Raw genomic sequence first — 55,693 nt, 5'->3', positions numbered from 1 at the left:
GAGCGCGCGGAACACCGCGATGCGCCGCACGCGCGCCGGCGCCGCGCGGCGCCGCGCCGCTGGCTGCGGATGCCGCGCGAGGGGCAAGGCCGTGACCGGCTCGACGCGTGCGTTCATAGGAACACCACCCGGAAGGCCAGCGCGCCGCGCAGACGCCAGTACAGCGACAGCGGCGGTATCAGCATGGAGGTGAACGCCATCTCGGCCACATGCGCCGGCGTCAGCGCCGCGCCACGCAGGCGCCGCGCGCACAATGCCGCGGTAAACCCGAGCCACAGCAGGCCCGCCGCCGTGGCCACGGCCGGCGCGCCCGCCAGCCACGCGCTCGGCGCGGCCAGCAGCGCCAGCACCGTCACGTAGTAATGCCAGGGCGGCACGCGGCGGATGCGCTGCCGGTACAGGCGCGGATGCTTCTTGTACAGCAGCGCGTCGAAGTACACCTTGGCCTGCGCCGCCACGCTGCTGCCCCATGCGGCCGGACGCACCGGATGCGCCACCACGGCCGCGGGCGCGCGCCCCACCGGGCAGACCTGCTCGATCAACCGGAACTGCAGGTCCGAATCCTCGCGCCACGCGCGCGTGAAGCGCTCGTCGAAGCCGCCGATGCGCAGCAGTGCGGCGCGCCGGACGAAGCAATTGGCGGTGACGAACTCGGCGTGCGCAAGGCCGCCGGTATCGCGCTCGTGGTCGGTCGGCCGCGCCGGCAGCGGCACGTGCACGGTGCCAGCCACGGCGCAGCACTCCGGCTGCTCCGCCAGCGCGGCGCAGCCCGCTTCGAGCCAGCCCGGATCCGGCACGGTGTCGTCGTCGGTAAAGGCAATCACAGACGCGCGCGCGCGGCGCCAGCCCGCATTGCGCGCGCCCGACGGGCCTTGCGTGCCAGGCACCGGCACATAGCGCAGCGCATGGTGCGGATGCTGCGCGGCCATCAGCGCCACCAGCCGTTCGATGCGGGCCTCGCAGCCATCGTCGGCAACGATGATCTCGTACGCCTGCGCGGGCAGGCTTTGCGCGCACAAGGCCTGCAGGCAGCGCGCCAGCAGTGCCGGCCGGCGCCAGGTGGGAACCACTACCGCGACCCTTGGCTCAGGCCTGTCCATGGGCGCCTCCTGTCTGTCCCTGGGCGCCTCCTGCGCCGGGTTTCTCCAGCAGGAACGGGCCGATCACCAGCGCGTCCAGCGGCGAGGTCCAGAAGCACTCGAGCGCGTCGCGCGGCGTGCACACGATGGGCTCGCCGCGCGTGTTGAACGAGGTGTTGACCAGGATCGGCACGCCGGTGCGGCGCTCGAACGCGGCCAGCAAGTCGTAGTAGGCCGGATTCTGCTCGCGGCGCACGGTCTGCACGCGCGCGGTGCCGTCAACGTGGCAGACCGCGGGAATGCGCGCCGCCTGCTCGGGGCGCACGTCGTAGATGAACAGCATGAACGGCGCTTCGCCGCGGCCAGGCTTGGCCGCGCTGAACCACTCGGGCGCACGCTCCTGCATCACCACCGGCGCCACCGGGCGGAAGTCTTCGCGGTCCTTGATCTGGTTCAGCCGCTGCTGCATGCCGGGGTCGATCGGCGAGGCCAGGATCGAGCGCGCGCCCAGCGCGCGCGGGCCGAACTCCATGCGGCCCTGGAACCAGCCGATGATCTTGTTCTGCGCCAGCAACTCGGCGGTCTGCCCGGCCAGGTCGTCGAGCCGGCGGTAAGGCAACCGGGCCCAGTCGAGGAAGGCCGCGATCTCGTCCTCGCCATACGCCGGGCCCAGGTAGGCGTGTTCCATGGACCATTGCCGCGCCGGACGTCCGCGTTGCAGGAAGTCGATCCACAGCGCCGCGCCCAGCGCGGTGCCGGCATCGCCGGCGGCGGGCTGCACCCAGACCTCGTCGAACGGGCTGTGGTCGCGCACGCGCGCATTCATCACGCAGTTCAGCGCCACCCCGCCGGCCATGGCCAGCTGCCGTTCGCCGGTGGCCTCGGCCAGCCAGGTGGTCATGCCGACCACGGTTTCCTCCAGCACCTCCTGCAGCGAGCGCGCGATATCGAAATGCGCGGCGCCGAAGGCCTCGCCGCGCTGGCGCGGCGGGCCCAGCAAAGCTTCCAGGTCGGGCTGCGCCACGCGGTAGCCGCCTTCTGCATCGCGCCGGACCATGTCCCGAAACACGCCAAGGTGCGCAGGCTTGCCGTAGGAGGCCAGCGCCATCACCTTGTACTCGTCCGACGAATGCAGGAAGCCCAGGTGACGCGTGACACGTTCGTACAGCAGGCCGAGCGAGTCTGGCAGGTCGATCTGCTTGATGCGCCGGTACTCCTTGCCGTCGAACACGCCGTAGCTGGTGGTGGCGCGTTCGCCGCGGCCGTCCATGGTCAGCACCGCGCAGCGCGCGAATGGCGCCGCCAGGAAGGCGCTGGCTTCATGTCCCATGTGGTGCTCGACGAAATGCCAGCGGAACGGCCCGTCGTGGCGCACGTCGCGAAAGCGCGCGGCCAGGTGGTGCGGCGCGCCGCCGGCCAGTTGCCGCGGTGCGTTGACCACGTACGAAAGGAACAGCGGGTCCCACGGCGACTGGTGCCCACTTGCAGCGCCGTGCGCCGACGGCTCCAGCGGCAGCGTCACGGTGGCGTCATGCCGGCGCGCGCCCAGCATCAGCGCGGGGTCGAACGCGTACGCGACGTGGTCGACCTCGCGCAGCGCGATGCCGGCCTCGCCCAGGCAATAGTCGATGGCGTGGAACGGCAGCTCCCACGCCGTGAACGGCACCGGGCGCTTGCCGTGCTTGACATGGGTGAAGCGCTCGTCTTCCGCCGCGGCGACGACCTCGCCATCGCGCACCAGGCAAGCGGCGGAGTCATGGTAGGCGGCGTTAATGCCAAGGGTGTACATGGTCGGCCTCGTCATGTGGGAGGTGGCGGGTTGCACTGTCGTCCGGCATCGCGGGCGCGGCATCGAACTCGGCAGGCGCCGCTGCGGCCGCGCCCACGCCGGGCCACGGCAGTTCGACCGCGGGCATGCTGTCGGGATTGCCGCCCAGCAGCGCCAGCGCGGCCTGCACCGCGTGCGCGGCCGGCACGTCTTCCAGGCAGCGATGGTGTCCCTGCGGGCACATGCTCTTGTAGCAATAGCGGCACGGCACATCGGCAAACAGCGTGCGGTGCGGCACCTGCCAGGGCGTGTGCTGCGGATTGGTCAGCGCGTACAGGTCCACCACCGGCGTGCCCAGCGCGGCGGCCAGGTGGACCGGCCCGGTGTTGTTCGACACCAGCAGGTCGGCGGTTTCCAGCAACGCGCCCATTTCGCCCAGGCGCAAGGCGCCGGCGAGCGGCACCACGCGCGCGTGGCCGGCGGCGGCGCAGACCGCGCGCACGATGTCATGCTCGGCGGCATCGCCGGTCACCAGCACGTGCGCGCCGGCCTTCACCGCCAGCGCGTGCGCCACCTGGGCAAAGCGCGCCGGCGGCCAGCGCCGCGACGGCGCGCTGGCGCCGGGATGCACCACCACCACCGGCCCGCTGCGCCCGCCGCGGATGGCAGCCAGGCGCCCCGCGACCGCGGTGCGGTCCGCCGCCAGCACGCGAAAGCGCAGGCGCGTCTCGCGTGCGACGGCTCCCACCTGCGCCACCAGGTCGAGCTGGCGCTGCGCCTCGTGGCGCGGACGCTGGCCCGGCTGCGTGCCCGGCTCGGTGTCGGGGACCCAGTCGCTCAGCAGCGTGTAGGGGTTTTCGCGGCAGCAGGCCAGCCGCAGCGGAATGCCCGCCAGCGCGCACAGTACCGCGGCGGGCAAGGGGCTCTGGCTGTAGACGGTGAAGATCACGGCCGCGTCGAAGCGAAAGCGCGCCAGCCAGCGCGCGCAGGCGGCAATCTCCGGCCCCGGCGCCGGTGCGGCCTGGGCCTCGGCATGCCTGGCCCAGGGCGCGTCCCAGGCCAGCACGCGGCTGACCATCGGCAGGTGCGGCGCCAGGGCCGCCGCGCTGTGCGAGGTCAGCAGCGTCAGCCGGCGCGACGGCAGTGCATCGGCCAGGGCCTGCATCGCCGGCGTGCTCATCAGCACGTCGCCCATATTGTCGAGGCGCACGCACAGCACGCTGCGCGCGGATTGCCAGTTCATGGCGCCTCCGCATGGCATGGTGACGCGGCCGTCGATGCGGCAGCGCCGACCGGGTCCGCTGCCCGGGTGCGCGCAACCACCAGGCGCGCGGCGGCGTCGAGCGTGGGCACCACGTAGTCGGCCTGGCGCGCGGGCGAAAGCTGCCATTCGGTCTCGTTGCCGCAGTCGACCAGCACGGTGGTGCAGCCTGCGCGGTTGCCGGCCTCGACGTCATTGAGGATGTCGCCGATCATCCAGGACCGCGCCAGGTCGAGCCGCCATGCCGCGGCCGCCTGCAGCAGCAGCCCGGGCATGGGCTTGCGACACAGGCACGCGCGCGCGTAGGGCGCCACCTTCCCTTCGGGATGATGCGGGCAATACAGGAAGCCGCTCAGCGCCGCGCCATGCTCGGCAAACATGGCCGCCAGCCGTTCACGCACTGGCACCAGCTCGGCCTCGGTATGCAGGCCATGGGCCACGCCGGGCTGGTTCGTCACCACCACCAGCGGCAGACCCAGGCCGCCCAGCACCCGCAGCGCGGCGGCGGCGCTTGGCGCAAACTGCATGCGCGCCGGATCGACGTTGTAAGGGACGTCGTCCAGTACCGTGCCGTCCTTGTCCAGCAGCACGGCCGCGCGTAGCGGGGCTGCGAGGCTCATGGCCACGAGGTCTCCTTCATGGGCAGCACCATCACCTCGGGGATGACGGTTTCTTCCGGCTGCGTCAGCACGAAGCGCACCGCGTTGGCGACATTGGCCGGATCCTGCAGATTGCCCTGGTCGATGTCGGGAAAGCGGTCCAGCAGGAACGGCGTGCGCATGCCGCCCGCGACGATCGCCGAGACCTTGATCCCGTGCGGCCGCAGTTCCGCATGCAGCGCGTGCGAGAAGCCCAGCAACCCCCATTTGGTCGCGTGATAGGCCGAGGCATTGGGCCACGCGCGCTTGGACGCGGTCGAGGCAATGTTGACGATATGCCCCCCGCCCTGCGCCTTCAGCACCGGCACCGCGGCATGCGCCATCAGGTAGGGGCCGTACAGGTTGACCATCAGCACTTTGCGCCAGGTCTCGGCATCGACCTCGTCCACCGGCAGGGTGATGTCGATGGCGGCGTTGTTGACGATGCCGTCGAGGCGCCCGCCGCGCGCGCGCACGGCTTCGAAGGCGGCGCGCACGGAAGCGGGGTCGGAGACATCCAGGTGCAGCGGCCACGCCTGCGCGCCGGCCTCGGCCAGCCCGCCGGCGCTGTTGTGCGCAAGCTTGTCGTCGATATCGGCCACGATCACGCCCGCGCCGGCCGCGCTCAGCGTGCGGCAGATGGCGGCGCCCAGCCCGCGGCCCGCGCCGGTGACGAGATAGGTGCGGTCCTGCAGCGGCATGGCGGTACCGGTTTGCGCGGCGGGTCGTGGCGATTGCGAAGTTGGCATGGTGGTTCCCCGGCGATCGGTATGTGAGTGGACTGTGATTCGGACTACGAATCGGACATCGGTGCTGGCACCTTGTCGGCTGCCGCATGCCGCGATCAGGACAGGCATGGCCGGGTGCGCAGGCTTGCTGCCAGTGCGAAATGTGTGCCAACAGTCGGGCCGAACGCGGCTGCCGGATCAGCCGGCCGGCTGCGCGCTCATGCAGGCCCCTTGCGCCACGGCCCGAAGCAGCATCGCCACGCAGCCGGCAAAGGCCTCGTCGTACCACGCGTTGGCCCCGCTGACGGCGACCACGATGCCATCCACCACGGCGGCGCCGCCGAGCAGGGTGTCGTCGCTGCGCAGCCGGTGCGGGCTGCAGTGGACCACCTGCGCGCTGGCCATGCCGGTGCGCCAGCTCAGGCTGGCCTTGGCGCGCGCGTAGCGGCTGTAGTCGGCATCCCAGGCTTCGCGCGACGGCAGCGAATGCTCATAGAGGATCGCTTCCTCGAAGGCGCAATCGCCGGGCTGCAGCGTCGGATCCATCACGACCACATGCATGCAGCCACTTTCGCCGACGGCCTTGTCGCGCAGCGAGGCCTGCAGCATTGGCAGCGCCAGTTCGACCGCGCGCCGCGCCGCGGCGGGATCGCTGAACCGGCTGGCACCGGCATGGGAGGCGCGGGGCGCCTGGCCCGCATCCGGGTTGGGTGGCATGGGCAGCTCCATCGATGGTTTGGGACGGCACGCCGCGAGGCATCGCGTGCAGCGCGGCTTGCATCGGAGTCATCGACACAGCAAACATCGGGCCGGTTGCAAGCCTGCTCTGCCCTGTGTTCAACCGGGAAGATCGGCAAGCGCAAATTACAAAGCGGCGGCGTAAGAATGACTAAACTGCGCGCGCACCGGCGGTCGTGCGTCTTCTTCGCAATGCGGTGCGCCTCGCCTCTCGAGAACCGTTATATCGCTTCTGCATCGGTTCCCCGCGCGACGTGTTTATCGCCGGAATATTTGCACCGGGGCGATGGCACGCTAGCTGCAAGGGCCACCACCTCCATCCCGCCCGCGTTCGCGGTCACGGCGGCAAACCACCGGAGCCAACCATGCGCAAGATCGCGCTTATCAGCGAACATGCCTCGCCACTCGCCAGTGTTGGCAGCACCGACTGCGGCGGTCAGAACATCTATGTGGCGCATCTTGCAAGGCAGCTTGGCAGCCGCGGCTACCAGGTCGATGTCTTCACGCGGCGCGACAAGGCGCTGTTGCCCGAAGTGGTGTCGTTCGCGCCCAACGTGCGCGTAATCCACGTCACGGCGGGGCCGCCGGTGCAGATCCCGAAAGAACAACTGCTGCCCTATATGGAGGACTTCGGCGCGTTCCTGGCCGACTTCGTGCGCGGCGATGCCACCGGCTACGACGTGCTCCATGCCAACTTCTTCATGTCCGGGCTGGCCGCGCTGCGCGCGCGCCACACGCTCGGCATCCCGCTGGTAATGACTTTCCATGCGCTGGGCAAGGTGCGCAGGTTGCACCAGGGCAGCACCGATGGCTTTCCCGACGACCGCTTCGGCATCGAGGACACGCTGGTGCGCGAGGCCGACTGCGTGGTGGCGGAATGTCCGCAGGACCTCGACGACCTCGTCAATCTTTACAGCGCCGATCCCGCGCGCGTGCAGACCGTGCCGTGCGGCTTCGACGCGGCCGAGTTCGCGCCGGTGCCGCGCGACGCGGCGCGGCGCGCACTGGGCTGGCCGCTGGATGGCTTCCGCGTGCTGCAGCTGGGGCGGCTGGTGCCGCGCAAGGGCATCGACAACGTGATCCGGGCGCTGGGCTGCCTGCGCCGCGACACCGGCCTCGACGCCACCCTGTACGTGGTCGGCGGCAACGCCGAGCAGCCAAGCGTGCAGGCCACGCCGGAAATCGGCCGGCTGCAGGACGTGGCCAGCGCCGAGGGCGTGGCCGAACGCGTGGTGTTTACCGGCCGGCGCGGGCGCGACACCCTGCGCCTGTTCTACAGCGCCGCCGATGTCTTCGTGACCACGCCGTGGTACGAGCCCTTCGGCATCACGCCAGTGGAGGCGATGGCGTGCGGCGCGCCGGTGATCGGCGCCGACGTAGGTGGCATCCGCTCCACCGTGGTGGATGGGCACACCGGCTTCCTGGTGCCGCCCAAGGCGCCGGCGGCGCTGGCGGCGCGGCTGGCGCAGCTGGCCGCCAACCCTGCGCTGGCGCGCCAGCTGGGCGAAGCGGGCCGGCGCCGCGCGCAGGCGCATTTCACCTGGGCCGGCGTGGCCAGGCAGATGGAGGCGGTCTATGCGCACGTCTGCGCCGGAGTGCCGGCGCTGCAGGCCGGGGCCCGCCGTGTCGCGGCCTGACGCCGGCGCGGCCTGATGCGCACGCGAGCGGCCGGCACGAGCAAACAATGCAAGGAGAACGGAAATGAAGGAAAGCGATCGCAAGCGCATCCTGGTCACCGGCGGCGCGGGATTCCTCGGCTCGCACTTGTGCGAGCGGCTGGTGCGCGCCGGGCAGGACGTGCTGTGCGTGGACAACTTCTACACGGGCACCAAGGAGAACATTGCGCATCTGCTGGGCCGGACCAATTTCGAGCTGCTGCGGCACGACGTCACCTTCCCGCTGTATGTGGAAGTCGACGAGATCTACAACCTCGCGTGCCCGGCCTCGCCGGTGCATTACCAGCACGATCCGGTGCAGACCACCAAGACCAGCGTCAACGGGGCCATCAACATGCTGGGACTGGCCAAGCGGCTCAGGGCGCGCATCCTGCAGGCCTCCACCAGCGAAGTCTATGGCGACCCCGAGCATCATCCGCAGCAGGAAGGGTACTGGGGCCACGTCAATCCGGTGGGCATCCGCTCCTGCTACGACGAAGGCAAGCGCTGCGCCGAGACCCTGTTCATGGACTACCACCGCCAGCACCGGCTGGACGTGCGCATCGCGCGCATCTTCAACACCTACGGGCCGCGCATGCATCCGGCCGACGGGCGCGTGGTCTCGAACTTCATCACCCAGGCGCTGGCGGGGCAGCCGCTGACGGTTTACGGCGACGGCGCGCAGACGCGTGCCTTCTGCTATGTCGACGACATGGTCGACGCGCTGGTCCGGCTGATGGAAGCCCCCGCCAGCGGCACGCCGGTAAACCTGGGCAACCCGCGCGAAACCACCATGCTCGAGATCGCGCAGGCGGTGCTGCGCGCCACCCGCTCGCCGTCGCGCATCGAGATGCGGCCGCTGCCGGCCGACGACCCGCACCAGCGCTGCCCCGACATCACGCTGGCGCGCCAGCTGCTGGGCTGGGAGCCGCACACCACGCTGGAAGACGGCCTGCGCCGCACCGTCGATTATTTTGCCGCGCGGCTCGCCGCCCAGGCGCATGCCGAAGGCGCGCCCGGCAACGTGGTGCCGGTGTCGGCCACCGCGCGCGAAGCGCGTGCCGCGCTCAGTTGACGGCGTGCCGGAGCGCGCGAGGGGGCGGCATGGGCACGGCGATCGTGGTCGATCTCGCCGCCGCGGTGACCGTGATCTCGCCGCATCTGGACGATGCCGTGTTCAGTTGCGGCGGGCTGATCGCGGCCGCGCGCGCTGCGCGCGTGGTGACGGTGTTCGCGGGCGTGCCGCCGGCGGACATGCCGGCCCCCGACTGGGACCAGGCCGCCGGCTTCGCCAGCGCCGAGCAGGCGGTGCTGTCGCGCCGCCGCGAGGACAACCACGCGCTGACCATGCTGGGCGCGCACGCGGTGTGGCTGGAGTTCTGGGACAGCCAGTACGGGCGCCGCTATACCGCGCAACAGCTTGCCGACGCGCTCCACACCGTGCTGCTGACGCAGACCGAGGGCGTGGTGGTGGCTCCGCTCGGGCTGTTCCATTCCGACCATGCCCTGGTGCATGACGCCTGCCGGCTGCTGATGCTGGCCGCGCACGCGCACGGCCCGGCATGGAACGGGCCGGCCGCCGCACCCGCCGCCGCGCCGCCGTCCGTGCAGTGGCTCTATTACGAGGACGCGATCTACCGCCGCATGGCGGGCCTGCTGCAGCAGCGGCTGGTGCAATGCCGGGACAGCGGCCTGTGCGCCACGCCCGTCAACCTGCCGGTGACGCAGTACCTGACGCAGAAGAGCTACGCGCTCAACGCCTACCAGAGCCAGCTGCAGCTGTTCAGCGAAGACCGGCTGTGCGACCTGTGCGCACCCGAGCGCTACTGGATGCTGCAGCCGGCCGGCGCCGCCCCTGACTGAGCCATGCGTGAACCCGGCCAAGACCCATGCTGATACCAACCCCCGCTTCCCCTGTCCGCCCGTCCCCGCGCGGCGGCCCCTGCGATATCAGCGTGGTGGTGCTGACGCACAACCGGCGCGATTCGGTGCGCACCGCGCTGGCGCGCCTGAGCGCGCTGCCGGAACGCCCGCCCATCGCCGTGGTCGACAACGCCTCGGACGACGGCACCGCCGCCATGGTGCGCAGCGAGTTTCCGCACGCCGCGCTGTTGCGCAGCGCGCGCAACCTCGGCGCGGCCGGCCGCAACCTGGGTGCGGACTGGGCCCGCACCCGCTATGTCGCCTTCTGCGACGACGACTGCTGGTGGGCACCCGGATCGCTGTCGGCGGCGTGCGCCATGTTCGAGCGCCATCCGCGCGTCGCCGCGCTGACGGCGCGCATCCTGGTGGGCGAACACCGCGGCGAAGACCCGACCTGCGCGCGCATGGCGGCCAGCCCGCTGCCCTCGGCGATGCTGCCGGGCCGCGCCATCCTGGGCCTGATGGCGGGTGCCACCGCGTTCCGCACCGATGCCTTCCGCCAGGCCGGCGGCTATCATCCGCGCTTCTTCCTGGGCGGCGAGGAAACGCTGCTGGCGCTGGATCTGGCCGCGCATGGCTGGCAGCTGGTGTATGCGCCGCAGCTGGTGGTGCACCACCATCCGAGTCCGCTGCGCAATTCCGCGCAGCGCCGCTCGCTGCTGGCGCGCAATGCGATCTGGTCCGCCTGGCTGCGACTGCCCTGGCATGTGGCGCTGGGCGAGACCGCGGCGGCATTGCCGCAGCTGTGGCGCTGCCAGGGATGGCGCGGCCTGGTCGAGGTGCTGGGTGGCATGCCTTGGGTATGGCAGGAGCGCCGCGTGATCCCGGCAGAAGTGCTGAAGCTGCGCAGCCGGTTGCGCGAGCCGCGCGCCTGAGGCGCGGCCGCCTCGGTCAATGTGGCCGCGCTACGCTTCCTGCGCGTCCTGCGCGGAGCGCACCGCCAGCGAACGGATCGCCGCCACCAGCTCGGCCACCCGCACCGGCTTGGACAGGTGCAGCTGAAACCCTGCCATCAGCGCGCGCATGCGGTCCTGCGGCTCGGCGTGCCCGGACAGCGCGATCGCGGTCATGCGCTTGCCCAGCGGCACCTGCATCTGCGCCTCGAGCCGTCGCACCCGGCGCAGCACGGTGTAGCCGTCTTCCTCGTCGAGCGCGAGATCGCACAGCAGCACCTGCGGCCATTGCCCCGGGTGCGTGCCGGCCAGCAGCGCGATCACGTCGTCGCCGCGCTGCTGCGCGATGGCATGAGCGCCGTAGTCTTCCAGCGAGGCGCTCAGCACCTCGCGCGTGGGCTCGTCGTCGTCCAGCAGCAGCACGCGCAGGCCCCTGAGCGCCTGCACATCCGGCGCCTCGGGTGCGGGCCCGGCGCCTGGCGCGGCACCCGGAGCGGCGCCAGGCGCGCGGCGCGGCTCGGGCTCCTGCACGGCGCGCATCGGCATCAGCAGCTGGTAGGCGTGCGCAGGCCCGTCGGCAGTCAGCGTGACGCCGTGCTCGGCCAGCCATTCATGCAGGCCCTGCGCATCCGGCAGCGGCAGTTCGCCCGGCGTGGCGGACAGCCGCAGGCCGGCCTGGCCGTCCAGCCGCTCGAGCCGCAGTTCCAGCCGCCCGCCCGGCTCGATGGTGGCGATCATGTGCTGGCACAGTTCCCAGATCGCCTTCTGCAGCACGCCCGGATCGCCGGTAACGCGCAGCTCCGACTCGCTCTGCACCGTGAACAGGTTGATATGGCGCTCGGCGATCAGCTCGCGCAGCCCGTCAACCACGCTGGCCAGCAGGATCTCGAGGCGCACCGGCTGCAGTGCCAGGCGTCGTTCGGCGCGTTCCAGCTCGCGCTGCTGCTGCTGCAACTGCCACATCTGGGTATAGATGCCGCCGCGCTCCAGCAGCGTGGCGTGGTTGCCGTCTTCGACGATGCGTCCGTGCTCCATGACCAGAATGCGGTCGGCATCGACGATGGTCGAGAGCCGGTGCGCGATGATCAGCGCGGTGCGCCCGCGCGCGACTTCGGACAGCTCCTGCTGGATCGCGCGCTCCGAGCGCGTGTCCAGCGCCGAGGTGGCCTCGTCGAACACCACGATGGGCGGACGCTTGAGCATCGCGCGCGCGATCGCCACGCGCTGGCGCTCGCCGCCCGACAGGCGCACGCCGCGCTCGCCCACCTGGGTTTCGTAACCGTCGGGCAGGCGGTCGATGAAAGCGTCGAGCTGCGCCGCGCGCGCCGCGGCGACGATGTCGGCACGGGTGGCGCCTTCGCGGCCGTAGCCGATGTTGTAGGCAATGGTGTCGTTGAACAGGATGGTGTCCTGCGGCACGATGCCGATCAGTTCGCGCAGGCTGCGCTGGGTCACCAGGCGCAGGTCCTGGCCGTCGATGCTGATGCTGCCGCTGTCGGGCTGGTACAGCCGGAACAGCAGGCGCGCGAGCGTCGACTTGCCCGAGCCGCTGCCGCCCACCACCGCCACGGTCTGGCCGGCGCCGGCGCGGAAGCTGACATCCCACAAGGTCTGGTGGCTGGGGTCATAGCTGAAGTTGACGCGGTCGAACACGATCTCGCCGCGGCTCACGCGCAACGGGCGCGCGGCGGGCGCGTCGCGGTCCTCGCCGGGCTTGCCGTGCGCGTCGAGCAGCGCGAACAGCCGCTCGACGTTGGTCATGGCGTCGTTCGACTCGCGGAAGATAAAGCCGAGCGTATTGAGCGGCAGCACCACCTGGATGATGTAGGCATTGATCAGCACCAGGTCGCCCACCGACAGCGAGCCCTGGATCACGCGCTGCGTGGCCAGCAGCATCACCGCGCCGACCCCCACCGCAATGCACAGGCTCTGCCCGATATGCAGCGCCGACAGCGCATACTGGTTTTCCACGCTGATGCCGATCCAGCGCTGCAGCATCTCGGACAGGCGCCGGGTCTCGAACGACTCGCGCGCGAAGAACTTGACGGTGTCGTAGTTGAGCAGGCTGTCCACCACCTTGCTGTTGGTGGTGGCCTCGACCGCATTGACCTGGCGCTGCACGCGCATGCGCCGCTGCGTGAAGACATAGGTAAAGCCCGCGTACAGCACGAACACGCCCAGGATGATGGCGGCGAAGGCCGCGCCATAGGCGCCAATCATGATGGCCAGCACCGACACGATCTCCATCAGCGTCGGCACGATGGTGAAGACCGCCACGCCTAGAAGAAACCCGATCGCCGCGGTGCCCTTCTCGAGGTCGCGGATGACGCTGCCGGTGGCCCGTTGCGCGTGGAAGCGCGCGCCCAGCGCATGCAGGTGCGCGAAGGCGCGTTCCATGAAGCCCGCCACGGTGCTCTGCGTCACGTAGGCAAAGACCACGTCGCGCAGCTCGCTGAAGGCATTGCCGAGCAGCCGCAGAATGGCATAGGCCAGCACCAGGAACACCGGCATCGCCACCAGCCCCAGGCGCGCGGCATCGGTACCGGCCGCGGCGGGCGTGACTTCATCGACGACCAGCTTGAGCATCAGCGGCACGGCCACGGCACAGGCCTTGGCCAGCAGCAGCAAGGACACCGCGATCAGCGCGCGGGCACGGAAGCGCCAGATCGCGCGGAACAGTTCCGCGGCGATGCGGCGGCGGGAGGCGGGGCGGACGGTCTGGGGCATGCGCGCGGTTCAGGCGTCGTTCGGTGCGGCAAGACAAGGCGCGCGATGGCGTGGCCGGCGCGCGGTCATGGGAGAAAGCAAGGGGAGAAGGCAAGTTCCATACCGATCGCAACGCGGCGCCATGGCGCGAAACCTGCAGCGGATCCGCAGCAGCGCCCGTGCGCGCTGCGCCACTGTCATCCGCCATGCCCGAGCGCAACAAGCCGCCTGTCAGCCGCGGCGAACTGAACGAATGCCGGCGCTGCCCGTTGTGGCGCAACGCCACTCAGGGCGTGCCCGGCGCCGGCGCGGCCCACGCGCGCATCATGCTGGTGGGGGAACAGCCCGGTTCGCAGGAAGACCTGCAAGGCTCGCCCTTTGTCGGACCGGCCGGGCACTTGCTGGATGAAGCGCTGCAGGCCGCGGGCCTGGACCGCGACAAGCTCTTCATGACCAACGCGGTCAAGCATTTCAAGTTCGAGTGGCGCGGCAAGCGCCGGCTGCACAAATCGCCGGCGCAGCAGGAGATCGAAGCCTGCAACCTGTGGCTGGAGCGGGAGCTGGAGAAAGTGCACCCGACGGTGGTGGTCGCGCTCGGCGCCACCGCGGCGCGCGCGGTGCTGGGCCGCAAGAGCGTGACGCTGGCGGGCATGATGGAGAGGCCGGTCGAGCACGAAGGGCGGCTGGTCATCGCCACCTACCACCCCTCGTTTGCCCTGCGCCAGCGCAGCGACGAGGCGCGTGCCGCGGCCTTCGACCGCATCGTGCGCAGCCTGCGGGCCGCCGCGCGCCTGGCGCGCGGCGCGAAGCCCGGCTGACGGTCAGGACCGGTTTACGGTCGGCGGCGCGTCGGGATCGCGGCTGCCGGGATCGTGCAGGTCACGCGCGCCGACGCCTGGCGGCATCTCGCCCTTGTCCGCCTTGTCCGCCTTGTCCGGCTTGCGCGCTGGTTGATCGTGCTTGCGGTGTGATGCCGCATGCTCCCAATCGGCTCGGGCGCGCTCGCGCGCGCGCTGGTTGTCCGCGGCGTTTTCCTTCAGTTCACGGTCATCCAGGCCCTGGCGCCGGTCCAGCGCCGGATCGTTCGACGTGTCGTGCTTGCTGTGCTTCATGACGCCTCCGCTGAGATGGGCCGCAATCGCGCGCCAACGCTGAAGTGCGCGCAACTTCCGTTCCCGCGACGCCCCCTGCGGCCGCGGCCCGCGCATGCTGGCACCGGATGGCCCGGCGCCGCCGGGTCCTTGTAACAACCGCCGGCGCTTGTAGAAAGTGCGTTGCGCCGGTGGCTCGCCCGGCCCCGCGCGGCAGTATGCGAGATGGCCCGGCAAATGCTTTTGACGTACCACCATGCCCGCGTTTGACAGAGAGCACGCCCGAGTTCAACAGGAGAATCCAGATGCGATCCACCATCCCCCGCGCCGCAGCCGTCGCCCTGCTGTGCGCGCTCGCCGGCGGCACCGTGGCGCAGCCGCCCGAAGCCGGCGTGCGCACCGACAAGGGTCCCAAGGGCAGCCAGACCATACCGCCGCCAGGCGCCAGCGCGGCGCCGGGCAGCACGCCGGGCGCCACGCCCACCAACCCCGGTGGGCTGGCCAAGGATCTCGGCGACGTGCCCAAGGAGCCGCATACCGCGGGCGGCCTGCCGGGCCGCGACAAGCCCAAGCCGGCCTCGGAAAGCGCCGGCAAGGTCGACCGCGACGGCCTGCACGGCAAGCCGCGCAAGGGCACCGGCGGGGCCTCGATCGACCAGACGCGCGTGCCGGACGCCAAGGGGCGCTGATTTTCTTCAGGGCATCAGCACGTAGCGCTGGCGCGAGCTGCGGGCCTGCGCCGCCCACACGCGCCCGATCGCTTCCAGCGGCTCGGCGACGATATCTATCTCCATGCGCCCCGCGGCGGTATGCTGGCACAGTTCGGCATAGGCCTTCGCCTGCGCCGCGATGGGCGCGTGGTAGTAGGCAAAGCCCATGATGTCGAAGCACGCCTGGCGCGCGGCGGCGCCGGCAAAGGTGATGGTTGGCGCGACCGTGGTGCCGATATGGACCAGCCTTCCGCCGTGGCCCAGCGCCAGCAGCGCGGCTTCGGCAGGCGCGCCGCAGAGGTAGTCCAGCACGATATCGACGCTGCCGTCGGCCGCATTGCGGTAGGCGTCGAGCAGGTCGCCGGGCTCGTCGAGCGGCACCACCGCATCCGCGCCCAGCCGGCGCGCGCGCTCCAGTGCGCGCGCGTCGCGCCCGGCGGCGATGACGCGGCCGGCGCCGAGCAGCTTTGCCGCGGCCACCGCCAGCAGCCCCGAAATGCCGGTCGCGCCGAGCACCAGCACGGTCTCGCCCGGCTGCATGCGCGCGCGCCACGACAGCGGCAGCCATGCCGCCAGGCCGGCATTGCCGAGCGCGGCCGCGCGCGCATCGTCAATGCCGTCCGGGACCGCGAAGATGAGCGCCGGGTCCACCAGCGCGCGCTGCGCCATCGAGCCGTACGGCGCGCGCGGCGCATTGACGTTGAAGTAGACACGCCGGCCATCGGCGAGTCGCCCCACGCCCTCGCGTCCCACCACGAAGCGGCCCGCGCCTGGCTTGAGGTAATGGCGGCCTTCGGCAATCGCCATGTCCAGCCGCGTCAGCGCCGCCGCCGCGACCTCGACCACCACCTTGCCCGGCCCCGCGGCCGGCTCGTCGAATTCCTGGTACACCGGCGCCTGGCCGGCGAGCGAAACCGCTGCCTTCATTTCCGTCTCCTTTTGCTGGGCCTGGCCGGCCACGGCCTGGCATGACCGCGCCGGGCAGATTACAATGCAATCGATTGCACGACAAGCGCGAGGCTACGCGCATCCGGGCCGATTCTAGGAAGCGCCGGTGGCCTGCGTCCAATCCACTTTTTGCCGGTATCCCGATAACCAGGCGGTATGGCGCAGCGCCTGCCGCACGTAGCACTAAGCGATGAGCAAGCCCACCATCAAGCAGATTGCCGAGGCGCTCGACGTGCATCCGTCGACCGTATCGCGCGTGCTCAATCCCCAGACCCGCCACCGCATCGGCGACGAACTGGTCGCGCGCGTGCTGAAGGCGGCGCAGGACCTGCACTACTCGCCCAACCGCATCGCCGCGGCGCTGCGCACGCGGCGCTCCGGCACCATCGGCGTGGTGGTGCCGGACATCGGCAGCCCGGTGTTTCCGCCGATCGTGCTCGGCATCGAGAACGCCTTGTCCCGCCACCGCTATATCCCGATCGTCGCCAATGCCGGCGGCGACAAGGCGCGCCAGACCTTTATCGTCGACCAGCTGCTGGCGCGGCAGGTCGACGGCCTGATCCTCGCCACCGCCGAGCGCAACGACCCGGTGGTGGACCATTGCCTGGCGCAGGGCGTGCCGCTGGTGATGGTCAACCGCAGCGACGATGCCGGGCGCGTGTCCTGCATCGTCGGCGATCACCGCCAGGCGATGGCGCTTGCCGTCGGCCACCTGCACGCGCTGGGCCACCGGCGCATCGGCCATGTGGCCGGACCGGCCAATCTCTCGACCGGCCACGAACGCGAAGCGGGCTTCCTGCAGGCGGTGGCGGAGCTGGGTATGGCCGCCTCGCACTGCCCGGTGGCGCGCGCGCCGGCCTACACCGAAGCGGCCGGCCAGGCCGCGTGCGCGCAACTGCTGGCGCAGCGCCGGCGCGTCACCGCGGTGGTGGCCGCCAATGATTTCCTGGCGCTGGGCTGCTATGCGGCCGTCAACGCCTCGGGCGGCAGCTGCCCGTCGGACCTGTCGGTGGTCGGGCACAACGACATGCTGCTGATGCATGCGGTGGCCCCGGCGCTGACCACCATCCGCGTGCCCTTCTACGAGATGGGCACGCGCGCCGCGGCGCTGATGCTGGGCGCGCTGGATGGCAGCATCACCACCACGGCGCGGACCCTGCTTGCACCGGAACTGGTGGTGCGCGGCTCGACCCGGCCGCTGTAACGCCGGCGCCCACTGGGGCGCCGTTTTTTTCGATATTTTGCGCAATCGATTGCACAAAGTCACCACGGTAGAACTGCGCCATGGATCTCCGACAGCTTCGCTACTTCAAGGTGCTGGCCACGCTGCAGCACTTCGGCCGCGCCTCGGCGGCGCTGCATATCGCGCAGCCTGCGCTCAGCCGCCAGATCCGGCTGCTCGAGGAAGAGCTGGGCGTGCGCCTGCTCGAGCGCCACGTGCGCGGCGCCACGCCTACGCCCGAGGGCCTGGTGTTGCTGGACCGCGCCTCCTTCCTGCTGCGCTACGCCGACCAGGTCAAGGTGGATATCGCCGACCTCGCCGCGTCGCCGCGCGGGCTGGTGGCGGTGGGGCTGACGCCGGCGCTGGCGCCGCTGCTGTTCATCCCGCTTGCCGAAACGCTGCGCCACCGCTATCCGGAGATCCGCCTGCGGCTGGTGGAGAACTTCGCGCCCACGCTGCAGGATGCGCTGCTGCAAGGCACGCTCGATGTCGGGCTGCTGAGCGGGCCGGTGTCGAGCCCCGGGGTCTCGGTGGTGCCGCTGGTGGCGGAAAGCCTGTGCGCGATCGGGCCGCGCGGCGATGCCGCGCTGGGCCCGGGTCCGGTGGAAATTGCAGCACTGCAGCAGTTGCCGCTGATCCTGACCGGCGTGCCCAAGTCCGGCGTGCGCCTGGCGCTGGAAGCGCTGGCGGCGCACGAGGGCGTGGCGCTGCAGGTCACGATGGAGGTCGAATCGATCGAAGTGGCACGGCGCCTGGTCACGCGCGGATTCGGCTGGACCGTGCACTTCGCCGCGGCGATCCGGGACGAACTGGAGGCCGGACACCTGCGGGCCGTGCCGGTGCATGGGCTGGAACTGCATCGGCTGATCGGTTATGCCGCGGCACGTCCGCCGTCGCGGGCGACGCTGGCTGTGATGGAAACACTCAGGCGGGTGGCGACGGAGTTGGCGGTGGATGGCAACTGGCCGAATTGCAGGGTGTTGGGGGAGATGGGGGTTGGTCTTTAGTGGCCGTGCCCGTCTTCCCCTCCGCGGCGTTCGCGCTGCCCCTATCGCTCCTTGCACCCGGCAAAGCACCCGTCGCCATGCACCACCCTGCCACCCACCATGGTCAGCACCGAACGGATGCGATGGATATCTTCAACCGGCACGGTCAGATAAGGCCGGTCCAGCACTGCCAGGTCGGCCAGCTTGCCAGCCTCGAGCGTGCCGCGAGAGGCCTCATCGAAGGAAATCCACGCCGCATTGGCGGTGTAAAGCCGCAGCGCCTCCAGCCGCGACAGCCGGAAATCCTCCTTGCGCCGGATCTCCCTGCCAATCGAATAGCCGCCGACATGGAACTCCAGCGCACGCCAGACACCCGGGATGCCGATACGCGTGGCATCCGTGCCCCCCGCCACCATCAGCCCGTGCTGCAGGGCCAGCCGCACCGGCGGCGCGGCCTCGGCCACATCGTGGTCGTTGGCGTGGCCGATGGCGCTGGCCTCGAAGTACGGCCCCATCTGCACCGTGTAGGCCAGCCCGAGCGCCTTCATGCGCCGGAACGTTTCCGGCTTGCCGGTGTTCAGGTGGGCCATGGCCCAGCGCAGCTTGCCAAGGTCATGGCGCTTGTTCACTTCCTCGAACACATCCAGGATCGCGCTGGCGGCATCGTCGGTATAGGCATGGATCTCGACCGGATAGCCGCGGCTGGCGGCGAAGGTGGCAACCTTGAGCAGTTCTTCGCGGTCCTTCGCCGACGGCTGGAATCCGGGCCCCATCTTCACGCCGTCGTCCATGCCGAACACCAGCATTTCGCCCGGCCCCAGGAAACGCAGCTTGCCGTCGCCCATATGCGGCGGCAGGTAGGCCAGCGTGTTGCGGAACCACTCGGCCTCGTTGCCCGCGACCAGCGTCGGAATGCGATAGCCCACCCGCAGCGACAGCCGGTCTTCGCGCCACAGTGCGAACAGCGGATCGTACGCGGCGCCTGGCCCGGCGGTCGGGTCGATCAGCGCGGTAACACCGAGGCTGTTGAGCCGGCCGAAGAAGGCCTGCAGGCTGGCCCTGGCATCGACCTGGCTCTGCGCCAGGATGCGGCCGAACAGTGCCGACAGCGGCCGGATCGCGCCGAACACGCGGCCGGTGAGGCGGCCTTCACGGTCGCGTTCCATGCGGATCCCGGGCGGCACCGCATCGGGCAGGTCGAGACGCAGCGCCTCGATCGCCCGCGCGTTGACCAGCGCGTAGTCGTACAGGTACTGCACGTAGGCCGGATTGTCGGGCAGCAACGCCGTCAGCTCGGCCGGCGTCGGCGCGCGTTTCTCGGTGAACTGGTCTGGGTGCCACGAGCCGGTCACGGCCACCCACTTGCCCGGGCCACGCGCCTGCGCGGTCTGCCGCAGCTGCTCCAGCCCGGCGGCCAGGCTCGTGGTTTCGCCTTCGTGCCAGTAAGTCTCGAAGGCATAGCTCTGGCCGCCGCGGATGGCGTGGATATGGGTGTCGATCAGGCCCGGAATCACCGTGCGCCCGCCCAGGTCGATGACCTCGGTGGCCGGGCCGGCGAGGCGGCGGATCTGCGGGTTGCCACCGACCGCGACGATGCGCTCGGCGCGGATGGCGATGGCCTGCGCTACCGTGTCCGCCGAATCCATGGTGAGCACCGTGCCGTTGAGCAGGATCCGGTCCGCATGCGCCGCTGCGGCCTGCGCCTGCGCTCCCCAGGCCGCCATCAGGCAACCGACCGCCATGGCATGGGCCAGGGCACTTGCAATGCATCGCATGACGATGTTCCGTGTGTCAGTAGAAGCGGCGCCCGGAGACCGGGCGCCAGTGCCGCCGCGTTACTGGCCCGGCTGCGCGCCCGAGCGCTTGACGACGGGCTCGAGCTTGGCGATGTCCGCGGCGATCAGCTTGTCGAACGCGGCCGGCGTCGACGGCTTGGCCTCGGCACCTTGCGCCATCAGCTTGTCGCGCGTCGCCGACGCGCCCAGCGCCTGCTGCAGCGCCGTGTTCAGGCGCGCCACAATCTCCCCGGGCGTGCCCGCCGGCGCCAGCACGCCGAACCAGGCATCGAACACATAGCCCGGCACGCCCGCCTCGGCGATGGTGGGCACGTCAGGCAGCGACGGCACCCGCGCCGCCGTGGCCACGCCCAGGATGCGCAGCTTGCCGTCCTTGACGAACTGCAGCGCGGTGATCGACGGAGCGAAGAACATGTCGACGCGCCCGCTGATCACATCGGTGATCGCGGCCGGCGCGCCCTTGTACGGGATATGCCGGGTCTGCACGCCGGCAGTCACGTTGAACAGCTCGCCGCTCAGGTGCGAAGAGCTGCCGCTGCCCGCCGAGCTGTAGGTGACCGAGTCCGGCCGGGCGCGCGCGGCCGCCAGCAGGTCCTTGAGCGTGCGGTACGGGCTGGAGGCGCTGACCACCAGCAGATAGGGCATGGTCGCCACCGTGGAGATGCCCTTCAGGTCGCGCGTGGTGTCGTACGGCAGCTTCGTATAGAGCGTGGGATTGACCGCATGGCCGGCGGAGGTCAGCAGCAGCGTGTAGCCGTCAGCGGGCGCCTTGGCCACCACCGCGGTGCCGATGGTGCCGCCGGCGCCGGGCCGGTTGTCGACGACGATCTGCATGTTCGACGACGCGCTCATCTCGGCGCTGACGATGCGCGCCAGCAGGTCGGTGGCGCTGCCGGCGGCAAACGGCACGACCATGCGGATCGGCTTGTCGGGATAGCTGTCGGCGCGCGCCGCGCCGTGCAGCAGCGGCAGGCACAAGGCGGCGGCCAGCGTGGCGCGCAGCATGTGGCGGAATTTCATGTGGGGTCTCCTGGATCGTTGGTGTCTTGTTAATGGCCCGCGGCAATGCGCCTTCAGAACACGTGGCGCATGCCCAGCGCAAAGGTCTGCGGATCAGCGCCGGCGGAGATGCCGAGCTCGTTGATGGCAAAGTCGTAGATGGCGTTCTTCTTGTTGAAGATGCGGCTGTAGAAGCCGAACACCGAGGTGCGCTTGGACAGCGGATGTTCGTAGCCGATGGTGGCCTGCACGGCACCGGTGTCCGGACCGCTGCGGAAGAAGCCGACGGTCTCGGTGGCGTTGCCGCGGCCGTTGCCGGCGTAGCCGACGCCGGCACGCACGCTGCCGGTCCACAGCTTCTGCACCACCGAGGCGTAGTACGCATCGCGCTTCAGGTCGCCGGTGGCGGTGCGGTAGTGCAGCCGCTCGTAGATGGCGGAAACCCTGGTGGTCGGGAACTGGTACGACAGGCCGATCTTCATGCCTTCGTCGTCGCGGCCGGCGGTCTGGTAGTTGTTGTGGCGCTCGTAGGCCAGCACCACGTTCAGCGGTCCGTTGTCATAGGCCCCGGCGAACGACCACAGGCTCGGGTTGCGCGGCACCGTGGCGCGCTCTTCATTGACGCCCCAGGTTACGCCGCCGCTGAAGCCGTTCCATTTCGGGCTGCGGTAGTGCACGCTGTTCTTCTGGCGACGGTCGAAGGAGGTGGTGTCCTGGATGTTGTCGGAAGTCGGGGTCGAGCCGTTGCCGATCAGCGCCATGTAGCCGGCCGTGGTCGGATAGAACGGATCGTAGGCGGAAGTGGCTTCCAGGTAGGGCGTGGTCCAGTTGCCCATAAAGAAGCTGCCGGCCGACCCGGCCAGCCCGAGGCGCGTATTGCGGCTGGCCAGTTGCCCGCTGCCCGTATCCAGGGAGATATTGCTTTCTATCTGCCAGATCGCCTTCAGACTGCCATACAGCGCCTCTTCGCCACGCATGCCGAACACCGAGCGGTTGTTGGTCAGCCGGCCGGTGCCGCCGAGCCTGGTGCCATCGGATGCCGTCGACGCGTCCGAATATTCCATCGATGTATTCAGCCGGCCATACAGCGTGACGTGGTTCTGCGCCGAAGCGACGGTGCAGCAGGCCGCGAGCGCCGCAAAGGTGGCGCCCGCAAAGGGGTTATTCATGTTGTCTCCAGTGTCGGTCTTGCGCCTGTCCGAATCGATACGGGGATGCCTGCCCCGCCCCGAGCACGAAATCGCGGGCAGCAGCAACCCCTGCCCGGACTACGGCATCAGCAAATGTCTGGATTCTTGATTGCGCTATCTCATGCGGCGGATGTACGCGGCGATGCAGCGTGAGGGGATTCTAGAAATCGGGTATCGCAGCGTCCATTCGCATTTTCTTTTGGTCACCATATCGATTTGTTATCGTGATGGCGGACCACAATGGCATGGACCTCCGCAGCATAGGGCGCGGGTGCGGGACCCGGTAGTGGGCGGTAGTGTGTCGCTGTGTTCCAGCCATGGGACGGCGTGAACACAGGAAGTGCGGAGTGTGCGGGACTACGGAATGGCGGGGCAACAAAAAAGGGCCTGGCGGCCCTTTTTGTTTCCTGCGGTCTGGACGATGCGTGGATCAGCCAGCGAAGTTCTTGCCGGCGAAGTCCCAGTTCACGACATTCCAGAATGCCTCGACGTATTTCGGGCGGGCATTGCGGTAGTCGATGTAGTAGGCGTGCTCCCACACGTCGCAGGTCAGCAGCGGCTTGGCGTCGGTGGTCAGCGGCGTGGCGGCGTTGGAGGTGGACACCAGGTCCAGCGAGCCGTCGGCCTTCTTGACCAGCCAGGCCCAGCCCGAACCGAAGGTGCCGACGGCAACCTTGGTGAACTCTTCCTTGAACTTGTCGAACGAGCCCCACTTGGCGTTGATGGCATCGGCCAGTGCGCCGGTCGGCTGGCCGCCGCCGTTGGGCTTCAGCGAATCCCAGTAGAAGGTGTGGTTCCACACCTGGGCGGCGTTGTTGAAGATGCCGCCCGACGACTTCTTGACGATCTCTTCCAGGGTCGCGTTCTCGAACTCGGTGCCCTTGATGAGGTTGTTCAGGTTGGTGACGTAGGTCTGGTGGTGCTTGTCATGATGGAACTCCAGCGTCTCCTTGGAGATGTGGGGAGCCAGGGCATCATGCGCGTACGGAAGCGGGGGGAGCTTGTGTTCCATTGTTCTGTCTCTGTGGGTTGGGGTTGTTGGGTCCGGAATTGCCGATTGTAGGGGACTTGCAAGACCCACGCAAACCGCGGCGCAAAGGCCCCTGCTCCGATGTTAGTTTGTCCGCGCGCGGCTTTCCGGGAGATTTCGGCGCAGCCTTTCGGGCCTGTGCCGCACGCGAATGGGAGGCGTTCCCGGCGCCGCGCGGCGGCTCAGAATTCCGGCAGCTTGGCCTGCACGCCGGCGATCGCCAGGTCGGCCACGCCTTCGGCCAGATGCGCTTCGACCACGCTGCCGGCGCGGATCTCGGCGGGAGCGCGCAGCGCGCGTCCGCGCTGGTCGAGCAGCACCGCATAGCCGCGTTCGAGCGTGCGCTGCGGCGCCAGCAACTCGAGCGCGCCGGCGCTGCGCGCCAGGCGCTGGCCGGCGCGTTCGTGCTGGCGCAGCGCGGCGGCCTGCAGCCGCTGCCACAGGCGCGTCATGTCGGCGTGGGCCGCGGCGGCGTCGGGTCGGCATGCGCGCCAGCGCATCGCCAGCAACTGGTGGCGATGGCGCTGCGACACCACGGTGTCACGCAATGCCGACCGCAAATGTCGCGCCAGATTGTCGACCTGCGCGCGGCGCTCCTGCAGTTGCGCCTGCGGGCTGCGCACGCGCCGCGCCAGCCAGTCCAGGTGTTGCGCGCGCAGGTCCAGCCCGCGGCGCAGGCATTGCCTGAGCGCATCGCGCGCGCGCAGGGTCTGCGCGAGCAGGTGCGCGCGATCGGGGCTGACCAGCTCGGCCGCGCCAGTGGGCGTCGGCGCGCGCACGTCGGCGACGAAATCGGCAATGGTGAAATCGGTCTCGTGGCCGACGCCCGACACCACCGGCAGCGTGCAGCGCGCGATCGCCTGTGCCACCACCTCTTCATTGAACGACCACAGGTCCTCGATGCTGCCGCCGCCGCGGCACAGGATCAGCACGTCGCATTCGGCGCGCGCGGCCGCGGCGTCGAGCATGTCCGCGATCTTCTGCGCCGCGCCCGCGCCCTGCACCGGTACCGGATAGACCACCACCGGCACATGCGGCGCGCGCCGCCGCAGCGTGCTCAGCACATCGCGCAGCGCCGCGGCCTGCAGCGACGTGACCACGCCGATGGTGCGCGGCTGCGCCGGCACCGGGCGCTTGCGCTCGGGCGCGAACAGCCCGGCCTGCGACAGCTTTTCCTTGAGCCGCAGGAAGGCTTCATAGAGGTTGCCGAGGCCGGCGCGGCGCATGGCCTCGACCCCCAGCTGCAGCTCGCCGCGCGCCTCGTACATCGAGACCACGGCGCGCACCTCGACCGCCTCGCCCTCGCGCGGCTGGAAGTCGACATGCTGGTTGCGCCCGCGGAACATCACGCAGCGGATCTGCGCGCGCGCGTCCTTCAGCGAGAAATACCAGTGACCGCTGGCGGCGCGGGTGAAGTTTGAGATTTCACCCCGTACCCAGGCGAGCGGAAAACTGCGTTCGAGCACGCGCGCGATCGCGTGGTTGAGTTCACCGACGGGAATCACCTCGCGACCGCTGCGCGGCGCGGTGGAGGAAGGTTCACGCGAAAAATTCGGCAAGTCAGGCATGGGCAAGCCGCGGTCAAGCGACGTAGATCAGACATGTCCACAGCATAACTGCAATGTCAAGGGGGCTGCGCGGCTCGGCGAGCGCTACCCTGAAAGGCGCATGGGTTCGTGCAAGCCTTTGATTCTTATGTCTTTTATCAGCGCAACAAAAATTAGGCAATATAACCATTTCTCTTTTGCATCAACCACTTACATGCCGGACCAGGGGCTTGTTCACAAAGTTATCCACAGCTTCTCTGGATAAAATGTGGCGCAACAAATACTTTTTCTAGCTGCGTGGCGGGTAGCCCGCTTATCCGATGCGCCAAGCGCCTCGATCTGCGCCCGGACAACGACTGCCTGGCGGCTGCGCCGGCACGGGACACTTCTGCTGCATTTGCACATTTTCTCGGCAATACCAATAAATCCATTTATTTTCAAAGGCTTGGTTGGCTTCTCCCGGATTTGTCCACAAGCCATCCACAGTCCTCTCCCTCGCCGCTGTGGACAAACCGTGTTTTTGGCCCCGCCAGGCCGCTGCGGCGCGGGGCCGCAAGGAATAAGCCGGCCTGCCCGTTTTTTAGGCAATGGATTGGACTACCTTTGGAATCAATGACTTATGAAACCTCTCAGGCACCTTTCCACAAGCCCTCCACAGTACTGTCCCGCTGCATTGTGGAAAGTCGTGGCGAAAGGTGCGCTTGCGCACAGAAGCGAGGCCTGAAAGCGTGGCAGCCGTCGCCGCGACACGTGCCGGATGCGCCGCAGCCGGCGCGGGGCGCTTTTGCACAAAATTTAAGCAGCACTTGCTTTACCCTTTACGATCAATAAGTTAGCCATCTTGTCCGGCGGCTTTCCACAATCGATCCACAACACTGTCCCTGCCCGCTGTGGAAAGCGGCCGCCAGCGCGGCAAGGACACGACGCGCGCCGGAGACAGGCGCGCATCGTCCCTTGCCGCGCGCCAGGCCGCGGGTTAGAGTGGCGCCTGTTTTTTCAGAGCAATGCCGGAGCGCGCAGCAAGGCATCATGCCCACGCGCCTCAAGGCATGCCGGTTGGTGGTTTGGGGTTTCGTTATTCGGTTGTCGATCCCGGGGGTCCAATTGTTTTCCATCATTCAAGCGGCCGGCTGGCCGATCTGGCCGCTGTTGCTCGCCTCGGTCATCGCGCTGGCGCTGATCGTCGAACGCTTCCTGTCGCTCAAGCGCAGCAAGGTGCTGCCGGCGAAGCTCTATGAAGAGGCGCTGGCAGCCGCGCAGCAGCGTCGCGCCACGCCGGAAGTGGTCAACACGCTGGAACAGAATTCACCGCTGGGCCGCGTGCTGGCCGCGGGGCTGCGCCACGTGGTGCTGCAGCCGCATACCTCGCGCGACGCCGCCAAGGACGTGGTCGAGGAAGCCGGCCGCGTGGTCGCGCATGAGCTCGAGCGCTACCTGAACGCGCTCGGCACGATCGCCTCGGTGGCGCCGCTGATGGGGCTGCTGGGCACGGTGATCGGCATGATCGAGATCTTCGGCAGCCAGGGCGGCACCGGCACCAGCCCCGAGCAGCTCGCCCACGGCATCTCGGTGGCGCTGTACAACACCGCCTTCGGCCTGATCGTGGCGATCCCCGCGCTGATCTTCTGGCGCTACTTCCGCCGCCGCGTCGACGACTACGTGGCCGAGCTGGAATTCCGCGCCACCTCGTTCCTCGACGCCATCCTGCCGCAGCGCCGCGCCTGAGCGTCGCACACACCCCGAACGCCATGCACTTCCGTTCCCGCCAGCGGCGCGAAGAGCCCGAGATCAACCTGATCCCGCTGATCGACGTGCTGCTCGTGATCCTGATCTTCCTGATGATCACGACCACGTACTCGCGCTTTACCGAGCTGCAGATCCAGCTGCCCACCGCCGACGCCGAGCGCGCCCGGCAGCAGCCGCAGGAGATCGTGGTGTCGGTGTCCGCGCGCGGGGTCTACTCGGTCAACAAGCAGGTGATGGAACAGAAGGACGTCACCAGCCTGGCCGACCAGCTGCGTACCGTCGCGGGTGCCGGCGGCCAGCCGCCGGTGCTGATCGTCAATGCCGACGCCCAGGCCACGCACCAGGCCGTGGTCAACGTGATGGAGGCCGCGCGGCTGGCCGGGCTGTCGCGCCTGACCTTCGCCACGCAGAGCGCGCAGCCGCGCTGAGCCCAGGCCGGCCTGCGCGCCGGCGTGCGCCGGCGGCCGGCGGTCTTGCCCCATGCGCACGGCAATGCCCATAATGGTTAGGCCGCCCCGAGGGGCGTAGCCGCGAGCGCACTACAATCGCATCCCGACCATCGACTCTCGCCCGCCGCGTCCATGCCCGTTCCCCGCCATGCCCTTGCCGACTTCGTGACCGCCCAGTGGCAACGCCGCGGCTGGTTCGCGTGGCTCATGCTGCCGTTCTCGCTGCTGTTCGGCCTGGTCGCGCGGGTGCGCCGCCATGGCTACCAGCGCGGCTGGTTCAGGTCGACGCGGCTGCCGATGCCGGTGGTGGTGGTGGGCAACGTCACCGTCGGCGGCACCGGCAAGACCCCCGCGGTGATCGCGCTGGCGCATGCACTGACCGAGGCCGGGCTGCGGCCCGGCGTGGTCTCGCGCGGTTACGGCGTGCAGCTGAAGCACCCGCGCCGGGTCAAGCCGACCTCGCAAGCCGGCGACGTCGGCGACGAGCCGCTGCTGATCGCGCGCGCCACCGATGTGCCGGTCTGGGTCTACCCCGACCGCGCGCTGTGCGCGCAGGCCATGCTGGTGTCGCACCCCGGCATCAACGTGCTGCTGCTCGACGACGGCCTGCAGCACTACAAGCTGCAGCGCGACTTCGAGATCGTGATGTTCGACGCGCGCATGGGCGGCAACGGCCTGATGCTGCCCGCCGGCCCGCTGCGCGAGCCGCTCTCGCGCCCGCGCGACGCCACCCTGATCAACGACCCCAACTTCCGCGCCACGCCCGACCGTCCCGGTGTGTACGGCATGCGGCTGGAACTGGATGACGCCTGGCAGCTCGCCGATCCCACCATGGCGCGGCCGCTCAGCGCCTTTGCCGGACGGCGCGTGCTGGCGGCGGCCGGCATCGGCAACCCCGAGCGCTTCTTCGCCAGCCTGCGCGGCGCCGGCCTGGCGCCGAAGACACTGCCGCTGCCGGACCACTATGACTTCGTGGTCGACCCGTTCGTCGACCATCCCGATGCGCTCGATGCCGACGTGATCCTGATCACCGAGAAGGATGCCGTAAAATGCGAGCGCTTCGACGACCCGCGCATCTGGGTCGTGCCCACCAGGCCCGTGATCGACGCGGGCCTGATCGATAAAATCCGCCGCGCCGTGCAGGCGCAAATCCAACCCGCGCCGACCGCGCCGGCCGCCGCAAGCGGCGCCGCCGGGCGCAACGAGGAACACCGAGATGGACAACCGGCTGCTTGAAATCCTGGTCTGCCCGCTATGCAAGGGCAAGCTGGAATACGACCGCGCCGCGCAGGAGCTGATCTGCCACGCCGACAAGCTGGCCTACCCGATCCGCGACGGCATTCCCGTGATGCTGGCCGACGAGGCCCGCCAGTCGGTGCCGGGCCGCGTCATCGAGCCGGACGCGCCGGCGGGCAACTGAGCAGCGCGGCCATGACCCTGCCCGCGTTTACCGTCGTCATTCCCGCACGGCTGGCTTCGACCCGCCTGCCCGACAAGCCCCTGGCCGATATCGGCGGGCGCCCGATGGTGGTGCGCGTGGCCGAGCGCGCGCATGCGTCGTCGGCGCAGCGCACCGTGGTCGCTACCGACGCGCCCGCGGTGGCGCAGGCCTGCGCCGCACACGGCATCGAAGCCGTGCTGACCCGCGCCGACCACGCCTCCGGCACCGACCGGCTGTCCGAGGTCGCCGCGCAACTGGGCCTGGCCGATGACGCCATCGTCGTCAACGTGCAGGGCGACGAGCCGCTGATCGAGCCCGCGCTGATCGACGAAGTGGCGCTGCACCTGGCGCACCACGCCGATTGCGCCATCGCCACCGCGGCCCATCCGCTGCACGACAGCGCCGAGGTGTTCAATCCCAACGTGGTCAAGGTGGTGTGCGACGCCGCCGGCCGCGCGCTGTATTTCTCGCGCGCGCCGATTCCGTGGGCGCGCGATGCATGGTCCGGCGTGCCGGCCATGCCCGCCGCGTCGGCCCGGGTGCCGCTGCCCGACATGCCGGTGCTGCGCCATATCGGCCTGTATGCCTATCGCGCCGGCTTCCTGCGCCGCTTCCCGACGCTGGCGGCAGCGCCGCTCGAGCAGGCCGAGGCGCTGGAGCAACTGCGCGCGATGTGGCACGGCGAGCGCATCGCCGTGATGCAGACCGCCGGCGCGCCCGCGCCCGGCGTCGACACCCAGGCCGACCTCGAGCGGGTGCGCGCGCTGTGGGCGCAGTCGATGGCCCAGGAAGGGCCCTGACAGGCGACCCCCAGGCATCGCTGCCAGCGCGGGCGGCGCCTGCCCGCTCAAGTCGATTCTGCTGGAACCGAACCGGGGGGCCGATTTCGGGCCGAATCCCCGCTGCCTCATGGCATAATGCTTGCCGATACAGAGCCGCCGCGCTGGCGCGAGCAATCGCGCCGCCGGCCAAGGCTCGGTGGGGAGATAAAGATAGAGCCCGTCCGGTGCGCCGCGCCGCCATCCCCCTGGCAGCCGCCGCCGGCCGTACGCGTGGGTACGCCTGAGCCGTGCCCGCGCTGAACGCAGTCAGCGCGCACCCGGGACCGCAGTCAGTCTCGTGTCAAGTTACGGCGTTACCCTCCTTCTGATCTCCCGCCATACCGGATTAAAAACTCTGAGGACCCGTAAATGCGTTTGATCCTGTTGGGCGCGCCTGGCGCCGGCAAAGGCACGCAAGCCAAGTTCATCTGCGAGAAGTTCGGCATTCCGCAAATCTCCACCGGCGACATGCTGCGCGCCGCGGTGAAGGCCGGCACGCCGCTGGGCGTGGAAGCCAAGAAGGTCATGGACGCGGGCGGACTGGTGTCGGACGACATCATCATCGGCCTGGTGAAGGACCGCCTGAAACAGGACGACTGCAACAGCGGCTACCTCTTCGACGGCTTCCCGCGCACCATTCCGCAAGCCGAGGCGATGAAGGACGCGGGCGTGGCGATCGACTACGTGCTCGAGATCGACGTGCCGTTCGACGCCATCATCGAACGCATGAGCGGGCGCCGCGTGCACGTGGCGTCGGGCCGCACCTACCACCTCAAGTACAACCCGCCCAAGGCCGAGGGCGTGGACGACGAGACCGGCGAGCCGCTGATCCAGCGCGACGACGACAAGGAAGAAACCGTCAAGAAGCGCCTCGACGTCTACTCACAGCAGACCCGTCCGCTGGTCGACTACTACTCGGCATGGGCCGCCAACGGCGACGCCGCGGCCAAGGTGGCACCGCCGAAGTACCGCAAGATCCTGGGCGTAGGCGACGTCGACGAGATCACCGCGCGGGTGTTCGAGGCGCTGAAGTAAGTGTCTCGCGGGACACTGCAGAAAGATTAAAGCGGCCTTCGGGCCGCTTTTTTTATTGAATTTCGGAGTGATCGGCACCCGATCTGCAGGCGATTCCCGCTAAGCATCATCCTGACCGGAAATTCATCGCCCCCTTGCACATCAGTTCCGCGTCCGTACAATGCTTAACGTTTACGTAAACGGAAACCTACCGAGGAGACACATCGTGGAAATCAAGGACAACGTCTTCATCATCACCGGCGGCGCCTCTGGCCTGGGCGCCGGCACCGCCCGGCTGCTCGCCGAAGCCGGCGCCAGGGTTGTCATTGCCGACCTGAACGAGGCCGCCGGGCAGGCGCTGGCGGCGGAGACTGGTGGCAGGTTCGTGCGCTGCGACGTCACCTCGGAAGCCGATGGCCAGGCCGTGGTCGCGGCGGCGCAGTCGCTTGGCCGCCTTGCCGGCCTGGTCAACTGCGCCGGCATTGCCACCGCCAACAAGACGGTCGGCAAGAATGGTCCGCATCCGCTCGATGCCTTCGACAAGACCATCCGCATCAACCTGATCGGCACCTTCAACATGATCCGCCTGGCCGCCGCGGCGATGGTGCAGAACGCCCCCGACAGCGAAGGCGAGCGCGGCGTGATCATCAATACCGCCTCGGTGGCGGCCTTCGACGGCCAGATCGGGCAGGCCGCCTATGCCGCGTCCAAGGGCGGCGTGGTCGGCATGACGCTGGCGATCGCGCGCGACCTGGCGCGCGACGGCGTGCGCTGCATGACCATCGCCCCGGGGCTGTTCGAGACCCCGATGCTGCTGGGCATGCCGCAGGAGGTGCAGGACGCACTGGGCAAGATGGTGCCGTTCCCGTCGCGGCTGGGCCGGCCCGCCGAATATGCGAAGCTGGCGCGCTCGATCATCGAGAACCCCATGCTCAACGGCGAGGTGATCCGCCTGGACGGCGCGATCCGGATGCAGCCCAAGTAAGCCCTGGCTGCTGCCCGCTCAGCCGGGCAGCAGCATCACCAGCATCAGCCCCGGCGCCGCCGCCGGCACCAGCGTCAGCTGCTCGAACTGCAGCGCGCCCTGGCGCGGATGGCGAAAGCCGCGGCGCCCGCCCTCGCGCTCTTCCACGTCCTGCGACAGCCAGGCGGCACGGAAGTCGGCGCTTTCCGCCATCAATCCCTCGATCAATGCCCGCGTCGGTGCCGCATCGGCGTGGCGGATGCTGTGCGCGCGGAATTCGGCCACCAGGCGTGCGGCGCGGTGCGGCCAGTCCTGCACCAGTGCCTGCAGCGCCGGCGACAGAAACATGGCGCGCAGCAGGTTGCGCTCGGTGGCGGCGGCGTCGAGCCAGCCGATGAACAGGTCCGCGGCGGCGGCGTTCCAGGCCAGCGCGGTCCATTGGCGGTCGAGCAGGTACGCCGGCCCCTCGATCGCATGCACGCTGGCCAGCACCGCGGGCGGCACCGGCTCGCCGGCGGCGTGTTGCGGATCGCGCCGGCTGGCCAGCTCGAACAGGTAGGCGCGTTCGGCGCGCGACAGCCGCAGCGCCGCGGCCAGGCTGGCCAGCGCGCGCGCCGACAGCGCCACCGGCCGGCCCTGCTCCAGCCACGTGACCCAGGTCGTGCTCAGTCCCGCCAGCTGCGCGACTTCCTCGCGGCGCAGGCCGGGGGTGCGGCGCCGCTGGCCGGGCGCCAGTCCCACGTCGGCCGGCGTCAGGCGTTCGCGGTGCGCGCGCAGGAAGGCGCCGAGTACGGCTTCGCGCGAGGCTGTCGAGGATGGCGGATCTGCTGGTAGGGCGAATGGCGGCATGGCGGGCTGGTGGCGCTTATACCAGGATAAAGCAGTGACTTGTACCGGGAAATTGGCCCGCCTACAGTATGCCGAACCCGCCTCGCGGGCAAGTCCCGTCCCCCGACAACCCACCGCCAGCCGGCCTGGCCCGGCCGTGGCCCAAGGAGCCCAGCACCATGCAGCAACAGGAACTCGTCGCCGCCCAGTTCGGCGCCACCGCCAGCGCCTATCTCACCAGCGCTGTCCACGCCAGCGGCGCGGACCTGCAGCAACTGAAGGACGAACTGGCCGCGCTGATTCCCGCGGCCAATCGCGCGCGCAGCCGCGTGCTCGACCTGGGCTGCGGCGCCGGCCACGCCAGCTTTGCCGCCGCCGCGGTGGCGGGCGAGGTGACCGCTTACGATCTGTCGGCCGACATGCTGACGGTGGTCGAGGCCGCGGCGCGCGAGCGCGGGCTGGCCAATGTACGCACCCGCCAGGGCGCGGCCGAGCAACTGCCGTTCGACGACGCCGGCTTCTGCGCGGTGGTGTCGCGCATGAGCGCGCACCACTGGCGCGACGTGCCGGCCGCGCTGGCGGAAATTCGCCGCGTGCTCAAGCCCGGCGGCAAGGTGGTGATGATCGACATCGCCGGCGCGCCGGACCCGTTGCGCGATACCTGGCTGCAATCGGTCGAGTTGCTGCGCGACCCCTCGCACGTGCGCGACTACACGCCGGCGGGCTGGCGCGCGATGTTCGAAGCCGCGGGCTTTGCCGCGGATGCGATTGCCGTATCAGAAACCTGGCGCATCGGCATCGAGTTCGACAGCTGGGTGCAGCGCATGCGCACGCCGGCGGTGGCAGTGGACGCGATCCGGCACCTGTGGCAGGTGGCGCCCGCGGAAGTGCGCGAGCACTATCGCGTGCAGGCAGACGGCAGCTTCGAGCTGGAAGCGGTGATGGTCACCGCGCGCTGACAGGAGCAAGCCTGCTCAGGCCGCAGCGCTGATCGTTGGCGCCTCGGCCCGCACGGTCAGGCGCCGCACCAGTTCCCACACCGCCGCCGCGGCCGGCGACAAGGAGCGGTCCTCGCGCCGCACCATGACGATGCTGCGTTCCTCGCACGGCACCAGCGGGCGCCACACCAGCGGCGACGCCGCCGGCAGCGGCAGCGAGAACGACGGCAGCACCGACGCGCCGATGCCGGCCTCGACCATGCCGAACACGCTGGCCGAATGGCCCAGCTCCTGCACCACCTGCGGCGCCACGCCATGGCGGCCGAACACGCGGTCGATCAGCGGCCGGCTGCCCGAGGCAAAGTCCAGCAGCACCAGCCGCATCCCATGCAGCGCCGACCACGGCACCGATTCCGCCTGCGCCAGCGGATGGTCGCGCCGACACACGAAGCAGAACGGGTCGGTCGCGACCGGCTCCACCAGCAGCCCGTCGCGCACCAGCGGATCGATCAGCACGCCGAAGTCCACCGCGCCCGCGCGCACCTGCTCCAGCCCGTCGGCCTGGACGTTGTCGCGCACGGTCAGGCGGATTTCCGGATATTGCGCGGCGCAGGCAGCCACGTAGAGCGGCATCAGCCGGGCGGAGATGGTCGGCGCGCCGGCTATCACTACGCGACCCCGATAGCGCTCACCGAGCTGGCGCGTTTCCTCGAGGGTGTCGTCCAGTTGCCCGAGCAGGCGCTCCAGCGCCGGTGCCAGCGCATGGCCGGCCTCGGTCAGCACCACTTCGCGCGTGGTGCGGTCCAGCAGGCGCACGCCGAGCGCGTCTTCCAGCTCGGCAACGCCGCGGCTGACCGCCGGCTGGGTCAGTCCGACCGCATCAGCGGCCCGGCTGAATCCGCCGCTGCTGGCCACCGCCAGGAACACACGCAGCTGGCGCAATGTGTAATTCATGCAACAAGTAGATAAATAGATTCTATAAATGAATTTGCATTCTAGACCCGCCTGGCGTCCAATACTAGGCAAAACCCTAACACCGCAGGATTTCACCCGCAGTCATGTCCCGTATTGTCCGCAATCTCAAGAAGCTCTATGACCTGATCGACGGCTTTGTGCTCGTCATGCTGACCGCCATCGCCATCGCGCTGGCCGCGCCCGAACTCGGCACCGGCGACGGCCCGTTGCACCTCGGCGTGGTGACCAGCCTGGGCGTGGCGCTGGTGTTCTTCCTGCACGGCGCGGCGCTGTCGCGCGACAAGCTGGTGGCGGGCGCCAAGCACTGGCGCCTGCACGTGTTCGTGCAGGTCTTCACCTACGTGGTGTTCCCGGTGGTGGGCGCGCTGCTGATGCTGTCGCTGCGCAATACGCTGCCGGCCGACCTGCTGCTGGGCGTGTTCTTCCTGTGCGCGCTGCCGTCCACGGTGTCGTCGTCGGTAGCCATGACCTCGATGGCGCGTGGCAACGTCTCGGGCGCGATCTTCAACGCCACCATCTCGGGCCTGATCGGCATGCTGGTGACGCCGTTGCTGATGGGGCTGGTGATCAGCGCCAGCGGCGCCTCGATGCCGCTGGGCAAGGCGCTGACCGGCGTGGCGCTGCAGCTGCTGCTGCCGTTTGCGCTGGGACAGCTGCTGCGCCCGCTGATCGGCAACTGGCTGGCCAAAAAGAAGCACATCACCACCAAGATCGACCGCGGCGTGATCGTGCTGATCGTCTATTCGTCCTTCTGCGACGCCACCGCCGAAGGCCTGTGGCACCAGTACCAGTGGCAGACCATCGGCGCGGTGATGGGCATCGCCGCGGTGCTGCTGTTCGTGGTGCTGGGCTTCACCACGCTGACCGCGCGCCGCCTGGGCTTTTCTGTCGAGGACGAGATCACCGCGGTGTTCTGTGGCTCGAAGAAGAGCCTGGCCAACGGCATCCCGATGGCCAAGATCCTGTTTGCCGGCCATCCGGCGCTGGGCTTGCTGGTGCTGCCGCTGATGGTCTACCACCAGCTGCAGCTGATCGTCTGCTCGGTGATCGCGTCGCGCTATGCCAACCGCGATGCGTTGCTGGAGGACCAGGCCACCGCGCGCGCCTGAAGCACGCGACCGCAAAAAAACCGGGGCATGCCCCGGTTTTTTTTGTGCCCGCCGCCAGCGCGGCGGATCAGACCGACGGATTCTTCGACAGTGGCGGATTGCGCGCGAAGTACGAGCGGATGCCCTTCAGGATGGCATTGGCCAGCTGCTCCTGGTGGGCGTTGTCGTTGAGCTTGCGCTCTTCTTCCGGGTTGCTGATGAAGGCGGTCTCGATCAGGATCGAGGGGATGTCCGGCGCCTTCAGCACCGCAAACCCGGCCTGTTCGACACGGGCCTTGTGCAGCTTGTTGATGCCGCCGATCTCGCCCAGCACCGCCTTGCCCACCAGCAGGCTGTCGTTGATCTGCGCGGTGGTCGACAGGTCCAGCAGCACGCGCGCCACCTGTGCATCCTTGTTGCCCATGTTGGCGCCGCCGATCAGGTCGGAGGCGTTTTCCTTGTTGGCCAGCCAGCGTGCCGCGGTGCTGGAGGCGCCGCGCTCGGACAGCGCGAACACCGACGCGCCGCGCGCCTCGGGCGACAGGAAGGCGTCGGCGTGGATCGACACGAACAGGTCGGCCTGCACCCGGCGCGCCTTCTGCACACGCACGTTCAGCGGCACGAAGAAATCGGCGTCGCGCGTCATCATCGCGCGCATATTGGGCTGGGCGTCGATCTTGGCGCGCAGCCGGTGCGCGATCTCCAGCACCACGTCTTTTTCGCGCGAGCCGGCCGCGCCGATCGCGCCCGGGTCTTCGCCGCCATGGCCGGGGTCGATCGCCACGGTCAGCAGGCGGCGCATCTTGAACGGACGCTCGGCAGTGGGATTGTCGCGCGCGACCGGCGGCACCACGGGTGCGTTCGGGGCCGGCACCGGCGGCACCGGCGCCGTGGACGGCGTCGAGGGCCGCGGCCTTGCGGCGGCCACCGGCGGCGGCGCGGTGGTGGGCGGCACCTCGCCCTTCTCGTCGAAGCGGCGCACCAGCGCGCCGATGGCGTCTTCCTCGGCGCCGGCCGGGGCGCCGGCGATGCCTTCGGCGCCCGGCGCCGGGTCGGAGGTGGCAAAGCGGCGCTGCTTTTCCTCGGTGTCGCGCACCAGCTTCCACAGCGGGTCGGGCGGGTTGACCGGATACAGGTCGAACACCAGCCGGTTGCGGTAGCTGCCGATGGGCGCCAGCGTGAACACCTGCGGCGCCACGTTCTCCTTCAGGTCGAACACCATGCGGACCACGCGTGGGCGATTCTGGCCGACGCGCACGGTCTGGATATACGGGTCGTTCGGGGTGATCTTGGCCACCAGCTCGCGCAGCGTGGGCGACAGGTCGAGGCCGTCGATGTCCACCACCAGCCGGTCGGGATCGCGGATCATCTGGTGCACCGCGGCCAGCGGCGTATCGGATTCGATGGTGACGCGGGTGTAGTCCTCCGCCGGCCACACGCGCACCGCGACGATGCCGGCGCCGAACGCGATCTGCGGACCGGCCAGCGTCAGCACGGCGGTGCCGGCCCCCAGCTTCAGTGCCTGCGCCATCCATTTGCGGCGCGCCTGCAGCAGGCCGTCGGGTCCATCGGGGCGGTCGGTGGCAAGTCGCTTGATCAGCATGCGTTCAGCAAGATAAGTCCAGTGGGAGTATAGGCGCGCAGTGTCGCGATCCGCCGCTCGCCGGTGTCGTCGGCGCCGGCCATGTCCGATTGGAGCAACACGTGCAGGTCGGGTTCCCCCAGCAGGCGCCCGGCCTTTTCCGGCCACTCGACCAGGTTGAAGGCCGGTTCGGCGAAGCAGTCGCGAAAACCCGCGTCGAGCCACTCTTCGGGATCGGCAAAGCGGTACAGGTCGAAATGGTAGACCGTCAGCGGCGAGCCGTCGGCGCGCGCGACGTCATAGGGCTCGCACAGCGTATAGGTGGGGCTGCGGACCTTGCCCGCATGGCCCAGTGCGCGCAGCACGGCACGCGACAGCGTGGTCTTGCCGGCGCCCAGGTCGCCGGACAGCTGCACATGCACCGTGCGCGGCGACATCGCCTGCACGGCGGCGGCCAGCGTGGCGCCCAGGCGCGCGGTGGCGGCTTCGTCGGGCAGCGTCAGGGTGCGTTCTTCGAGCAAGGGCATTGCGTACAATTCAGGAATGATCGACCGAGTCGCCCCCGGGCAGGCGGATGCGCCGCCCACACCAGTACCAGACACCAGCGGCCGCGCGGCCGCGGGCCCGGGGGAGCTTGCGGCGCTGGCCGCGTCGATCCGCGCATGGGGCGCGGCGCTGGGCTTTGCCTCGGTGCGCATCGCCGATGTCGACCTCGCGCACGCCGAGCCCGGACTGCTGGCCTGGCTGGCGCAGGGCTACCACGGCGACATGGATTATATGGCCAACCACGGCCTGCGGCGCGCCCGTCCGGCCGAACTGGTGCCCGGCACGGTGCGCGCGATCGTGGCGCGCATGCCCTATGTCCCGGTCGCCGGCGCGCACGCGGAGGCCGCCGACTGGCGCCGTCACGAACTGGCGCGGCTGGACGACCCGGCCACCGCGGTGGTGTCGATGTACGCACGCGGGCGCGACTATCACAAGGTACTGCGCAGCCGGCTGCAGCAGCTGGCCAGCCGGATCGAGGCCGAGATCGGCAAGTTCGGCTACCGCGTCTTTACCGATTCGGCCCCGGTGATGGAAGTGGCGCTGGCCAGCCAGGGCGGACTGGGCTGGCGCGGCAAGCATACGCTGCTGCTGGACCGCGACGGCGGCTCGATGTTCTTCCTCGGCGAGATCCTGGTCGACATCCCGCTGCCCGCCGATCCGCCCGAGTCCGGCCATTGCGGCAGCTGCCACCGCTGCCTGGACATCTGCCCCACGCGCGCCATCGTCGCGCCCTACCGGCTCGATGCGCGCCGCTGCATTTCCTACCTCACCATCGAGCACAAGGGCGCGATCCCGGTCGAATTCCGCGCGCCCATGGGCAACCGCGTCTACGGCTGCGACGACTGCCAGCTGGCCTGCCCATGGAACAAGTTCGCGCACGTGGCCACGGTGCCGGACTTCGACGTGCGCAACGGCCTCGATGCGCCCGACATGGTGGCGCTGTTCCAATGGACCGAAGCGGAATTCAACCAGCGCCTCGAAGGCAGCCCGATCCGCCGCATCGGCCACGAGCGCTGGCTGCGCAACCTGGCGGTGGGACTGGGCAACAGCCTGCGCACGGCACTGTCGGGCACGCGCGCCGCAGACGAGGCGCTGGCCGCGCGCATTCGCGCCGCACTGCTGGCGCGGCGCGAGATCGCCACGCCCATGGTGCGGGAACATATCGACTGGGCCCTGGCACAGGGCGGCCCGCCCGCGCAACGGGCCGGCTGACCCCGAACCCTCTCGGTCAGAATCAGCTCACCAGCGCCAGCCACAGCGGCGTGGTGACGATCGCCGCGACCGTCATCAGCGAGATCGTCGCCGCCACCATCGGCCCGTTGCCGCCCATACGCACGGCCAGGATGTAGGCGCTGGAGGCGGTCGGCAGCGAGGCGTACAGCACTACGATCTGGTATTGCAGCGCGGTCAGCGGCAGGTGCCGCCCCACCAGCCAGGCCACGCACGGCATCGCCAGCAGCTTGACCCCGGTCCACCACGCCACCGGCCCGGCGGTGCCGGTGGCGCCGCTGATCTGCAGCCCCGCGCCTACCGTCATCAGGCCAAGCGCGGTCGACGCCGAACCCAGCCGGTTCAGCGTCATGCCCAGCACCTCGGGCGCGTGCAGCCCCATCAGGTTGGTCGCCAGCCCGCCCGCGGTGGCCAGGATCAGCGGGTTGCGCGCCAGTTCCTTCCACAGCGCGGACTGGCCATGCCGGGCCAGCGCCCACACCGCGGCCACGTTGCACAGCGGCACGGTGCAGCCGACGATCACCGCCATCAGCGCCAGCCCTTCGGACCCGCCCAGCCGCGCGGCCAGCGCCAGCCCGATATAGGAATTGAAGCGGAACGCGGTCTGCAGCCCCGAGGCAAAGCTGACCGGATCCGGCCGCAGCACCCATTTGACGGCATAGCCGCCGGCCAGGCCGATGGCCAGCACCAGCAGCGCCAGCCCCAGCATGGCCGAGGTCGAGGAGAAGTCCAGCACCGCGGTATTGGTCGACTGCAGCAGCAGCGCCGGGAACAGCACGAAGTAGACCAGCCGTTCCACCCCGCCCCAGAAGGCGCGGTCGAAGGGGGAATAGCGCACCAGCAGCCAGCCGATCAGGATCAGGCTGAAGTCCGGGACCAGCAGGAGGGCGGAAGACATCTAGGGTTGTTGTTGTGGTGGCAGTGGCATGGCGCGGCACTGCCCGGGCAGCCGTCGCACCGAAACAGCGGCGGGGCGAGATAACGGCAAAAAAGCCGGAATGTGCAGACTAGGGCAGATACGGATAGGTATTTTTCCAGATTTCGGGCAGCATGACATGCCAAGTTGTACGCCTGCCGCCATGTTGTCCCGCATCCGTTCCACGCGCCTGCACGTGGACACCCTCCTCCGCTCCCGACTCAGCCCTGCTTTCCGGCCGGGCCGCCGCCTGCGCCTGGCCGTCGTGCTGGCAGCGCTCGGCGCCGCGGCCGGGGTGCATGCCGTGCCGGGGCCGGCGCGCGCGGTCGAGATCGCCGGCGTGCGTTTCGACGACGCGGCGCGCGTGGGCGGCAAGGAACTGCAGCTCAATGGCGCGGCGCTGCGCACTGGCTTCCTGACCAAGGGCTACGTGGCCGCGCTGTACCTGGAGGAAAAGGCCCGCAACGCGGCCGTGGTACTGGGCACGCCGGGCGCCAAGCGGCTACAGTTACGCATCCTGCGCGAGACCGAACCGCCGGCGGTGGTGCGTGCGATCCGCCAGGGCATGCGCGACAACCACAGCGAGGCGCAAATGCAGGGGCTGGCGGCGCGGCTGGTACAGTTCGAGCGCACCCTGGGCGAGATCGGCACCGCGCACAAGGGCGATGTCATCAACGTGGATTTTTCCCCGCAAACGGGGACGGTCGTCGCCATCAACGGCACCCCGCGCGGCCGGTCGATTCCCGGCGAAGACTTTTACCAGGCGCTGCTGCGGGTGTTCCTGGGCGAACGCCCGGTCGACGCCGGCGTCAAGCGCGGCCTGCTGGGCGGATGACCCAGATTACGCTGCCGACGCACCGCCCGACCTGTGGCACTGCGACGGTTTTTTTGCTTCCGGGCGGCACCCTGCCCGGATTTCTGACGGGAGACATGATCTCATGCAAGCTGGCAAACTCGCACTGACCCTGGCCCTGGCGGCCGCCGCCACCGCGGCGCAAGCCCAGAGCTACCCCACCAAGCCGATCCGCCTGATCATTCCGTTCGCCCCCGGCGGCACCACCGACATCGTCGGCCGTGGCGCGGCGGACCAGATGAGCCGCATCCTGGGCCAGCCGGTGGTGGTGGAAAACCGCGCCGGCGGGGGCGGTTCGATCGGCGCCGACGCCATTGCCAAGGCCGCGCCGGACGGCTACACCATCGGCATCTCGACGGTCTCGACCATGGCCGTGAACCCGGCCTGCAACCCCAAGCTGTCGTACGACCCGATCAAGGACTTCAAGCCCATCACCAACCTGGCCAACGTGGCCAACGTGATCGCGGTGAACCCGAACTTCCCGGCCAAGGACTACAAGGAGTTCCTGGCCGTGCTGAAGGCCAACCCGGGCAAGTATTCGTACGCGTCGTCGGGCACCTGCGGCTTCGGCCACATGCTGGGCGAGCAGTTCAAGGTCTCGACCAAGACCTTCATGGTCCATATCCCGTACCGCGGCGCGGGCCCGGCACTGAACGACGTGCTGGCCGGCCAGGTGCCGATCATGGTCGACAACCTGCCGTCGTCGATGCCCTACATCAAGGCCAACAAGCTGCGTCCGATCGTGGTGGCCTGGAACAAGCGCCTGGAGTCGCTGCCCAATGTGCCGACCTTCGGCGAAATGGGCCTGAAGGAGCCGAACGATCCGGCCTGGTACGGCCTGGTGGCGCCGGCCGGCACGCCTGACGAGGTCATCAAGAAGCTCAACGAAGCCGCGGTCAAGGCCCTGCAGGACAAGGACTTCCAGCAGCGCCTGCGCACCGCCGGCGCCGAGCCGTCGGGCAACACGCCGGCGCAGCACGCGGCCGAGATCAAGAAGGAATTCGACAAGATGAAGAATCTTGTGAAGGTGCAGAACATCAAGCTGGAGCAATGATCCGGCCGGTGTGATGCCACCCGCAAAGGGCCGCCGCGAGGCGGCCCTTTTTTCTTGCCCGCGCCAAAAAGCACTAAAATCCAGCATTCGCCCCAGCCTGACCGCCATGCCCGCACCCTACCACGCCATCCTTACCGCCCCGTTCGGCAAGATCGGCGTGCGCACGGACGGCGCGCGCATCCAGGCGATCGTGTACCTGCCTGAGCACGTCGAAGCCCGCGCGCCGGCCGACGCGCTGACGCAGCGGCTGGCCGCGCAGCTGGAGGCCTACTACGCCAACCCGGACGCCGTCTTCGACGTGCCGCTGGCCGCCGCCGGCAGCGCCTTCCAGCAGCGCGTGTGGCAGGCCATCTGCGCGGTGCCGCGCGGCGCCACCACCACCTACGGCACCATCGCCGAAGCCATCGGCGCGATGCCGCGCGCGGTCGGCCAGGCCTGCGGGCAGAACCCGTTTCCGATCCTGGTGCCCTGCCATCGCGTGGTCTCGGCGCGCGGCATCGGCGGGTTCTCGCACCATGCCGAGGACGGCTTTTACCTCGACGTCAAACGCTGGCTGCTGCGCCATGAGGGCGCCATGCTGATATGAGCGGCGCCCCGGCGGCAGCCGAGCCCACCGCCGTCGCCAGCGCGGCCGACGCGGCCCTGGTCAGCCGCTTCTGCGACGCGCTCTGGCTGGAAGACGGGCTCTCGCGCAACACCATCGATGCTTACCGGCGCGACCTGACGCTGCTGGCGCGCTGGCTGCAGCAGGAGCAGCGCGGCGAGCTGCTCGGCGCCGACGACGGCGCGCTGTCGGCGTACTTCAGCGCGCGCCATACCCAGACCCGCGCGTCGTCCGCCAACCGGCGCCTGGCGGTGTTCCGCCGCTTCTACCAGTGGGCGCTGCGCGAGCACCTGTTGCAGACCGACCCCTGCCTGCTGCTGCGCCCCGCCAAGCAGCCGCCGCGCTACCCCAAGACCCTGACCGAGGCCCAGGTCGACGCGCTGCTGGAGGCGCCCGACACCGACACCCCGCTGGGCCTGCGCGACCGCACCATGCTCGAGCTGATGTACGCCAGCGGCTTGCGCGTGTCGGAGCTGACCCAGATGAAGACTGTCGAGATCGGCCTGAACGAGGGCGTCGCGCGCGTGGTCGGCGGCAAGGGCGACAAGGAGCGCCTGGTGCCGTTCGGCCAGCAGGCCGGCGACTGGCTGCGGCGCTACCTGGCCAGCGCGCGACCGGCGCTGCTGGCCGGGCGCGCCTGCGACGCGCTGTTCGTCACGCAGCGCGGCGAAGGCATGACGCGGCAGGCGTTCTGGCACCTGATCAAACGCCATGCGCGCGATGCCGGCGTGCATGCCCCGCTGTCGCCGCACACGCTGCGGCATGCCTTTGCCACGCACCTGCTCAACCATGGCGCCGACCTGCGCGTGGTGCAGCTGCTGCTGGGGCACGCCGACATCTCCACCACCCAGATCTATACCCACGTCGCCCGCGAACGCCTGCGCGAGCTGCACCAGCAGCACCATCCGCGCGGCTGAACGCCAAGGCGGCGGTCACTGTCATGAGCAAATCCAGGCACGTTTCGGAAACCCCCGCCACGCAAGCGCTGCGCAAGCACGGCGTGGCCTTCGGCGAGCACCCCTATGACTATGTCGAGCACGGCGGCACCGGCGAATCCGCGCGCCAGCTGGGCGTGCCCGAGCATGACGTGATCAAGACCCTGATCATGGAAGACGAGCGCGCGCAGCCGCTGGTGGTGCTGATGCACGGCGACTGCTCGGTCTCGACCAAGAACCTGGCGCGCCAGACCGGGCGCAAGAGCGTGCAGCCGTGCAAGCCCGAAGTGGCGCAGCGGCACAGCGGCTACCTGGTGGGCGGCACCTCGCCGTTCGGCACGAAGAAGCGCATGCCGGTGTACGTGGAAGCGACCGTGCTGGAACTGGCGCGCATCTATATCAACGGCGGCCGCCGCGGCTACCTGGTCAGCCTGGATCCGAAGCTGCTGCCCGCGCTGCTCGACGCCCAGCCGGTGCAGTGCGCGCTCCCGGACTGACCTTGCCGGCCGCGTGACGCTGCTTCAGGGGTCGAAGCAAGCCTCCACGCCAATCCGGGAAGTCACGGTCGTGGCCAGGCCCCTGCCGCGCTACAATCGCGCCAGCCTGAAAACATCCCACTCCACATGGCCAATCTGCTTTTTGCCCTTGCCGCCTACCTGATCGGCTCCGTTTCCTTCGCTGTGGTCGTCAGCAAGCTGATGGGACTGCCGGACCCGCATTCCTATGGCTCGGGCAACCCCGGTGCCACCAACGTGCTGCGCACCGGCAACAGGAAGGCGGCGATCCTGACGCTGATCGGCGATGCCCTGAAGGGCTGGCTGGCGGTCTGGCTGGCGGCGCGCTTCGGCCCGGCGCACGGCCTCACCGACACCGGCCTGGCCATGGTGGCGCTGGCGGTGTTCCTGGGCCACCTGTTTCCCGTATTCCACCGCTTTGCGGGTGGCAAGGGCGTGGCCACCGCGGCCGGCATCCTGCTGGCGATCAACCCGATCCTGGGCCTGGGCACGCTGGCCACCTGGCTGATCATCGCCTTCTTCTTCCGCTACTCGTCGCTGGCAGCGCTGGTGGCGGCGATCTTCGCGCCGTTCTTCCATGTGCTGATGAACGGCGTGGACGTGATGGCCGGCGCGATCTTCGTCATCAGCGTGCTGCTGATTGCGCGGCACCGGCAGAACATTGCCAAGCTGCTGGCGGGGAAGGAAAGCCGGATCGGGGAGAAGAAGAAGGTTTGAAGCAGGCAGGCCGCTGGATAACGCAACGGCTGACCACGTCAGCACGCCGGCGGCGTACTCCCTCTCCCGCTTGCGGGAGAGGGGAGCAAACCAGCGGGGTCGTCAGACCGTGGCCGCCCCAAACAGCATCTCCACCCGCAGCCCGCCCCCGTCGGCATTCACCAGGTTGAGCTTGCCCCCCGCCTGCCGCACCAGCCGGTCGACGATCGCCAGCCCCAGCCCGGAATGCGCATTGCCGCCGCGCGCCGGGTCCAGCCGCACGAACGGCAGCGTGGCGCGTTCCTTGTCGTCGTCGGGAATGCCGACGCCCCGGTCTTCCACCACCAGCATGTAGCCGTCCGGCGTGCGCGAGGTCGCGATGCTGACCGGCGGCTTGCCATAGGCGTAGGCGTTGTCGACCAGGTTGCCGACGATGCGGTCCAGCTGCGTGGCGATCATGCGGAAGCCCTCGCCCGCGCCCAGCGACAGCTCCACCTGGCGCTCCTGCTCGGCCAGCGAGGCGGCCAGCTCGTTGACGCGCCGGTCCACCGGCACCGGCCGCGCGGTCGACTCGCTGGTCTGCGCGAAGCTCAGGAACTGCTCGACGATGGCCGCCATCGAATCGACATCGCGCGTAACCCCCGCGGCGGCCTTGGGATCGGCCAGCATCTCGGCGCGCAGGCGCAGCCGCGCCAGCGGCGTCTTCAGGTCGTGGGCGATGCCGGCCAGCATGGTGTTGCGTTCCTGGTCGATGCGCGCGAGGTCGGCCACCATGCGGTTAAAGCGCTCGATCAGCTGGCGCAGCTCATGCGGTCCGCGCTCGCGCAGCGGCGGCACGGCGTGCTGGCGCGACAGCAGCGCGGCCGCGTTGGCCATGTCGCGCACCGGGCGCTGGATCTGCCACGCGATCAGCACGGCGAACACGATCGCCACGCCCACCACCAGCATCACCCCCGGCACCAGCCGGTTGTCCGGCGGCGGGTTGTGGACCCACAGGATCGGCATCGCGATCCAGTCGGCGCGGCTCGGCAGCTTGATCCAGATGCGCGGCGTGGTCTCGTCCTCCAGCCGGATCTCGGTGCCTTGCGGCAGGCGGCTGATGAACTGCTCCACCAGCCGGCGCGAGCGCCCGCCCTTGGGCGCGGTGGCGTGCTCGTCGGCATCGGCGGTGTTGGCGGTTTCCACCAGGCTGGGCAGCCTGGCGGGGGGCCGCGCATCGAGCGCGCGCTCGATGCTGTCGAGCTGGAACAGCATCTGCTCCACCGAATAGTCGACCTGCTGCTGGCGCCGGTCCATGCGCAGGATGGCCAGCCACGAGAAATGGCTGATCACCAGCACCGCGGCGATCAGCAGCGCAATGCGGCCGAACAGGGTATCGATACGTCGCAACTTCATCGGCAAGCAGATCCTGGTGGCGCCGGCGCCGGGTTATTCGGGGAGGCCCGCGGGAATCTCTTCCGCTTCGTCGGGCACGAAGGTGTAGCCGCGGCCGCGCACGGTCTGGATATAGCGCGGGCGCTGCGCGTCCTCATCCAGCAGCCGGCGCAGGCGCCAGATCTGCACGTCGATGCCGCGGTCGCTGATGCCGCTGGCGCTGCCGTACATCAGCTCGACGATGCGCTCGCGCGACAGCACTTCGAGCGGATGCATCAGCAGCAGCTTGAGCAGCGCGAATTCGGTATCGCTGATCGACAATGCCTGGCCGGCACGCGCCAGCGTGCGCTGGCGGAAGTTGACGCGGAACGGGCCGAACGCGACCGACTCGCGGTCCTCGGGCGCCGCCGCCGGGCGCGCCAGCTTGCGGCGCAGCACGGCGTTGATGCGCGCCAGCAGCTCGCGCGGCGAGAACGGCTTGCCGAGATAGTCGTCGGCGCCGATCTCGAGGCCGACGATGCGGTCGATCTCGTCGCTGCGGGCGGTCAGCAGGATCACCGGGATATCGTCGTTGCGGGCGCGCAGGTTGCGCAGGGCGGTCAGGCCGTCGACCTTGGGCATCATCAGGTCCAGCACGATCAGCGCCGGCCGCTCGCGCTCCAGGCGCGCCTGCAGGCCGTCGCCGTCATGCATCACCGAGACGGCGAAGCCTTGCTGGGTCAGGTACTCGCGCAGCAGGTCGCGCAGTTCGGGATCGTCGTCGACGACGAGGATCTGGGTAGGCTGGTTCGTTCGCATAGGCACATGATAGTCAGCCCCGGCGCCACATATGCCGGCGGGGCCGGACGGTTTTGTTTCCGCAGGTTACACCCGGGGTCCTGGTAATCCTCTGTAATAAAACGGCCGGACGCCGAAATACGGGCGTCCGTGCCCGCACATTATCCTTGCCGCATGACTTGCCGCCGGCGCCGCCCCATGCGCGCCGCGCGGCACTCGCCGGCACGCCGGCCGCCTGCGGGCTTGCTGCCCCCCAAGGCCGGCCCGCACCCATGGCGATGCGGCATACTGCGGCATCGTCACTTGCCAGCAGAACACATGACGGTGCGCCGCGCGCACCGTTTCCAGGATTGCGGACATGTCCAACCCCGAACCAGGCCAAACCCACCCCTCCCCTTCCCCGTCTTCGCCCCCGCCGCGCCGGAACCGGCGCCGGCTCTATGCCGGGCTGCTGGTGCTGCTGCTGGCCGGGGGCGGCTGGTACTGGTATGCGCACCGCGGCGACGCCCCCCAGGGCAGCGCGGCGGGCCCCGGCGGTGCCAGCGCACCCGCGGCGGGAGGCCGGGGAGGTCCAGGAGGTCCGGCCGGCATGCCGCGCTCGCCGGTGGTAGTCGCCACCGTGGCCCAGCGCGACATGGACGTGGTCCTGAACGGGCTCGGCAACGTGACCCCGGTCTCCAACGTGACCGTCCGCGCGCAGGTGTCCGGGCCGCTGCTCAAGGTGCTGTTCAAGGAAGGCCAGATGGTCAGGGCCGGCGACGTGCTGGCCGAGATCGACCCGCGCCCGTTCCAGGCCGCGCTCGACCAGGCCGTGGGCCAGCTGGCGCGCGACCAGGCGCTGCTGCAGAACGCAAAGCTGGACCAGCAGCGCTACCGCACGCTGCTGGGCCAGGACTCGATCTCCAAGCAGCAGGTCGATACCCAGGACGCGCTGGTGCGCCAGTACGAAGGCGTGGTCAAGACCGACCAGGGCAACGTTGCCAACGCGCGCCTGCAACTGGGCTACACCAAGATCGTGGCGCCGGTGTCTGGCCGCATCGGCCTGCGTCAGGTCGATCCCGGCAATATCGTCAACACCGGCGACACCAACGGCATCGCGCTGATCACGCAGATCCAGCCGATCGCGGTGATGTACACCATCCCCGAGGACAACCTGCCGTCGGTGCTGAAGAAGCTCAACGCGGGCGAGAAGCTGCCGGTGCAGGCCTGGGACCGCCAGGTGCGCAACCAGCTCGGCGAAGGCGAGCTGCTGACCACCGACAACCAGATCGACACCACCACCGGCACGGTCAAGCTCAAGGCGGTGTTTCCCAATGCCGACGGCATGCTGTTTCCCAACCAGTTCGTCAACGTGCGCACGCGCGTCGATACGCTCCGGGACGCCACCGTGATCCCGGTGGCGGCGATCCAGCGCGGCCAGCAGGGCACCTTCGTCTATACCGTCGACGAAGCCAGCCAGGTCAAGGTGCAGGTGATCGAGCTGGGCCCCGGCGACGGCACCCGTAGCGCGGTGCTCAAGGGGCTCGAGCCCGGCCAGCGCGTGGTGGTCGACGGTGCCGACCGGCTCAAGGAAGGCATGACAGTCGAAACCGTCGACCCCGCCGCGCGCGCCGCCGCGGTGGTGCCGGCCAGCCAGCCGCGCGCGCGCGGACGGCGCCATCGCGATGGTGCGGGCGGTGCTGGCGGTGCCAGCGGCGCGCAGGCCGATGCCGGCGCGGCAGGCGCTTCGGCACCGCAAGGCGAACGCCGCCGCCACCGCGAAGCCGGCGCCAGCACACCAACCGCGCGCGCGCCGCAGCCGTAAGGACGCCGCATGAACCCGTCCCGCCTCTTCATCGAGCGCCCGGTCGCCACGGCGCTGCTGATGCTGGCCATCCTGCTGTCCGGGCTGGTGGCCTACCGGCTGCTGCCGCTATCGGCACTGCCCGAGGTCGACTATCCCACCATCCAGGTCACCACGCTCTACCCCGGCGCCAGCCCCGACGTGATGACCTCGTCGGTGACCGCGCCGCTGGAGCGCCAGTTCGGCCAGATGCCGGGCCTTAAGCAGATGTCGTCGTCCTCGTCAGGGGGGGCGTCGGTGATCACGCTGCAGTTCGAGCTGACGCTGCCACTGGACGTGGCCGAGCAGGAGGTGCAGGCCGCCATCAACGCCGGCAGCAACCTGCTGCCGTCGGACCTGCCGATGCCGCCGGTCTACAGCAAGGTCAACCCGGCGGATGCGCCGATCATGACCATCGCCATGACCTCCGACACCATGCCGCTGCCCAGGCTGCAGGACATGGTCGATACGCGCGTGGCGCAGAAGATCTCGCAGATCCAGGGCGTGGGCCTGGTCACCATCAGCGGTGGCCAGCGTCCCGCGGTGCGCATCCAGGCCAACCCGGCCGCGCTGGCGTCGCTGGGCATGTCGATCGACGACCTGCGCACCGCCATCGGCGCGTCCAACGTCAACGGCGCCAAGGGCAGCTTCGACGGCCCGCAGCGCGCCTCCACCATCGACGCCAACGACCAGCTGCGCTCGGCCGACGAATACCGCCAGATCATCCTGGGCTACAGGAACGGCGCGCCGATCCGCATCACCGACGTGGCCGAGATCGTCGACGGCCCCGAGAACAGCCGCCTGGCCGCGTGGGCCAACGACAAGCCCGCGATCGTGCTGAATATCCAGCGCCAGCCCGGCGCCAACGTGATCGAGGTGGTCGACCGCATCAAGGCGCTGCTGCCGCAGCTGCAGAACGCGCTGCCGGCGTCGGTGCACGTGCAACTGCTGACCGACCGCACCACCACCATCCGCGCCTCGGTCGAAGACGTGCAGTTCGAACTGCTGCTGGCGATCGCGCTGGTGGTGCTGGTGATCTTCCTGTTCCTGCGCAATATCCCCGCCACCATCATCCCCGGCGTGGCGGTGCCGCTGTCGCTGGTGGGTACCTTCGGCGTGATGTACCTGGCCGGGTTCTCGATCAACAACCTGACGCTGATGGCGCTGACCATTGCCACCGGCTTTGTGGTCGACGATGCGATCGTGATGATCGAGAACATCATGCGCTACATCGAGAAGGGCGATTCGCCGATGCAGGCGGCGTTCAAGGGCTCGAAGCAGATCGGCTTCACCATCATCTCGCTGACCTTCTCGCTGGTGGCGGTGCTGATCCCGCTGCTGTTCATGGGCGACGTGGTGGGGCGCCTGTTCCGCGAGTTCGCGATCACGCTGGCGGTGTCGATCCTGATCTCGGCGGTGGTGTCGCTGACGCTCACGCCGATGATGTGCGCGCGGCTGCTGCACCATGTGCCGGAAGAGAAGCTGTCGCGCTTCCACCGCGCCACCGGCCGCTTCTTCGACAACGTGATCGAGCGCTACGGGCGCGGCCTGGAGTGGGTGCTCGATCGCCAGAAAGCCACGCTGGTGGTGGCGGTGGCCACGCTGGCGCTGACCGTGCTGCTGTACCTGCTGGTGCCCAAGGGCTTCTTCCCGGTGCAGGACACCGGCGTGATACAGGGCATCACCGAGGCCGCGCAGACCACCTCGTTCGGCGCCATGGCGCGCAAGCAGGAAGCGGTGGCCAAGGTGGTGATGCAGGATCCGGCGGTGGCGAGCCTGTCGTCGTTCATCGGCGTGGATGGCAGCAACACCACGCTCAACGCCGGGCGCATGCTGATCAACCTCAAGCCCAAGGGCGAGCGCGATCCCATCGACGTGGTCACGCAGCGCCTGCAGCATTCAGTGCAGAGCCTCGGCGGCGTGTCGCTGTTCACGCAGCCGGTGCAGGACCTGACCATCGAGGACAAAGTCGCGCGCACGCAGTACCAGTTCACGGTGGAAGACCCCGATCCCGCGACGCTGGCGACGTGGGTGCCGAAGCTGGTCGAGCGCCTGCGCCAGGAGCCGGAGCTGCGCGATGTCACCAGCGACCAGCAGAACAACGGCCTGCGCGCCTATGTCGATATCGACCGCGACGCCGCGGCGCGCTTCGGCATCACCACCGCGGTGATCGACAGCGCGCTGTACAGCGCCTTCGGCCAGCGGCTGGTGTCGACCATCTTCACGCAGTCGAGCCAGTACCGCGTGGTGCTGGAGACCATGCCGGAATTCCGTACCAGCCCGCAATCGCTGGCCGAGCTGCGCCTGCCCTCCTCGTCCGGCGGACAGGTGCCGCTGGGCGCGTTCGCGCGCATCACCGAGCGCACCGGGCCGCTGGTGATCAACCACCAGGGGCAGTTCCCCGCGGCGACGATCTCGTTCAACCTGGCGCCCGGCGAATCGCTGGGCGCGGCGGTCGACAAGATCACCCGGGTCGAGCAGGAGCTGGGCCTGCCGATCTCGATGCAGACCAGCTTCCAGGGCGCGGCGCTGGCGTTCCGCGCGTCGCTGTCGAACACGCTGTGGCTGATCCTGGCCGCGGTGGTGACGATGTATATCGTGCTGGGCGTGCTGTATGAAAGCACCATCCATCCCGTCACGATCCTGTCGACGCTGCCGTCGGCCGGCGTGGGCGCGCTGCTGGCGCTGCTGGTGGCGGGGATGGACCTGGGCATCATCGCCATCATCGGCATCATCCTGCTGATCGGCATCGTCAAGAAGAACGCGATCATGATGATCGACTTCGCGCTCGAGGCCGAGCGCGAGCAGGGCATGTCGCCGCGCGACGCGATCTTCCAGGCCTGCCTGCTGCGCTTCCGGCCGATCCTGATGACCACCATGGCGGCACTGCTGGCGGCGCTGCCGCTGATGCTGGGCTCCGGCATCGGCAGCGAGCTGCGCCGGCCGCTGGGCGTGACCATGGTCGGCGGCCTGCTGGTGAGCCAGGTGCTGACGCTGTTCACCACGCCGGTGATCTACCTGGCGTTCGACCGCGTGGCGACGCGCGTGAAGGGCTGGCGCAAGCGCCGCTTCGGCGATCCGGAGGAAGGCGGCACGGGCGAGGAGCCGGTCTGAGCATGAATCTCTCGGCTGCCTTTATCCATCGCCCGGTCGCGACCGCGCTGCTCACGCTGGGCATCCTGCTGGCCGGACTGGCGGCGCTGCGGCTGCTGCCGGTGTCGCCGCTGCCGCAGGTGGACTTCCCCACCATCTCGGTATCGGCGTCGCTGCCGGGCGCCAGCCCGGAAACCATGGCTGCCACCGTGGCGACGCCGCTGGAGCGCGCGCTCGGCACCATCGCCGGCGTGACCGAGATCACCTCCAGCAGCTCGCTCGGCTCGACCCGGGTGACGCTGCAGTTCGACCTGTCGCGCAATATCGACGGCGCCGCGCGTGACGTGCAGGCCGCCATCAACGCCTCGCGCGCGACGCTGCCGACCAGCCTGCCCAACAACCCGACCTACCGCAAGGTCAACCCTGCCGACGCGCCGATCATGATCATCGCGCTGACCTCGCCGACCATGACGCGCGGGCAGCTCTACGATGCGGCCTCGACCATCCTGGCGCAGAAGCTGTCGCAGGTGGAAGGCGTGGGCCAGGTCACCATCGGCGGCGCCTCGCTGCCGGCGGTGCGGGTAGAGCTGAACCCGACCGCGCTGAACAACTACGGCATCTCGCTCGAGGACGTGCGCAACACCATCAGCGCGACCAATGCCAACCGCCCGCTGGGCACGCTGGAGAACGCCAGCAATAACTGGCAGGTCTACGCCAACGACCAGGCGATGAAGGCGGAAGACTACATGCCGCTGATCATCCGCTACGCCACCCCGGGCACGTACTCGTCGGCGTCGGCGGGCGCGCTGATCGCCAGCACCGCCAATGCCACCGCCAGCGGCGGCGTCAGCACCAAGGTGGTCAACGGCGTCACCGTGACCACGCTGACCACCAGCAGCGGCACCACCACCATCACCAGCGGCGCCACCGGCGGCACCAGCGCCACCAGCGGCCCCAATTCGTTCGCGGTGCCGGTGCGGCTGCGCGACGTCGCCACCGTGGTCGATTCGGTGCAGGACATCCGCAACGCCGGCTCGGCCAACGGCAAGCCGTCGGTGCTGCTGGTGCTGAACCGCTCGCCCGGCGCCAACATCATCGAGACCGTCGACCGCGTCAACGAGATGCTGCCGCAGCTGCAGAAGATGATCCCGGCGGCGATCTCGATGGACGTGATGATGGACCGCACCCCCACCATCCGCGCCTCGCTGCGCGAGGTCGAGCACACGCTGATGATCTCGGTGGCGCTGGTGATCATGGTGGTGTTCGTGTTCCTGCGCAACGTGCGCGCCACCCTGATTCCCAGCGTGGCGGTGCCGGTGTCGCTGATCGGCACGTTCTCGGTGATGTACCTGGCCGGGTTCTCGCTGAACAACCTGTCGCTGATGGCGCTGACCATCGCCACCGGCTTCGTCGTCGACGATGCCATCGTGGTGCTGGAGAACATCTCGCGCCATATCGAGGAAGGCATGAAGCCGCTGGCGGCGGCGCTGCGCGGCGCGCGCGAAGTCGGCTTCACGGTGCTGTCGATGAGCCTGTCGCTGATCGCGGTGTTCATTCCGCTGCTGATGATGGGCGGCATCGTCGGCCGGCTGTTCCAGGAATTCGCGATCACGCTGTCGGTGGCGATCCTGGTATCCCTGGTGGTCTCGCTGACCACCACGCCGATGATGTGCGCGCGCATGCTGCGCCCGGTGGAACCGGAGCAGCAGGGTCGCTTCTTCCGCGCCACCGAGCGCATGTTCCAGTGGCTGCATGACGGCTATGCGCGTTCGCTGGCGACCGCGCTGCGCTTCAGCCCGCTGGTGTGGCTGGTGCTGATCGCCACCATCGCGCTCAACGTCTACCTGTACGTGATCGTGCCCAAGGGCTTTTTCCCGCAGCAGGACACCGGCCGGCTGATCGGCTTTATCCGCGCCGACCAGGCGACCTCGTTCCAGGCCATGCGCGGCAAGCTCGACAGCTTTATCAAGATCGTGCAGTCGGACCCGGCGGTGGAGAACGTGACCGGCTTTACCGGCGGCTCGCAGCGCAATACCGGGCAGATGTTTGTCACGCTCAAGCCACTGGCGCAGCGCGAATCGGCCGACACCATCATTGCGCGGCTGCGCGACAAGCTGGCCAAGGAGCCGGGCGCGAGGCTCTTCCTGCAATCGGTGCAGGACATCCGCGTCGGCGGGCGCCAGAGCAGCTCGCAGTACCAGTTCACGCTGCAGTCCGACGACCTGGAGGTGCTGCGCGCGTGGGAGCCCAAGGTGCGCGCGGCGCTGTCCAACCTGAAGGGGCTGGAGGATATCGACACCGACACCAACGACAAGGGCCTGCAGACCTCGGTGATTATCGACCGCGACGCGGCCTCGCGCCTGGGCGTGACCGCGCAGCAGGTCGATGCGGTGCTCAACGATGCCTTCGGCCAGCGGCTGGTGTCGACCATCTACCATCCGCTGAACCAGTACCGCGTGGTGATGGAGCTGAGCCAGGAATACCTGCAGGGCCCCGATGCGCTCAAGGACATCTACGTGGTCACCGGCAACGGCAACCGCGTGCCGCTGGCCGCGTTCGCGCGCGTGACGCCGAGCAGCACGCCGCTGGGCGTGAACCACCAGGGCCAGTTCGCTGCCTCGACGATCTCGTTCAACCTGGCCGAAGGGACTTCGCTGTCGCAGGCGACCGACGCCATCAACCGCGAGATGGCACGCATCGGCGCTCCGGAGACCCTGCGCGCCAACTTCCAGGGCGGCGCCAGGGCGTTCCAGGACTCGCTCAAGAGCCAGCCCATTTTGATCCTGGCGGCGTTGATCACCATCTACATCGTGCTGGGCGTGCTGTATGAAAGCTATGTCCACCCGCTGACGATCCTGTCGACGCTGCCGTCGGCCGGCGTGGGCGCGCTGCTGGCGCTGCTGGCCTCGAAGACCGACTTCAGCATCATCGCGCTGATCGGCGTGATCCTGCTGATCGGCATCGTCAAGAAGAACGCGATCATGATGATCGACTTCGCCATCGACGCCGAGCGGCGCGAGGGGCTGTCGCCGCGCGACGCCATCTACCGCGCCTGCCTGCTGCGCTTCCGCCCGATCCTGATGACCACCATGGCCGCGCTGCTGGGCGCGGTGCCGCTGGCGCTGGGCCGCGGCGACGGCGCCGAGCTGCGCGCGCCGCTGGGCATTTCCATTGTCGGCGGGCTGGTGGTGAGCCAGCTGCTGACGCTGTACACCACGCCGGTGGTCTACCTGACGCTGGACCGCTGGCGCCTCAAGGTGAAGGCCTGGCGCCAGCGCCGCCGCGGTACCGGCACGCCGGACCAGCCGGCCGCCGTCTAGATTTGCGAAGACTCGACATGAATGCTTTTACCCGTTTCCTGTCCCAGGCCCTGCCGGTACCACTGGCATGCGCGCTGCTGCTGGCCGGCTGCGCCGTCGGCCCCGACTACCAGCGTCCCGACGCGCCAATGTCGGCCGAGTTCAAGGAAGCCCCGGCCGATACTGCCATCCCGGCCTGGACCGGCGACTGGAAGCCCGCCGAACCGCAGGATGCGCTGGCGCGCCCCGACTGGTGGACCGTGTTCGGCGATGCGCAGCTCGATGCGCTGATGGCCGAGGTGCAGATCTCGAACCAGAACATCAAGGCCGCCGAGGCCCAGTACCGCCAGGCGGTGGCATCGCTGCAGGCGGCCCGCGCCGGCTTCTTCCCGGTGGTCGACGCGCAGGCCGGCGCCTCGCGCGCGCGCAATGCCAGCGGCAACACGCTTAACGGTCAGAGCGCCACGCTCGGCGCGACCTGGGAGCTCGACGTCTGGGGCCGGGTGCGGCGCCAGGTCGAAAGCAGCGAGGCCAGTGCGCGGGCGAGCGAGGCCGACCTGGCCTCGACGCTGCTGTCGACGCAGGCCACGCTGGCGCAGAGCTACTTCCTGCTGCGCGTGGCCGATGCGCAGAAGGCGCTGCTGGACCGCACGGTGGCCGACTACCAGAAGTCGCTGCAGCTGGTGCAGAACCAGTACGCGGCGGGCACCGCGCAGCGCTCCGACGTGCTGCAGTCCGAGACCCAGCTCAAGAGCGCGCAGGCGCAGCAGATCGACATCCAGATCACGCGCGCGCAGCTGGAGCATGCCATTGCCGTGCTGGTGGGCAAGCCGCCCGCGGCGCTGTCATTGGCCGCCGGCGAGTTCCGCGCCGCGCCGCCGCGCGTGCCGGCGGCGGTGCCGTCGCAGCTGCTGGAGCGCCGCCCCGACATCGGCGCGGCCGAGCGGCGCATGGCCTCGGCCAATGCGCAGATCGGCGTGGCGCAGGCGGCCTACTACCCGACCCTGTCGCTGGCGGCCAGCGGCGGGCTGACCGCCAGCACGCTGGCGCGCTGGATGTCGCTGCCGGACCGGATCTGGTCGATCGGCGGCGGCCTCGCCGGCACGCTGTTCGACGGCGGCGCGCGCCGCGCGGCCAAGGCGCAGGCGGTGGCGGCCTACGACCAGACCGTGGCCAACTACCGCCAGACCGTGCTGGGCGCGTTCCAGGAAGTCGAGGACAACCT

Annotated in this window: 49 protein-coding genes (1 of these 49 only partly in view); 28 read left to right on the top strand and 21 right to left on the bottom strand. The window is 69.4% G+C overall.

The features are described from left to right. Positions 1–113: 113 nt before the first annotated feature. The 6 genes from MKD50_RS12460 to MKD50_RS12435 all read right to left on the bottom strand — a co-directional run bounded on the left by MKD50_RS12460 (position 114) and on the right by MKD50_RS12435 (position 6,191). Complete coding sequence (locus MKD50_RS12460) at positions 114–1,100, bottom strand: glycosyltransferase family 2 protein (protein ID WP_115706096.1); 987 nt, start codon at positions 1,098–1,100, stop codon at positions 114–116. After that, positions 1,087–2,868, bottom strand: a complete 1,782-nt coding sequence (locus MKD50_RS12455; protein ID WP_252667244.1) for a carbamoyltransferase family protein — start codon at positions 2,866–2,868, stop codon at positions 1,087–1,089. The genes MKD50_RS12460 and MKD50_RS12455 overlap by 14 nt, the downstream gene beginning before the upstream one ends. Beyond that, positions 2,849–4,090 carry a glycosyltransferase family 9 protein gene (locus tag MKD50_RS12450; RefSeq protein WP_252667243.1) on the bottom strand — a complete coding sequence of 414 codons (1,242 nt, stop codon included), beginning with the start codon at positions 4,088–4,090 and terminating at the stop codon, positions 2,849–2,851. Before MKD50_RS12450 ends, MKD50_RS12455 begins: the two co-directional genes overlap by 20 nt. After that, the gene (locus MKD50_RS12445) at positions 4,087–4,728 is read right to left on the bottom strand and encodes a D-glycero-alpha-D-manno-heptose-1,7-bisphosphate 7-phosphatase (protein ID WP_252667242.1); all 642 of its coding nucleotides are present in this window, start codon (positions 4,726–4,728) and stop codon (positions 4,087–4,089) included. The genes MKD50_RS12450 and MKD50_RS12445 overlap by 4 nt, the downstream gene beginning before the upstream one ends. Further along, a complete protein-coding gene (locus MKD50_RS12440; RefSeq protein ID WP_371925334.1) occupies positions 4,725–5,495 on the bottom strand; it encodes an SDR family oxidoreductase in 771 nt (256 codons plus the stop codon). Before MKD50_RS12440 ends, MKD50_RS12445 begins: the two co-directional genes overlap by 4 nt. A 177-nt stretch (positions 5,496–5,672) precedes the next feature. Then, complete coding sequence (locus tag MKD50_RS12435; protein ID WP_115706091.1) at positions 5,673–6,191, bottom strand: hypothetical protein; 519 nt, start codon at positions 6,189–6,191, stop codon at positions 5,673–5,675. A gap of 386 nt (positions 6,192–6,577) precedes the next feature. On the opposite strand from MKD50_RS12435, the gene MKD50_RS12430 reads away from it, so the two are divergent. From MKD50_RS12430 to MKD50_RS12415, 4 genes are all read left to right on the top strand, one after another. Beyond that, the gene (locus tag MKD50_RS12430; RefSeq protein WP_115706090.1) at positions 6,578–7,849 is read left to right on the top strand and encodes a glycosyltransferase; all 1,272 of its coding nucleotides are present in this window, start codon (positions 6,578–6,580) and stop codon (positions 7,847–7,849) included. Between the two features lie 64 nt (positions 7,850–7,913). Beyond that, positions 7,914–8,942 (top strand): UDP-glucuronic acid decarboxylase family protein, encoded by a 1,029-nt coding sequence (locus tag MKD50_RS12425; RefSeq protein WP_240073806.1) that lies wholly within the window; start codon positions 7,914–7,916, stop codon positions 8,940–8,942. 29 nt (positions 8,943–8,971) lie between these two features. After that, complete coding sequence (locus MKD50_RS12420; RefSeq protein WP_252667241.1) at positions 8,972–9,730, top strand: PIG-L deacetylase family protein; 759 nt, start codon at positions 8,972–8,974, stop codon at positions 9,728–9,730. A gap of 26 nt (positions 9,731–9,756) precedes the next feature. Next, positions 9,757–10,665, top strand: a complete 909-nt coding sequence (locus tag MKD50_RS12415; protein ID WP_252667240.1) for a glycosyltransferase family 2 protein — start codon at positions 9,757–9,759, stop codon at positions 10,663–10,665. 30 nt (positions 10,666–10,695) lie between these two features. Here the strand turns inward: MKD50_RS12415 and MKD50_RS12410 are convergent, their stop codons facing one another. Further along, the gene (locus MKD50_RS12410) at positions 10,696–13,410 is read right to left on the bottom strand and encodes an ABC transporter transmembrane domain-containing protein (protein ID WP_252667239.1); all 2,715 of its coding nucleotides are present in this window, start codon (positions 13,408–13,410) and stop codon (positions 10,696–10,698) included. A 185-nt stretch (positions 13,411–13,595) separates the two neighbouring features. Between MKD50_RS12410 and MKD50_RS12405 the strand changes: the two genes are divergently transcribed. Then, a complete protein-coding gene (locus tag MKD50_RS12405; RefSeq protein WP_252667259.1) occupies positions 13,596–14,207 on the top strand; it encodes a UdgX family uracil-DNA binding protein in 612 nt (203 codons plus the stop codon). Between the two features lie 3 nt (positions 14,208–14,210). On the opposite strand, the gene MKD50_RS12400 is transcribed toward MKD50_RS12405, so the two are convergent. Continuing rightward, positions 14,211–14,501 (bottom strand): hypothetical protein, encoded by a 291-nt coding sequence (locus tag MKD50_RS12400; protein ID WP_115706084.1) that lies wholly within the window; start codon positions 14,499–14,501, stop codon positions 14,211–14,213. Positions 14,502–14,785: 284 nt separating this feature from the next. On the opposite strand from MKD50_RS12400, the gene MKD50_RS12395 reads away from it, so the two are divergent. After that, positions 14,786–15,169 carry a hypothetical protein gene (locus tag MKD50_RS12395; RefSeq protein ID WP_252667238.1) on the top strand — a complete coding sequence of 128 codons (384 nt, stop codon included), beginning with the start codon at positions 14,786–14,788 and terminating at the stop codon, positions 15,167–15,169. A gap of 6 nt (positions 15,170–15,175) precedes the next feature. Here MKD50_RS12395 and MKD50_RS12390 read toward each other — a convergent pair whose 3' ends face one another. Beyond that, positions 15,176–16,117 carry a zinc-binding dehydrogenase gene (locus MKD50_RS12390; protein WP_252667237.1) on the bottom strand — a complete coding sequence of 314 codons (942 nt, stop codon included), beginning with the start codon at positions 16,115–16,117 and terminating at the stop codon, positions 15,176–15,178. 211 nt (positions 16,118–16,328) lie between these two features. Here MKD50_RS12390 and MKD50_RS12385 point away from each other — a divergent pair, with 211 nt between their 5' ends. Then, complete coding sequence (locus MKD50_RS12385) at positions 16,329–17,342, top strand: LacI family DNA-binding transcriptional regulator (protein WP_240073800.1); 1,014 nt, start codon at positions 16,329–16,331, stop codon at positions 17,340–17,342. Between the two features lie 80 nt (positions 17,343–17,422). Next, entirely contained in the window at positions 17,423–18,367 is a 945-nt protein-coding gene (locus MKD50_RS12380; protein WP_252667236.1) for a LysR substrate-binding domain-containing protein, read from the top strand. Positions 18,368–18,408: 41 nt separating this feature from the next. Here the strand turns inward: MKD50_RS12380 and MKD50_RS12375 are convergent, their stop codons facing one another. The 5 genes from MKD50_RS12375 to xseA all read right to left on the bottom strand — a co-directional run bounded on the left by MKD50_RS12375 (position 18,409) and on the right by xseA (position 24,929). Then, the gene (locus tag MKD50_RS12375) at positions 18,409–20,121 is read right to left on the bottom strand and encodes an amidohydrolase (RefSeq protein WP_252667235.1); all 1,713 of its coding nucleotides are present in this window, start codon (positions 20,119–20,121) and stop codon (positions 18,409–18,411) included. A gap of 60 nt (positions 20,122–20,181) precedes the next feature. Then, entirely contained in the window at positions 20,182–21,162 is a 981-nt protein-coding gene (locus MKD50_RS12370; protein ID WP_252667234.1) for a tripartite tricarboxylate transporter substrate binding protein, read from the bottom strand. A 53-nt stretch (positions 21,163–21,215) separates the two neighbouring features. Further along, a complete protein-coding gene (locus tag MKD50_RS12365) occupies positions 21,216–22,310 on the bottom strand; it encodes a porin (protein ID WP_252667233.1) in 1,095 nt (364 codons plus the stop codon). A gap of 451 nt (positions 22,311–22,761) precedes the next feature. Next, positions 22,762–23,343, bottom strand: coding sequence for a superoxide dismutase [Fe] (gene sodB, locus MKD50_RS12360; protein ID WP_012351891.1), 582 nt, complete (start codon positions 23,341–23,343; stop codon positions 22,762–22,764). 200 nt (positions 23,344–23,543) lie between these two features. Then, complete coding sequence (gene xseA, locus MKD50_RS12355) at positions 23,544–24,929, bottom strand: exodeoxyribonuclease VII large subunit (RefSeq protein WP_115706076.1); 1,386 nt, start codon at positions 24,927–24,929, stop codon at positions 23,544–23,546. Positions 24,930–26,012: 1,083 nt separating this feature from the next. On the opposite strand from xseA, the gene MKD50_RS12350 reads away from it, so the two are divergent. From MKD50_RS12350 to MKD50_RS12320, 7 genes are all read left to right on the top strand, one after another. Then, positions 26,013–26,633: a MotA/TolQ/ExbB proton channel family protein gene (locus MKD50_RS12350; RefSeq protein WP_026164567.1), complete on the top strand. Its 621-nt coding sequence runs from the start codon at positions 26,013–26,015 to the stop codon at positions 26,631–26,633. 23 nt (positions 26,634–26,656) lie between these two features. After that, on the top strand, positions 26,657–27,082 hold the full coding sequence (locus MKD50_RS12345; protein WP_115706075.1) for an ExbD/TolR family protein: 426 nt from the start codon (positions 26,657–26,659) through the stop codon (positions 27,080–27,082). Between the two features lie 153 nt (positions 27,083–27,235). Further along, positions 27,236–28,339: a tetraacyldisaccharide 4'-kinase gene (gene lpxK, locus MKD50_RS12340; RefSeq protein ID WP_115708329.1), complete on the top strand. Its 1,104-nt coding sequence runs from the start codon at positions 27,236–27,238 to the stop codon at positions 28,337–28,339. Beyond that, positions 28,320–28,523, top strand: coding sequence for a Trm112 family protein (locus MKD50_RS12335; RefSeq protein WP_012351886.1), 204 nt, complete (start codon positions 28,320–28,322; stop codon positions 28,521–28,523). Before lpxK ends, MKD50_RS12335 begins: the two co-directional genes overlap by 20 nt. An 11-nt stretch (positions 28,524–28,534) precedes the next feature. Further along, on the top strand, positions 28,535–29,344 hold the full coding sequence (gene kdsB, locus MKD50_RS12330) for a 3-deoxy-manno-octulosonate cytidylyltransferase (protein ID WP_115706073.1): 810 nt from the start codon (positions 28,535–28,537) through the stop codon (positions 29,342–29,344). Between the two features lie 390 nt (positions 29,345–29,734). Beyond that, positions 29,735–30,400 (top strand): adenylate kinase, encoded by a 666-nt coding sequence (adk, locus tag MKD50_RS12325; protein WP_115706072.1) that lies wholly within the window; start codon positions 29,735–29,737, stop codon positions 30,398–30,400. A 205-nt stretch (positions 30,401–30,605) separates the two neighbouring features. After that, entirely contained in the window at positions 30,606–31,364 is a 759-nt protein-coding gene (locus MKD50_RS12320; RefSeq protein ID WP_018008911.1) for a 3-hydroxyacyl-CoA dehydrogenase, read from the top strand. Between the two features lie 18 nt (positions 31,365–31,382). On the opposite strand, the gene MKD50_RS12315 is transcribed toward MKD50_RS12320, so the two are convergent. Then, a complete protein-coding gene (locus MKD50_RS12315) occupies positions 31,383–32,192 on the bottom strand; it encodes a helix-turn-helix transcriptional regulator (protein ID WP_252667232.1) in 810 nt (269 codons plus the stop codon). A 158-nt stretch (positions 32,193–32,350) separates the two neighbouring features. On the opposite strand from MKD50_RS12315, the gene MKD50_RS12310 reads away from it, so the two are divergent. Next, a complete protein-coding gene (locus MKD50_RS12310) occupies positions 32,351–33,130 on the top strand; it encodes a class I SAM-dependent methyltransferase (RefSeq protein WP_252667231.1) in 780 nt (259 codons plus the stop codon). A gap of 15 nt (positions 33,131–33,145) precedes the next feature. Here the strand turns inward: MKD50_RS12310 and MKD50_RS12305 are convergent, their stop codons facing one another. Further along, entirely contained in the window at positions 33,146–34,063 is a 918-nt protein-coding gene (locus MKD50_RS12305) for a LysR family transcriptional regulator (RefSeq protein ID WP_115706068.1), read from the bottom strand. Positions 34,064–34,167: 104 nt separating this feature from the next. Between MKD50_RS12305 and MKD50_RS12300 the strand changes: the two genes are divergently transcribed. Then, a complete protein-coding gene (locus tag MKD50_RS12300; protein WP_115706067.1) occupies positions 34,168–35,193 on the top strand; it encodes a bile acid:sodium symporter family protein in 1,026 nt (341 codons plus the stop codon). A gap of 67 nt (positions 35,194–35,260) precedes the next feature. Here the strand turns inward: MKD50_RS12300 and MKD50_RS12295 are convergent, their stop codons facing one another. Continuing rightward, the gene (locus tag MKD50_RS12295) at positions 35,261–36,775 is read right to left on the bottom strand and encodes an N-acetylmuramoyl-L-alanine amidase (RefSeq protein ID WP_252667230.1); all 1,515 of its coding nucleotides are present in this window, start codon (positions 36,773–36,775) and stop codon (positions 35,261–35,263) included. Next, positions 36,769–37,281: a tRNA (adenosine(37)-N6)-threonylcarbamoyltransferase complex ATPase subunit type 1 TsaE gene (gene tsaE, locus MKD50_RS12290; RefSeq protein ID WP_252667229.1), complete on the bottom strand. Its 513-nt coding sequence runs from the start codon at positions 37,279–37,281 to the stop codon at positions 36,769–36,771. The genes MKD50_RS12295 and tsaE overlap by 7 nt, the downstream gene beginning before the upstream one ends. Positions 37,282–37,297: 16 nt before the next feature. Here tsaE and queG point away from each other — a divergent pair, with 16 nt between their 5' ends. Beyond that, positions 37,298–38,512, top strand: coding sequence for a tRNA epoxyqueuosine(34) reductase QueG (queG, locus tag MKD50_RS12285; RefSeq protein WP_252667228.1), 1,215 nt, complete (start codon positions 37,298–37,300; stop codon positions 38,510–38,512). A 22-nt stretch (positions 38,513–38,534) separates the two neighbouring features. On the opposite strand, the gene MKD50_RS12280 is transcribed toward queG, so the two are convergent. Next, on the bottom strand, positions 38,535–39,428 hold the full coding sequence (locus tag MKD50_RS12280; protein ID WP_240073789.1) for an AEC family transporter: 894 nt from the start codon (positions 39,426–39,428) through the stop codon (positions 38,535–38,537). Between the two features lie 157 nt (positions 39,429–39,585). Here MKD50_RS12280 and MKD50_RS12275 point away from each other — a divergent pair, with 157 nt between their 5' ends. The 6 genes from MKD50_RS12275 to plsY all read left to right on the top strand — a co-directional run bounded on the left by MKD50_RS12275 (position 39,586) and on the right by plsY (position 44,124). After that, complete coding sequence (locus MKD50_RS12275; protein ID WP_252667227.1) at positions 39,586–40,281, top strand: chalcone isomerase family protein; 696 nt, start codon at positions 39,586–39,588, stop codon at positions 40,279–40,281. A gap of 103 nt (positions 40,282–40,384) precedes the next feature. After that, the gene (locus MKD50_RS12270) at positions 40,385–41,353 is read left to right on the top strand and encodes a tripartite tricarboxylate transporter substrate binding protein BugE (protein ID WP_115662932.1); all 969 of its coding nucleotides are present in this window, start codon (positions 40,385–40,387) and stop codon (positions 41,351–41,353) included. Positions 41,354–41,459: 106 nt separating this feature from the next. Beyond that, entirely contained in the window at positions 41,460–41,939 is a 480-nt protein-coding gene (locus MKD50_RS12265) for a methylated-DNA--[protein]-cysteine S-methyltransferase (protein ID WP_115706061.1), read from the top strand. Then, positions 41,936–42,874 (top strand): site-specific tyrosine recombinase XerD, encoded by a 939-nt coding sequence (gene xerD / locus MKD50_RS12260; RefSeq protein WP_115706059.1) that lies wholly within the window; start codon positions 41,936–41,938, stop codon positions 42,872–42,874. The genes MKD50_RS12265 and xerD overlap by 4 nt, the downstream gene beginning before the upstream one ends. Before the next feature lie 23 nt (positions 42,875–42,897). Then, the gene (locus MKD50_RS12255; protein ID WP_115706057.1) at positions 42,898–43,389 is read left to right on the top strand and encodes an aminoacyl-tRNA deacylase; all 492 of its coding nucleotides are present in this window, start codon (positions 42,898–42,900) and stop codon (positions 43,387–43,389) included. A gap of 126 nt (positions 43,390–43,515) precedes the next feature. Then, entirely contained in the window at positions 43,516–44,124 is a 609-nt protein-coding gene (plsY, locus tag MKD50_RS12250) for a glycerol-3-phosphate 1-O-acyltransferase PlsY (protein WP_115706055.1), read from the top strand. A gap of 102 nt (positions 44,125–44,226) precedes the next feature. Here plsY and MKD50_RS12245 read toward each other — a convergent pair whose 3' ends face one another. Both MKD50_RS12245 and MKD50_RS12240 read right to left on the bottom strand, forming a co-directional pair. After that, complete coding sequence (locus MKD50_RS12245; protein WP_115706054.1) at positions 44,227–45,498, bottom strand: ATP-binding protein; 1,272 nt, start codon at positions 45,496–45,498, stop codon at positions 44,227–44,229. 33 nt (positions 45,499–45,531) lie between these two features. Beyond that, complete coding sequence (locus tag MKD50_RS12240) at positions 45,532–46,275, bottom strand: response regulator (protein ID WP_012351867.1); 744 nt, start codon at positions 46,273–46,275, stop codon at positions 45,532–45,534. Between the two features lie 337 nt (positions 46,276–46,612). On the opposite strand from MKD50_RS12240, the gene MKD50_RS12235 reads away from it, so the two are divergent. The 4 genes in view from MKD50_RS12235 to MKD50_RS12220 are tightly spaced (at most 17 nt apart) and all read left to right on the top strand, a layout consistent with a single transcriptional unit that may run on beyond the window. Continuing rightward, complete coding sequence (locus tag MKD50_RS12235; protein WP_252667226.1) at positions 46,613–48,058, top strand: MdtA/MuxA family multidrug efflux RND transporter periplasmic adaptor subunit; 1,446 nt, start codon at positions 46,613–46,615, stop codon at positions 48,056–48,058. 9 nt (positions 48,059–48,067) lie between these two features. Continuing rightward, positions 48,068–51,190 (top strand): MdtB/MuxB family multidrug efflux RND transporter permease subunit, encoded by a 3,123-nt coding sequence (locus tag MKD50_RS12230; RefSeq protein ID WP_252667225.1) that lies wholly within the window; start codon positions 48,068–48,070, stop codon positions 51,188–51,190. Positions 51,191–51,192: 2 nt separating this feature from the next. Next, a complete protein-coding gene (locus tag MKD50_RS12225) occupies positions 51,193–54,489 on the top strand; it encodes an efflux RND transporter permease subunit (RefSeq protein ID WP_252667224.1) in 3,297 nt (1,098 codons plus the stop codon). 17 nt (positions 54,490–54,506) lie between these two features. Beyond that, positions 54,507–55,693, top strand: the 5' portion of a protein-coding gene (locus tag MKD50_RS12220) for an efflux transporter outer membrane subunit (protein WP_252667223.1). 313 nt of this gene lie beyond the right edge of the window; the window shows 1,187 of its 1,500 coding nt (coding positions 1–1,187); it begins with the start codon at positions 54,507–54,509; its stop codon lies off the right edge, out of view.

It is taken from the genome of Cupriavidus mimosae, from assembly GCF_023952485.1.
In the GTDB taxonomy this organism is placed as follows: domain Bacteria; phylum Pseudomonadota; class Gammaproteobacteria; order Burkholderiales; family Burkholderiaceae; genus Cupriavidus; species Cupriavidus taiwanensis_C.
Note: the sequence above shows the minus strand (reverse complement) of the source record. Positions and strands in the feature narration are given on the sequence as shown.

Excerpts from the sequence above, each read along its gene's own strand:
- MKD50_RS12460 (WP_115706096.1), bottom strand. The coding sequence starts at position 1,100 with ATGGACAGGCCTGAGCCAAGGGTCGCGGTAGTGGTTCCCACCTGGCGC.
- MKD50_RS12455 (WP_252667244.1), bottom strand. The coding sequence starts at position 2,868 with ATGTACACCCTTGGCATTAACGCCGCCTACCATGACTCCGCCGCTTGC.
- MKD50_RS12450 (WP_252667243.1), bottom strand. The coding sequence starts at position 4,090 with ATGAACTGGCAATCCGCGCGCAGCGTGCTGTGCGTGCGCCTCGACAAT.
- MKD50_RS12445 (WP_252667242.1), bottom strand. The coding sequence starts at position 4,728 with ATGAGCCTCGCAGCCCCGCTACGCGCGGCCGTGCTGCTGGACAAGGAC.
- MKD50_RS12440 (WP_371925334.1), bottom strand. The coding sequence starts at position 5,495 with ATGCCAACTTCGCAATCGCCACGACCCGCCGCGCAAACCGGTACCGCC.
- MKD50_RS12435 (WP_115706091.1), bottom strand. The coding sequence starts at position 6,191 with ATGCCACCCAACCCGGATGCGGGCCAGGCGCCCCGCGCCTCCCATGCC.
- MKD50_RS12430 (WP_115706090.1), top strand. The coding sequence starts at position 6,578 with ATGCGCAAGATCGCGCTTATCAGCGAACATGCCTCGCCACTCGCCAGT.
- MKD50_RS12425 (WP_240073806.1), top strand. The coding sequence starts at position 7,914 with ATGAAGGAAAGCGATCGCAAGCGCATCCTGGTCACCGGCGGCGCGGGA.
- MKD50_RS12420 (WP_252667241.1), top strand. The coding sequence starts at position 8,972 with ATGGGCACGGCGATCGTGGTCGATCTCGCCGCCGCGGTGACCGTGATC.
- MKD50_RS12415 (WP_252667240.1), top strand. The coding sequence starts at position 9,757 with ATGCTGATACCAACCCCCGCTTCCCCTGTCCGCCCGTCCCCGCGCGGC.
- MKD50_RS12410 (WP_252667239.1), bottom strand. The coding sequence starts at position 13,410 with ATGCCCCAGACCGTCCGCCCCGCCTCCCGCCGCCGCATCGCCGCGGAA.
- MKD50_RS12405 (WP_252667259.1), top strand. The coding sequence starts at position 13,596 with ATGCCCGAGCGCAACAAGCCGCCTGTCAGCCGCGGCGAACTGAACGAA.
- MKD50_RS12400 (WP_115706084.1), bottom strand. The coding sequence starts at position 14,501 with ATGAAGCACAGCAAGCACGACACGTCGAACGATCCGGCGCTGGACCGG.
- MKD50_RS12395 (WP_252667238.1), top strand. The coding sequence starts at position 14,786 with ATGCGATCCACCATCCCCCGCGCCGCAGCCGTCGCCCTGCTGTGCGCG.
- MKD50_RS12390 (WP_252667237.1), bottom strand. The coding sequence starts at position 16,117 with ATGAAGGCAGCGGTTTCGCTCGCCGGCCAGGCGCCGGTGTACCAGGAA.
- MKD50_RS12385 (WP_240073800.1), top strand. The coding sequence starts at position 16,329 with ATGAGCAAGCCCACCATCAAGCAGATTGCCGAGGCGCTCGACGTGCAT.
- MKD50_RS12380 (WP_252667236.1), top strand. The coding sequence starts at position 17,423 with ATGGATCTCCGACAGCTTCGCTACTTCAAGGTGCTGGCCACGCTGCAG.
- MKD50_RS12375 (WP_252667235.1), bottom strand. The coding sequence starts at position 20,121 with ATGCGATGCATTGCAAGTGCCCTGGCCCATGCCATGGCGGTCGGTTGC.
- MKD50_RS12370 (WP_252667234.1), bottom strand. The coding sequence starts at position 21,162 with ATGAAATTCCGCCACATGCTGCGCGCCACGCTGGCCGCCGCCTTGTGC.
- MKD50_RS12365 (WP_252667233.1), bottom strand. The coding sequence starts at position 22,310 with ATGAATAACCCCTTTGCGGGCGCCACCTTTGCGGCGCTCGCGGCCTGC.
- sodB (WP_012351891.1), bottom strand. The coding sequence starts at position 23,343 with ATGGAACACAAGCTCCCCCCGCTTCCGTACGCGCATGATGCCCTGGCT.
- xseA (WP_115706076.1), bottom strand. The coding sequence starts at position 24,929 with ATGCCTGACTTGCCGAATTTTTCGCGTGAACCTTCCTCCACCGCGCCG.
- MKD50_RS12345 (WP_115706075.1), top strand. The coding sequence starts at position 26,657 with ATGCACTTCCGTTCCCGCCAGCGGCGCGAAGAGCCCGAGATCAACCTG.
- lpxK (WP_115708329.1), top strand. The coding sequence starts at position 27,236 with ATGCCCGTTCCCCGCCATGCCCTTGCCGACTTCGTGACCGCCCAGTGG.
- MKD50_RS12335 (WP_012351886.1), top strand. The coding sequence starts at position 28,320 with ATGGACAACCGGCTGCTTGAAATCCTGGTCTGCCCGCTATGCAAGGGC.
- kdsB (WP_115706073.1), top strand. The coding sequence starts at position 28,535 with ATGACCCTGCCCGCGTTTACCGTCGTCATTCCCGCACGGCTGGCTTCG.
- adk (WP_115706072.1), top strand. The coding sequence starts at position 29,735 with ATGCGTTTGATCCTGTTGGGCGCGCCTGGCGCCGGCAAAGGCACGCAA.
- MKD50_RS12315 (WP_252667232.1), bottom strand. The coding sequence starts at position 32,192 with ATGCCGCCATTCGCCCTACCAGCAGATCCGCCATCCTCGACAGCCTCG.
- MKD50_RS12310 (WP_252667231.1), top strand. The coding sequence starts at position 32,351 with ATGCAGCAACAGGAACTCGTCGCCGCCCAGTTCGGCGCCACCGCCAGC.
- MKD50_RS12305 (WP_115706068.1), bottom strand. The coding sequence starts at position 34,063 with ATGAATTACACATTGCGCCAGCTGCGTGTGTTCCTGGCGGTGGCCAGC.
- MKD50_RS12300 (WP_115706067.1), top strand. The coding sequence starts at position 34,168 with ATGTCCCGTATTGTCCGCAATCTCAAGAAGCTCTATGACCTGATCGAC.
- MKD50_RS12295 (WP_252667230.1), bottom strand. The coding sequence starts at position 36,775 with ATGCTGATCAAGCGACTTGCCACCGACCGCCCCGATGGACCCGACGGC.
- tsaE (WP_252667229.1), bottom strand. The coding sequence starts at position 37,281 with ATGCCCTTGCTCGAAGAACGCACCCTGACGCTGCCCGACGAAGCCGCC.
- queG (WP_252667228.1), top strand. The coding sequence starts at position 37,298 with ATGATCGACCGAGTCGCCCCCGGGCAGGCGGATGCGCCGCCCACACCA.
- MKD50_RS12280 (WP_240073789.1), bottom strand. The coding sequence starts at position 39,428 with ATGTCTTCCGCCCTCCTGCTGGTCCCGGACTTCAGCCTGATCCTGATC.
- MKD50_RS12275 (WP_252667227.1), top strand. The coding sequence starts at position 39,586 with ATGCCAAGTTGTACGCCTGCCGCCATGTTGTCCCGCATCCGTTCCACG.
- MKD50_RS12270 (WP_115662932.1), top strand. The coding sequence starts at position 40,385 with ATGCAAGCTGGCAAACTCGCACTGACCCTGGCCCTGGCGGCCGCCGCC.
- MKD50_RS12265 (WP_115706061.1), top strand. The coding sequence starts at position 41,460 with ATGCCCGCACCCTACCACGCCATCCTTACCGCCCCGTTCGGCAAGATC.
- xerD (WP_115706059.1), top strand. The coding sequence starts at position 41,936 with ATGAGCGGCGCCCCGGCGGCAGCCGAGCCCACCGCCGTCGCCAGCGCG.
- MKD50_RS12255 (WP_115706057.1), top strand. The coding sequence starts at position 42,898 with ATGAGCAAATCCAGGCACGTTTCGGAAACCCCCGCCACGCAAGCGCTG.
- plsY (WP_115706055.1), top strand. The coding sequence starts at position 43,516 with ATGGCCAATCTGCTTTTTGCCCTTGCCGCCTACCTGATCGGCTCCGTT.
- MKD50_RS12245 (WP_115706054.1), bottom strand. The coding sequence starts at position 45,498 with ATGAAGTTGCGACGTATCGATACCCTGTTCGGCCGCATTGCGCTGCTG.
- MKD50_RS12240 (WP_012351867.1), bottom strand. The coding sequence starts at position 46,275 with ATGCGAACGAACCAGCCTACCCAGATCCTCGTCGTCGACGACGATCCC.
- MKD50_RS12235 (WP_252667226.1), top strand. The coding sequence starts at position 46,613 with ATGTCCAACCCCGAACCAGGCCAAACCCACCCCTCCCCTTCCCCGTCT.
- MKD50_RS12230 (WP_252667225.1), top strand. The coding sequence starts at position 48,068 with ATGAACCCGTCCCGCCTCTTCATCGAGCGCCCGGTCGCCACGGCGCTG.
- MKD50_RS12225 (WP_252667224.1), top strand. The coding sequence starts at position 51,193 with ATGAATCTCTCGGCTGCCTTTATCCATCGCCCGGTCGCGACCGCGCTG.